The organism is Streptomyces sp. NPDC102467, from assembly GCF_044765445.1.
GTDB lineage: Bacteria > Actinomycetota > Actinomycetes > Streptomycetales > Streptomycetaceae > Streptomyces.
The window spans coordinates 566,722-623,043 of record NZ_JBIWKA010000001.1; the positions used below are offsets into that span (position 1 = coordinate 566,722).

Consider the following 56,322-nt stretch of genomic DNA (forward strand, 5'->3'; position numbering starts at 1 on the left):
CTGGCCGAGCTGCTGCTCGCCGGGGGTGGCGCCGAGGTCGGAGGCGACCTCATCACCCCAGTCCTCCACCGCGTCGGCGGCGTCGTGCAGGCCGACCTTGTCCAGGCCCTCGCCGACCTTGTCGGTGCCCCAGTCGACGCCCTCGCCGACGAGTTTCTTGCCCGCGTCGATACCGTCCTCGAGCTTGCCGAGGCCGTCGTTGATCCCGTCCTTGAGGCCGTTGCCGATGTCTCCGAGCAGACCCACGGCTATTCGCCCCCGCCCTGTTGCTGTTCGGCGGCCTTGGCGCGGGCCTCGGGGGAGGGGCCGAAGGTGTCGTCGAGCATCTGGTTGTACTCGGCGTCGGACATTCCGGCCGCGCCGTGCAGGTTCTCGGGGTTGAGACCCAGCGGGCCGACCGTGTGCGAGGTCATGACGTCGCGGCCGGCGTCCTTCCAGCCCTGACCGCTGTTGGCCAACGCCTGGTCGAAGGACTCCTTGCTGTAGTCGGGGCCGGAGAGCACGCCGGAGGTGGCGATGTCGCCCCAGCCCTGCTTGGTGACGTCCTCCTCGGAGGCGTAGGGGTTGCCGATCGCGGAGTTGGTGATGACCTTGAGGGAGCCTTCGACGTACTGCTCGGTCTCGTAGTAAGTACCCGCCGACAGGCCGGTCTTGGCCGCGAACGCGTTGCCCTCGTTGACCAGCGACCGCACGCCCCACTCCCAGCGCTCACAGAAGGACTTGAAGTCGCCGGTCAGGCCTTCGTGGCCGAGTTCCAGGCCGGACAGGGCGATGTCACCGAAGCCGCGGCCGGCTCCGGCCTCGCCGACCATGCCGAGTTCCTTCAGTTCCGCCAGTGCCTCGGTCAGCCCCTTGGCGACCAGATCCAGGCCGGCGGCTCCGAGGTCCTTGCCGCCGGTCACGCGATCCCCTCCTCGTGGTCCACGGCCGCCTCGTCCGGCACGATGCCCATCACCGGCGGGAACACCATCCCGTCGGGCCCGTCCGCGCAGTCCAGAGCCACCCCGCAGGGCACCCCGGCCGCGGGCACCGCGACATCGAGCAGCTTCGCGCCCAGAACCCTGCGATACGTCCACTCGCGACTGAACTCGCCCCGTGCCTGCGCATAGCGGGCCAGCGCCTGCTCGTCGGAGAACGCGAGAATGAACCGGATCCCGTTGAGATCGGCCGTCAGCATGCTGTGTTCGCCGTCGCCGTGCGGCTCCTCGCCCAGCGGCACCAGCACCGCCGTGCGCCGGAACTCCCCGAGCAACTCGGCGAACGCCCGCTTGCGCGCGGCTGCTTCGGGATCCTCGGCCACCGGTTCCGGCGGGACAGGCTCAGTGTCGCGAACGTCCGGCTGCGGCTCCGGCTGCGGCTCCGGCTCCTGCTCCTGCTCCGGCGAAGGCGTCGCCGGTGGATCGGCAGCTGCCGCCGTGCTCATCTCCGCGTACTCAGAGAGCCGCGACCTCGGAATCTGCTGCGGCTCGCCCGCCGCACCCCCGTGCTCAGACATACCGCCCATTATCACGACCACACTCTGCTCACGGCAATGGCGCGGCCGTCACACCCGTGTCACAGGTCTCCGGAGCTCCGCGACGGCAGCGGCCCGCGCGCGGCGCCCGTCACAGCAGATGCGCCGCGTCGCTCACCACCGGCAGCACCCGCCGGGCCAGTTCGCCGACGGGTCCTTCGGAGGTTTCCAGGGAGAGGGCGTGGCGGACCACGGCCGCGGTCTCCGGGTCGCGGCCCGCCGTCGCCGCCAGGACCGCCATGAACTGGTCGACCAGGCCGTCCCGCAGCTCGTCCAGCGGCGGCTGCTTCTCCTCGTCGAGCCAGATGAGGGAGGCCGCCTCCACCGCGGTGATCCACATGCGGACGGTCATCCGCAGCCGCGGGCCGGGGGCCGTCACGGACAGGTGGCTGAGGATGTGGTCGGCCGCCGCCCGGCGCACTCCGTCGACGATCGCCGTCGTACGTGAGGTCTCCACGACACTGCCGCCCTGGAGCAGCGCGGCGAAGCCCATGTCGTGCTGGTCGACGAAGGCCAGGTAGCGGTCGAGCGCCCGGGCGAGACGGGTCGTGAGGGCGCCGTCCGGCGGCTCGGCGAAGCACTGTTCCAGCACGTCGGCGGCGGACCGGAGCGCGGCTTCGTACAACTGCTGCTTGCCGCCGGGGAAGTAGCGGTAGACGAGGGGCCGGGAGACTCCGGCCGCCTCCGCCACATCGTCGAGGGAGACCTCCTCCGGCGCCCGGTGCGCGAACAGCGACAGCGCCGCTTCGAGCAGCTGCGCACGCCGCTCCTCGACGCTGAGCCTTCGATAGGCGGGCGTACCGGTTGCCGACGTCATGCCCGAGAGCGTATCCGGCCGGGGCCGTGCGCCGTCAGGCGAAAGCGGGGCGGACAGTGGACCGCCGCGCCCCGCCTCAGCGGGTCCGGGCGACGCGCCAACGGCTCTCCGCGACGTACTGCTCCAGTGCTGCACGATCCTCCCCCCAGTCGTCGCCCAGGTCCGCCGGTGTGCCGTCAGGCCAGCAACCCCGACGACTTCCACAGCCGCCGTCCCGCGCCGCGCAGTACCCCGATGTCGTCCAGGAAGTCCGTGAGCCGCTTCGCGCCGGTCTGCATGATCTCGCGGCGGTGGCCGCTCGCCTTGACCTGGGCCACGGCCTCCCTCTTGTCGAGGCCGACGTTCGGGTAGACCTCGGGGTTGATGAAGGCCTCCGAGAAGACGCGGGCGAACTCGCCCGACGTGAGGCGCGTGAACTCCTGCGACCAGCGCGGCGCCGTCACCATCTGGCGCCGCAACTCCTCACGCGCGTACCGGACATGGCGGGCCTCCTCGACCACGTGGATGCGGGTCACGCCGCGGACGAGGGTCTGGACGCGCTCGTCCGGGAAGGTGAGGCGCTGCATCCAGTCGAGGATCTCCTCGCCGAGCAGCGTCGCCGTGAACGACCCGGGGGTGGTGGAGATCGTCTTGAAGAGCCGCCCCAGATTGTGGTGGGCGGGGGAGACCGGATAGTGCGGGGTCTCGCCGCGGGTGATGAGCCGCGCGAACATCTTCGAGTGCCGGCACTCGTCCTCGATCTCGGTGAGGGCGTACCGGACGTGCGCGCTCGTCGCCGCCTTGTCGTAGACGTGCCGGACGAGCAGCTGCATCAGGATCAGTTCGAACCAGATGCCGAGCGAGGCCAGCGCCGCGGCCTCGTGCCGGGACAGATCGATCCGCTGCTCCTCGCTCATCCGCTTCCACAGCGGGGTGCCGTACAGCGACACGAGCTCCGGCGGCCAGAACCACTTGCCGTCCTCGAAGGGGGCTTCCCAGTCCAGCTCCTTGTCCGGATCGAAGGAGTGCTTGGCGGAGGAGTCGAGCAGCCGCTCGGCCACCTGCTCCCGGTCCTTGAGCAGACCGAGCGCGTCACGCAGCCCTTCCACCGCGTCGGCTTCCGTCATGGTCGTCATCGCTGACTCCCCATCCCTGTTGGTCGTTAGGAGTTACCGGCAGTCACAACTGTGCTCACGTCTTATGAGACTGCGCGTCAGCAAGGGCGTCAATCCCTTGCGCACGACTTGTTGACCCCACGTCTACCAACGTGTGAGCCTGCCGGTATGTCGACGCATGAGCTGTACACCAGGGCCCCGGGCGAGCCCAACTGGCAGATACCGTCGGCCAGTTCGGCTCGCTTCAGCTGGGAATACGACGACGGGCGCGACCGGCTGCTCGCCCTCTACCAAAAGGGCAAGGACAAGCAGTGGGACGGCGCCAAACGCATCGACTGGGAGCTGGAGGTCGATCCGTACGACCCCCTCGGCACCCCGGACGAGGCGATGTCCCTGTACGGCACGCCCCACTGGGCGAAGATGACGGAGAAGGACAAGGGCGAGCTGCGCAGGCAGTACACCTCCTGGCAGTTCAGCCAGTTCCTGCACGGGGAGCAGGGCGCGATGGTGTGCGCGGCGCGCATCGTCGAGTCCGTCCCCGACCTCGACGCCAAGCTGTACTCGGCGACGCAGACCATGGACGAGGCGCGGCACGCGGAGATCTACGGCCGCTTCCTCCACGAGAAGATCGGGATGCTCTACCCGATCAACGACAATCTGCAGGCCCTGCTCGGTGACACGCTCCGCGACTCCCGCTGGGACATGCCCTACCTCGGCATGCAGGTCCTCATCGAGGGGCTCGCGCTCGCCGCGTTCGGCATGATCCGCGACACCACCGACAAGCCGCTGCCCAAGCAGATCCTCGCCTACGTGATGCAGGACGAGGCCCGCCATGTCGCCTTCGGGCGGATGGCCCTGCGCGACTACTACAAGCAGCTCACCGACGCCGAACTGCGTGAGCGCGAGGAATTCGTCATCGAGGGCTGCTACCTGATGCGCGACCGGCTGCGCGGCGTCGAGGTCCTGGAGGACTTCGGCATCCCGAAGGCGCAGGCCGACGAGTACACCGAACAGTCCGAATTCCTCGCCCTGTTCCGCAAGTTGCTGTTCTCGCGGATCGTGCCCTGCGTCAAGGACATCGGCCTGTGGGGCAAGCGGCTGCAACAGGCCTACGTCGACATGGGCGTCTTCGACATGGGCGACTCCAACCTCGACCTGCTGATGACCCAGGACGAGGAGATCGCCGAGAAGCTCGACGCCGAACGCTTCGCGGCGGAGGAGTACGAGCGGGTCGCGGAGGTGGAGGCGGCGATCAGCGCGGGCGCGGAGGACTGAACGACGTGCGGAGGGTGAAGGCGTACGGGGTCGGGCCGTTCTCGCGCAGGTGCGTGAGGCGGTCCTCGGCCTCCCCGACAGTGGGGTGGTGCCCGGCCGGTACCCACCACAGCGTCGTCACCGCCTCACTCAGCCGCTCGAAGAACTCCCGTCTACGGGCGAGGAGTTCGCGATGTATGCCCTGGTACATGAAGGCCTTCAGCGCGTCGGTGTCGCGCCAGACGGACATGTTCACCAGCAGCCATTCGTCGCCGTAGATCCGGAGATCGGTCGCGTCGCCCGAGTCGCCCTGCAGCCGCCAGAGAAATCCGTCGGAGGCGTCGGCCACGGCGTTGACCGGCTCCAGGTTGTTCGTGAAGTCCTTCATCTCGGGGGTGTCGAGCGGGGCCTTGAGTCGGCCGATGTTCACCTGTGCGAGCTCGTACATGGTCATGGCCGCGACGGTAGATCGCCGCGCGCACCCCGCACAGGGCCATTTCGGCATGTGGGAGCAGGACCACTTGCCCTACTGGTCACGGGAGTTGAGCACGGCCTCCATCACCGACCGGGCGATCGGCGCCGCGCTGCCGCCGCCGCTGATGTCCGAACGGTCCGCCGACGCGTCCTCCACGACCACGGCCACCGCCACCTGCGGCGAGGACGCGTCGTCGGCCTGGGCGTAGGAGAGGAACCAGGCGTACGGGACGCCCTCGTTGTTCACGCCGTTCTGCGCGGTGCCCGTCTTGCCGCCCACCGTCGCCCCGCCGATCCGCGCGTTCGTCCCCGTGCCCTTGGTCACGACGTCGACCATCATCTGCTGCAACTGGCTCGCGGTGTACGCCGACATGACCTGCTTGTAGGTCTTGCCGCCGGTGGTGGACACCGGGTCGCCGTCACTGGCCGTCGTCCTCTCCACCAGGTGCGGGGACATCAGGGTCCCGCCGTTGGCCACGGCCGCCGAGACCATCGCCATCTGCAACGGCGTGGCCGCGGTGTCGTACTGGCCGATGGAGGAGAGAGCCAGCTGCGACTTGTTCATGTCGGTGTCGAAGTTCGACTTGGCGGCGGTCATCGGGACCTTGATGCCGGTGTCGTTGAAGCCGAAGTTCTGCGCCGTTCTCACCATGCCCGAGAGGCCCACCCGCACCCCGAGGTTGGCGAAGACGGTGTTGCAGGAGACCCGGAGCGCGTACTCCAGCGTCGCGTTCTTGCAGGCGTCGGAGGCGGACTCGTTGGTCAGCTGCGTGGTGGTGCCGGGCAGGGTGTACGGGTCGGGCGTGTCGGTCGCCGTGGAGATGCCGTCGACGACGTCGTTCTCCAGCACGGCCGCGGCCGTGACCACCTTGAACGTCGAACCCGGCGGATACGTCTGCCGGATCGCCCGGTTGAGCATCGGCTGGTCGGGGTCGGCGTTCAGCCGCGACCACGCGTCCGTCGTCGCCGAACCGGTGCCCGCGATGTCCCCGGGGTCGTACGACGGCGTGGAGACGAGCGCCAGGATCTTTCCCGTCGACGGGTCGAGCGCCGCGACCGCGCCCTTCTTGCCGCCGAGCCCGGCGTACGCGGCCTGCTGCGCGGCCGCGTTGATGGTGGTCTCCGCGTTGCCCCCGGGCTCCTGCGTGCGCGAGATCTCGTGCCAGAAGGGGATCGGGGAGAGCATCGGATCGGTCCCGGAGAGGATGTCGTCCTCGGCGCTCTCGACGAACGTCGTGCCGTACGTCTGCGAGGCGTACCCGGTGACGGGGGAGTAGAGCGGGCCGTTCTTGTACGTGCGCTCGTAGCGCAGCGACTGGCCGCTGTCCTTCGAACCGGTGACGGTCCTGCCCTGCACGAGGATGTCGCCGCGCGGCTGGCCGTACCGCTGGATCGTGGAGCGGCGGTTGGCCGAGTTGTCGTCGAGGGAGCCCGCCTGGAAGACCTGGACGCGGGCCGCGTTGACGAGCAGCGCGACCAGCAGGACCAGGCAGAAGACCGACGCGCGGCGGATGTACTTGGTCACTTGGCTGCCTCCGCCTTGTCCGCGGCGTTCATGGGAGTGTCGGGCAGCAGCGCGCTGCGCGCCCGGTCGCTGACCCGGACGAGGATCGCGACGATGACCCAGTTGGTCACGAGGGACGAGCCGCCCTGCGCGAGGAACGGCATCGCCATGCCGGTCAGCGGGATGAGCCCCATCACGCCCCCCGCGATGACGAAGACCTGCAGCGCGATGATGGAGGCGAGACCGATGGACAGGAGCCGGCCGAACGGGTCGCGCAGCGCGAGGCCCGCCCGGTAGCCGCGCTCCACGAGGAGGGCGTAGAGCAGGAAGATCGCGGTCAGCCCCACCAGGCCGAGCTCCTCGCCCGCCGTCGCCAGGATGAAGTCGGACTTGGCGGCGAAACCGATGAGGATCGAGTGGCCGAGCCCGAGCCCGGTGCCGAGCATCCCGCCCGCCGCGAACGCGAAGAGGGACTGGGCGAGTTGGGTCGCTCCGTCGCCCGCGTCGATGGTGGCGAAGGGGTGCAGCCAGTCCTCTACGCGGCTGTGCACATGCGGCTCGAAGGACGCCACGACGAACGCGCCCGCCGCGGCGAGCAGGAGCCCGATCGCGATCCAGCTCCCGCGCCCCGTCGCGACGTAGAGCATCACGATGAACAGGCCGAAGAAGAGCAGCGAGGTACCGAGGTCGGTCTCCAGGACCAGGACGCCGACGCTGATCAGCCAGATCGCGAGGATCGGGGCGAACACCCGCATCGTGGGCAGCTGCAGCCGCCAGATCTTCTTGCCGGTGTACTTCAGGGCGTTGCGGTTGGCCGCGAGGTAGCTGGCGAAGAAGATCGCGAGCAGGATCTTGGCGAACTCGCCGGGCTGGATGGAGAATCCGCCGATCCGGATCCAGATCCGGGCGCCGTTCACGGCCGGGAAGAAGATCGGCAGGATCATCAGGATCAGGGCCGCGACGACACTGAGGTACGCGTACCGCTGGAGCACCCGGTGATCACGCAGGAAGACCACGAACACGATGAACAGGCCGATGCCGAGCGTCGACCAGATCAGCTGGGTGGGGGCCGCCTCGTCGCTCGGGGTCTCCAGGTCGAGGCGGTAGATCAGGACCAGACCGAGGCCGTTGAGCAGCACCGCGATGGGCAGCAGCAGCGGGTCCGCGTACGGGGCACGGAAGCGGACCGCAAGGTGGGCGAGGAGCGCGAGCACGCCGAGCCCGGCGCCGTATCCGGCGGCGCCGGGCGGGACGGAACCATTCTTCGCGAGCCCGACGTCGCAGTAGCCGTAGACGCTGAGCAGGACGGCCAGGACGATCAGGGCGAGCTCGGTCCCCCGGCGCCGGGGGACGCGTACGGCGGGCACTGAGGACGGCGCTGACGGCGCTGACGGCGCTGTTTTTCCTGCCGAGCCCGTTGAACCGGTCATGGCGGGAACGTAGCAAGCCCGCCCGCGATATCCGCTTATGTCAGCACCAGCGGGGCGCGGCGCCGATGTTGTCGATGTACTTCGCCGAACCCCAGGCCCAGGTGCCGTCCGTGAGCAGGTACCAGAGGCGGTTGCCGGCCACATCGCCGCCGCTCGTCTTGCAGAAGATCGTGACGACCGCCTTGTACGGCACGCTGCGGATGACGCGGCTGCCGCGGGTCGGGTTGTCGCGCAGCAGCAGCCCGGACTTCGCGACGACGCGGCCCTTGTAGACCGGCGGGCGGCTGCCCGCGTCGCTCGCGGAACCGTCGGCGAGGGCGGGGGACGCGGCGGCGGTCAGCGTCGCGAGGGCGGCGACGGCTATGCCGAGACGGGTGGTGGCGGACCGTGCGGTCACGAGGGCCTCCTGGGGGAGCGGAGCGTGGGACAGGGCCCGTAGGCAGAGCCCTGCCTCTCACCTAATGCGCCGCGCGGGGGATGCGCACGGCGGCGGGCGCCGCCAGGGTGACCCGGACCGGGTTCGAAGGGGCCCTAGACAGGCTCCTCGTAGGGCAGGGTCAGCGTCGCCAGCGCGCCGCCGTCCGGCGCGTTCGCGAACAGCAGGCGCGCGCCCAGGATCTCGGCCTGCCCCAGCGCGATGGTCAGGCCGAGGCCGTGGCCCTTCGTGCCGCCCTCCGTACGGAAGCGCTGCGGCCCGTGCTCCACCAGGTAGGCGGGGTAGCCCTCGCCGTGGTCCCGGACCGTGATCACCGGGCCGTCCACCGTCAGCTCGACGGGCGGACCGCCGTGCCGGTGCGCGTTCGCCACGAGGTTGCCGAGGACACGCTCCAGGCGGCGCCGGTCCGTCACCACGCACACGTCACGGGCCACGACGACCTCCGTGACGGCGCCCGTGCCGGTGCCGGACGCGCGCACCACCCGCTCGGCCACCGGGGCGAGCCAGGTCGCGTCGAGATCGACGCGCTCGCTGCGCGCGTCGAGCCGGGAGATCTCGAGGAGGTCCTCGGTGAGCGTGCGCAGCGCCGCCACCCTGTCGCGCACCAGCTCGGTCGGCCGGCCCGGCGGCAGCAGCTCCGCCGCGGCGTGCAGTCCGGTCAGCGGCGTACGCAGCTCATGGGCGACATCGGCGGTGAACCGCTGCTCGGTCAGGATCCGGGCCTGCAAGGAGGACGCCATGCTGTCGAGGGCGCCGGCCACCGAGGCGACCTCGTCCTGGTGCCGGGCCGGATCCCGGGTCCGCGGATCGCCGACCCGCGCGTCGAGGTCGCCCGCGCTGATCTTGCGGGCCACCCGGGCCGTCGTGTGCAGCCGCCGTGTCACCCGGGTCACCGCGAACGCGCCGACCAGCAGCGTCGCCCCGATGGCCAGCACGGACGAACCCAGGATCGCCTGGTCGAGGCCGTCGATGGTGCGGGCGCCCTGCGAATAGTCGATCTCCACGCCCAGCGCCTTGCCGCCCGCCGCCGGGCCCGCCGCCCACATCGTCGGATGCGTGTGGTGGCTGCCGACCATCGTGCCGCGCTGCCCGCTCACCGCGAGGTCGCGCAGCGAGGCGGGCAGCCCCGGCGGATCGAGAGAGGCGCCCGGGCCGAGCCGCCCGCCGACCCGGAACGCGTCGGTCGCCTCGTCGAGCCGGCTCAGCGCCCGCTCGCGGGCCTCGCGCACCGTCTGATCGGTGACCGAGACGTGCACGAGGATGCCGAGCAGCGCGGCGAGCGCACAGCAGATCACCGCGAGGAACGCGGCCGCCTTCCAGGTCAGCGACGCGGTCCAGGAGGGCAACCGCGGCCGACGCGTCATGACGCGCTCGGGGAAGCCGAGGGGGAGGCGGAGGGAGTGGCCGGGGGAGTGGCCGGCGCGGGGGACGACGCCTCCGCGGACGGGGTCTCCGGTACGGGCGTCGTGGGCGGACCCGTGCGCACGATCTCGTCGCGCGTCGGCAGCATCGCCCGCTGGTGACTGTCGTACGACCACGAGGTCCGGTACTCGTAACCGGACAGATCGGCGACCGCGCGCACCACCACGCTGCGGTCGGACAACTGGACGCTGATCACCGCGTCCTCGTCGTTCATGATCTGCGTCAGCTTGCCGTCCGCGAACATGTAGACACGCACCACGAGCTGTCCCTTCGGCGCGCGCACGCCGACGACCATGTCGTCCTTGCCGTTGCCCGTCAGATCCGAGTAATAGGCGTGCAGCACCGGGCAGTTCGGCCCTCTGGGGCCCGGGTCGCCACAGTCGCCAAGCCCCTTCTTCACTTCCTTGTACGTGTCCGGGTCCGAGGCGGCCTGGGCCCGGATCACGGCCACCGGGTCGACCTTGCGCAGGTCGCCGCCGGGCACGGCGATGCCCTTGACCACCTGGGTCTCGCCCGCCCCGTAGTCGTCGGCGGGCGCGGACGCGGGGGTCAGCGACGGCCACAGGTGGCGCGGCCCCACCGCCGTCGGGGTCGGACCCGCGCCTTCGAGGCCGCCGCTGTCCCCGCAGCCCGCGAGGGCCAGGGCGGCGGCGGGCACCGCGAGAGCCGAAACACCGAGGCGCCTGGGCGTCACTGCACTCCTGCCTGTCGGCCGCTCGCGTCGGGGCCGGGCGAGGTCGGCGTAGAGAATGATGCTGTCGCTGCGTACACCTTATTGGCGGGGAAGTCCTTTTTATCGGGGGGTTACGCGTCGGCGCGGCCCCGGCGGACCGTGGAGTACACCAGGCCCGCGGCGCCGGCGGCGGCCATCGCACCGCCCGCCACCAGGAAGTACGGATTGGCCGTGGCGTCGTCCCCGGCATCGTCCGGAGCCTGGGCCGTGGGCCGCTCCCGCGGGGCCGACGGCGCGGAGACCCCGACCGTCGTGACCTCATGGGCGTGGACCGCAGGATCCGCGGACGCGGCGGTGGGAACCAGCACCGCGCCGCCGAGAGCGGCGGTGATGACGGCGCTGCGGAGGAGGGCGGGGCGGCGCATGAGGGCTCCGATCGCTTTCAGGGTGCTTGGTCCAGGTGTGTCCGGTGCGGCTCCCTCACCGTAAAAGCCGGCCATCACGGCGATTCGGCAGCTGTGTAACAGCGGGCCGACGCTCTGCGGCCTTCTTGCCCTGCGGCGGGCTTGCTGCTCCCATGGTCAGGGGGTGATGGGGCATGAACGGACTGCGCGTCGTACCGACCTGGCAGCACGGTCAGGAGCGGCTCTACGTCTACGGGGAGGATGGCCGGAACCTCGCCTGGTACGACCGGGAGGCGGGCCGGATCAGCCTGCTCACCGAGTCGCGGCGGGAGGCCGTGCTCGCCGTGCTCGGCCCGTTCGTCACCGGGCACGTCACCGTCGGGCCGCCCCCGGTGCCCACGCCCGCCGAGCTGGCCAGGCTCGGCCTCCACCCCGACGACGACCTCGCGCCGAACCGTCCCGGCGAAGCCCTCGTCATCGCCCTCGACCGGGACCCGACGCCGCAGCGCAGGCTGCGCAGCGATCCGCGGCGCCGGGCGCTGGCCGCGCAGCAGCTGGTCGGCGAGGCGCTCGACGGGCTCGAAGGGGCCGGCTGGCGGGTCCTGCACTCGGTGCCGCTGCCCGGCGGGGCGTGCGTCCACCATCTGCTGATCGGGCCCGGGGGCCTGTTCGCGCTGCACGTGCTGCCGGCGCACCGGCAGCGGGTGCGGGTGAGCGACCCGGTGGTCACGGCGGGGCGGGGCGAGCCGCAGCCGTTGCTGCGCCGGGTGCGGGCCGACGCGTCGCGGGCCTCGTTCGCGCTGACGGCCGAGGTGCGGGCAGGTCTTGTCCTCGTCCAGCCGGCCGCGCTGGACGTTCTGGCGCCGCCCCGGGACGTGCACCTGCTGACGGACTCGGAGTTGGCCGGGCTCGCCAGGTCAGGGGGGGTGCTGAAGCCGGCGGACGTGGAAGGTCTCCATGCGATGGCCCGGGACCGGGGGACATGGGCGCGGGTCTGAGGTCCTGATCGGTTATTGGCTCAGCGGTCCTGATCGGTTATTGGCTCAGCGGTCCTGATCGGTTGTCGGCTCAGCGGAATCTGACCGGCTCCGCGGAGAAGGCGCCGTGGCGGGTGGTGCGCTGCCGGATCTCCAGGGTCACCTGGGGCTCGGGCGGCAGGAGTTGATACGTGACGTCGCCGATGCCCACCGCCGTCACCACCGCCTCTTCGCCCGTCGCGGGCGGCAGCAGGACCGCCGCGTCCGCGCGCAGAGCGGCCGGCAGCGGGGTCGTCAGGATCGGGGTGCCGTCGCCGGGGAGCGCGATGACCAGGGCGCGCGGCGCTGTCGGCGGGCCCGTGAAGCCCACGGCCAGCGCGTCCCGGGTGTCGCTGTGCCGCAGCTTGCGCCAGATGCGGCGGCCGCCGCGGTACGGGCCGTCGAGGCGTTTCGCGACCAGGCCCTCGACACCGGTCGCGGGCAGCATCTCGTACCAGGTCAGGGCCGTCTCCCGGTCGGTCGTCGACGGGACGGGCTGCAAGGGTGGGCCCAGCGGCGTCAGGAGGCGGACCAGGCGGGCGCGGCGCTCGGCGTACGGCAGGGCGCGCAGGTCGATGCCGTTCTCGGCCAGCAGATCGAAGGCCGCGTACGAGGCGGGCAGCTCGTGCGCCAGGGCGCGGGCCCGGGCCGGCGACGCGGCGGCGGCCCGGCGCTGCACCGCCGCGAAGTCGGTGCGCCCTTCGTGCCAGACGACGACCTCACCGTCGAGCACGGTCCCGGCGGGCAGCGCTCGCGCGGCGGCGACGAGATCGGGGAACGCCCGCGCCACCTGCCGCCCCGACCGGGCTTGGAGCAGCACGTCGCCGTCGTGGCCGCTCTGGCTGTCCCGGCCGTCGTCCCGAAAGTGGAAGACGACCATCCGGTGCCCGTCGAACTTCGGCTCGAAGGCCCAGCCGTCCCCCGGCGGCAGCGCCTCCACGGACTCGGCCAGGGCCACCTGCAACGGAGGCCGCACGGCGGTCCTCACGACGGCAGCCGCCCGGCCCGGTCGCGGTCGATCAGCGGGCCGAGCAGATCCCCGTGCCGCTGGAGCCGGGGCGCGATGTCGTCGGCCAGAAACACCAGGTCACGGGCGTCTCCATGGGCCCTGCAGGCCTCGACCTCGTCCCACGTCACCGGCGTCGACACGGTCGGCTCGGGGCGGGCGCGCAGCGTGTAGGGGGCGGCCGTCGTCTTCGCGGCGGAGTTCTGGCTGTGGTCGACGAACACCTTGCCGGGGCGCAGGCTGCGCTTCATCAGGTGCACCACCAGGTGCGGCAGGTCCGCCTCGGCCTCCCGCGCGAGCGCCTTCGCGTAGGCGCTGACCTGCTCGGACGGGGCCGGAATGAGCGGGACGAGCAGGTGCAGGCCCTTTGACCCGGACGTCTTCGCGAAGGAGAGGAGACCGTCGGCCGACAGCCGGTCGCGCAGCCACAGCGCCACCTCGCAGCACTGGACGACGTCGGCCGGATCCCCGGGGTCGAGGTCCAGGACGAGCCGGTCGGCCTGCCCCGGGGCGTCGGCCCGCCACTGCGGGGTGTGGAACTCCGTGACCAGGTTCGCCGCCCACATGAGCGTGGCCAGGTCCTGCACGAGGATCTGCCGGGAGGGGCCATCGGAGCGCGGCACCTCCGCCGTCGTCACCCAGGCGGGGGCGCCCGGTGGCACGTTCTTGGCGAAGAAGCGCTGGCCGTCGGGCCCGTCGGGGAACCGCAGGAAGGAGACCGGGCGGTCGCGGAGGTGCGCGAGCAGGGCGTCCGCCGTCGTCGCGTAGTAGTGCAGCAGCTCGCCCTTGGTGAAGCCGGTGGCCGGGTAGAGCACCTTCTCCAGATTGCTGAGCGGGATCCGCCGCCCCTCCACTTCTGTGATGGGCGTCATACCGTAATACTCTGGCAATCCGCACCAAACCGTAATCTTGTGCAGCTGAACGGGACGAAACCGGAGGTCCATCGTGCGCTCCATCTGGAACGGCGCCCTCTCCTTCGGCCTGGTCAGCATCCCGATCAAGCTGGTCAACGCCACGGAGAACCACGCGATCTCCTTTCGCCAGATCCACCTGGAGGACGGCGGGCGCATCCGCTACCGCAAGGTGTGCGAACTGGAGGACAAGGAGGTACCGGCCGCCGAGATCGGCAAGGGGTACGAGGATGCCGACGGGTCGATCATTCCGATCACGGAGGACGACCTCGCGGCGCTGCCCGTGTCCACGGCCAAGACGATCGAGATCGTCGCGTTCGTCCCGGCGGACCGGGTCGACCCGCTCCAGATGGACACGGCCTACTACCTCGAGGCGAACGGCGTCCCCGCGACCAAGCCCTACACGCTGCTGCGCGAGGCCCTCCGGCGCAGCCAGAAGGTGGCCATCGCCAGGTTCGCGCTGCGCGGCCGGGAGCGGCTCGGGATGCTGCGCGTCGTCGAGGACGTCATCGCGATGCACGGCCTGTTGTGGCCGGACGAGATCCGCGCCCCACAGGACGCCGCGCCCGACACCCGCGTCACGGTGCGCGACGCCGAACTCGACCTGGCGGACGCCCTGATGGACACGCTCGGCGACGCCGACATGGCCGCCCTGCATGACGACTACCGGGCCGCGGTGGAGGAAATGATCGCGGCTAAGGCGTCCGGCGAGGTGTCGCAGGCCCCGGCGTCGTCGAAGACCGGAGAGGGCAAGGTCATCGACCTGATGGCCGCGCTGGAGAGCAGTGTGCGGGCGGCGAAGGAAGCGCGGGGCGGGGCCGGTTCCGGGTCCGGGGACATGGCCGAGGTGACCCACCTCGCGGACCGGCCCCGAAAGAGGGCGGCGCCGAAGGCGAAATCGGCAGCGGCCGCGAAGAAGCCCGCGAAGTCAGCTGCCGCGAAGGGCGGTTCGGCGAAGCGATCCGACTCCGCCACTACAAAGAAGAAGTCCGCGGCGGCGAGGAAGTCGACGTCCGCGACGACCAAGAAGACGACGTCCAGGTCGGCCCAGTCATCCCGGTCGCCCCGCAAGAAGTCGTCGGCCTGAGACGGAGGCGGAGGCGGAGGCGGAGACGGAGACGGAGACGCTGTCAGTGGCGGCCCCTAGGGTCGCGCCCATGACCTCCCCTTCCCCTTTCACTTCTCCCTCCCCTTCCACGGCTATGGCCTCGGCCGGAGCTGCTGCGACCGCCGACAGCACCGACAGCACCGACAGCACCGAGATCGCCCGGACTCGCGAGGGTTACAACACCATCGCCGTGCAATACGCGGAGCAATTCCGCTCCGAGTCGGAGCGCAAGTCGCTGGGCCGGGCCATGCTCACCGCTTTCGTGGAGCGGGTCGCGGAGCTCGGCGCGGGCCCGGTGGCCGACCTGGGATGCGGGCCGGGACCGATCACGGCGCTGCTCGACGGGCTCGGGGCGGACGTGTTCGGCATCGACCTGTCACCCGGGATGCTGGCGGTGGCCCGCGCGGCCCACCCTCGACTCACCTTCACCGAGGGCTCGATGACCGACCTGGACCTGGCGGACGGCTCGCTGGGCGGGGCTGTCGCCTGGTACTCGGTCATCCATGTGCCGCCGGCGCTGCTGCCGCGCGTCTTCGCCGAGTTCCACCGGGTACTGGCCCCGGGCGCCCCGCTGTTGCTCGCTTTCCAGGTCGGCGACGACCCGCTGCACCTGACGGAGGCGTACGGCCACGACATCGACCTGCTCTTCCGCCGGCTCACCCCGGAACGGGTCACGGACCTGCTGCGCGGCGCGGGGCTCACGTACGAGGCGCACCTGGTGCGGGAGCCGTACGAGGGGGAGCGGACCCGGCAGGCGTATCTGATGGCGCGGAAGTAGCGCGCGGGGGCGGCTCCGGAGGGACAGGCCGGCTCCGAACCGATGCGGGCCGGTGACCACCCAGGTCCCCGGCCCGCGCCGCCCGTCACCGTCCGCGGGCCACCGCGGCGGCGTCCCGCTTGAACGCCCACTCCATCTTCGGCTCCATCACGAACCGGAACATCCGCTGCACAGGTGGCGTACAGAGCACAGTGATCACGGACGCGGCGATCAGCGTCACCGCGATCTCGCCGAGCGGCGTGTGCATCCAGTGCGCGTCGTACCAGTCCCAGAAGCGCGAGCCCTTGGCCAGGAAGCCGTGCAGCAGATAGCCGTACAGCGTGCCGGCGCCGAGCGAGGTGACCCAGAGCTTGCGCCCCGGCACCCACGCGAAGAAGCAGGCGGCAAGGAGCACCGAGCAGCCGAACATGGCGAGGGTCATCACGGCGCCGCTCCAGCCCGGCGCCGCCAGCTCCTGCGCGCTGTCGCGCCGGTAGAACCAGGCGGCGTTCATCCGCGGCGCGGCCCAGTACGCGAACAGCAGCGCGCTCGCGAACACCGGCAGCGCCAGGAGCCGCGCCTCGCGGCGCCGCACCAGCCGGAAGTGCTCCGGCTTGAGGCACAGGCCGAGCACGAAGAAGGGCAGGAACTGCAGCACGCGCTGCAGGTCCAGGTCGTCACCGATGTCGGGCGAGACCGACGCCAGGACCGCGACGGCGAGCGACACCGGCAGCGGCCAGCGGATCACCTTCCACAGGGGCGTGCTCAGCCGCCACACGAACAGCGCGATCAGGAACCAGGTCAGGTACCACGGGTCGAGCAGGCTGAACGGATAGTCGGGATCGCCCCCGGCCGTCCGCTTGAACAGCGTGTACACCACCTCGAAGACCACATACGGCACGGCCACGCCTGTGACCAGCCGCTTCAGACGCCCCGGACTCGCGTCGAAGCTGCGCGAGAAGTAACCGGAGATCACGATGAACGCCGGCATGTGGAACGAGTAGACCGTCATATAGAGCGCGGACGCCGCCCGGCTGTCACCGCGCAGCGGCTCCCAGGAATGCCCCATCGCGACGAGCACGATCGCCAGGTACTTCGCGTTGTCGAAGAACGCGTCGCGCACCTTGCCGGGCTTGCCCTCGGCGACCGGGGCGGGGTTGATCGAGGGAGCGGTCGAAGTGGTGGCGCGCTGCGGGGGCAGAGGCGCCCGCGGAGTGGCCAGCCGTACCGGTTCGCTCACGATCCCTCCCGCGTGGAACCCCGACTCTTGAATTCACGTCTTCTCAGGTTTGCGGGATTCCAGTGGCTGCGAGACATCCCACGCACGGTAGTCACCCATCGAGGCTGACGTAAACCTGTGCCGGCCATGGGTGGCGGCTGTCACAGCGCAACGGTGGGCGGAGTCGGACTTCGGCGCCCAAGTCGGACGGAATCCTGTGCTTCTACCATGAGTTGCGACGCGTAGAAGGAGGATCGGGGCAGGGGCAGGGGCAGGGGCAGGGACAGAGGCAGGGGCGGAGACGGGGACGGAAACGGTGACGGGGAGGGGCGACGTGGCGAACCAGGACGAGAGCGGGCGCAGGCGCGGGCAGGGCGAGTTGGAGGGCCAGGTGCTCGCGGCCCTGTGCGAGGCTCCGTCCCCGGTGACCGCGGGCTGGGTGCGCGAGCGCCTCGGCGGCACACTCGCCTACACGACGGTGATCACGATCCTCACCCGCCTCCAGGCCAAGGGCGCGGTCACCCGCGAACGCGTCGGCCGCTCCTTCACCTGGACCGCCGCGTCCGACGAAGCCGGTCTTGCGGCCCACCGCATGCGCCGGGTCCTGGACGGAGAGAGCGACCGGGCCGCCGTCCTGACCAGCTTCGTGTCGAGCCTCTCGGCGAACGACGAGCAACTGCTCCGCGCTCTGTTGACGGCGGACGAGGCGGACGAGGCGGACGAGGCGGACGAGGCGGACGAGGCGGACGAGGCGGATAAGGCGGAGGCCGTCGGGAACACCACGAACACCAGGAACTCTGGGAACACCGAGGGCCGCTGATCATGGGTTTCGCCGTGTTCCTCCCTCTTGTCCTCCCGCTGACCGCGTGGCCGGTCGCGCGCCTCGCCGAACGGCACCTCCACCCGCGCGCGGCGACCCTGCTGCTCACCGCGGTGGGTGGCGTCCTCGGCCTGAGCAGCACGCTGTGCCTGGGCCTGCTCGCGATCGTCGGCACGGCCCAGTTGCCCGGCAACCCGCTGCCGGACGGCTGGGCCGACCCTGAGGTACGGGCCGCGGTGCCGCACGACGAGGTCGTCGGCAAGGCGGCGGTCGGTGCGCTCGGCGCGGTCCTCGCGTCGTGCACGGCGTTCCTGCTGCACCGCCGCAGGACCGGACGGCAAGCGACCCGCGCCCTCGCGGGACTCCCGCCGCGCCGCGGGATCGCGGTCCTGCCCGACGCGATCCCGTACGCCCGCGCGCTCCCGGACGGCCGCATCGTCGTATCGACCGGGATGCTGGCGGGCCTCAACTCCCCGGAACGCCGGGCCCTGTTCGCGCACGAACGCGCCCACCTCGTGGTCGGCCACCACCGCCACCTCCTGCTGACCGGCCTCACGGCCCGCGCCAACCCGTTCCTACGGCCCCTGCGAACCTCCGTGACGTACACCGTGGAACGCTGGGCCGACGAGGAGGCGGCCCGCGCCGTGGGCGACCGGCGCCTGACGGCCCGCGCGGTCGGCAAAGCGGCCCTGCTCACCCCGAGCAGGACGCTCCCCGGGCCGCCCGCTCCGTCCGGGGCACCCGCCTTCGCCGCCCCGGGCCCGGTGCCGCGCCGGGTCGCCGCCCTGCTCGGCCCGCCACCCGCGCCCCGCACCTGGCCGCCGCTGTGCACGGCGGTCGGAGTGGCGGCCTGGGCGGCGCTGGCCGGCACCATGATCTCGGCGATGGCGTCGGCGAACTCGGTGGTCACCCTGATCGTGATCCTGCACGCGGCGACACCGTTGTAGGGCGGGGGCGGGGCAGGGGACCGGACAACTGCGCCCCCAACGGCCGTTGCTCCCAAAGGCCGCGGTTCCTATGGGCCCCCCGCGCAGCACCGCGCCCGCGGCGAGCTGCGTTGTCACCAGGGTCAGGGCTGCCGCCCCGCGACCCACGGGGTCCCGCCGGGCAGGGCCGTGCCGAGGACGCTCCTGCTCAACGGCACCAGGGCCGCCTCGACCGACATCATCTGCAGGATCTGGCGGCGGGTGGCCCGACAAGCCGAACAACCGGCTCGACCTGCGTCTCCCGTGCCCCGTCCATCAACGCCCGACCTGGATTCTCCATGGCATCCATGCTGGTCGGGGCGGTACGGCGCGACAGAGGCGACCGGTTGAACTTTCGCCTCGGGCGCCCTCAGAGGGGCCTATGGTCGGGGCAGACCGACTCCACGCCGCTCGAAAGGCGCCTGGTGCAACCCGCCCCGCGCCACCTGACCGGCACGGGAGCCATTCTCGTCGTTCGTCGTTCGTCGGTCCGCGGGTGTCGAGAACGTGCCATCAGCTCCGTCCCAGGGATATCGGCGGCCACCACCGGCCGGACGAAAAAGAAGGAGAAAGCAGCATGGCGATTCAGCGGATGGACAACGTCGGCATCGTCGTCGAGGACATGGATGCCGCCATCGCGTTCTTCGTGGAACTCGGTATGGAGCTGGAGGGCAGGGCGGAGGTCAAGGGCCTCGTCGCCGACCAGTGCACCGGACTCGACGGCGTCCACTGCGACATCGCGATGGTCCGGACCCCGGACGGGCACAGCCGACTCGAGCTGTCGAAGTACCGCACCCCCGCGGTGATCAGCGCCGGGCCGCGCAACCAGCCACACAACATCCTGGGCACGCACCGCGTCATGTTCGCGGTCGACGACATCAAGGACACGGTTGCCCGCCTACGCCCCCACGGCGCCGAACTCCTCGGCGAGATCGCCCAGTTCGAGGACAGCTACCTGCTCTGCTACCTCCGCGGCCCAGCGGGCATCATCGTCGGCCTGGCCGAGCAACTGCGCTGATACGCCGGACCGGGCGCTCGCGAGTGACCACTGAGCGAGCCGCGTGAGGCTCCCGGATCCCTCCAGAGCAGCATAGGGCGGCGCACGCAAAAGACCCCGGCCTCAGCGTCTCCGCTGGTGACGGGGTCTTTGGGCACCTCATACAAGGTGCCCCCGGCAGGATTCGAACCTGCGCACACGGCTCCGGAGGCCGTTGCTCTATCCCCTGAGCTACGGGGGCGTCCGCCACTTGGTGAGCGGCGACGGGTTGAACCCTACCAGCTGATCCGGGGTCCTCGTGAACAGGTATTTCCGGCCCGGACGGAAGGTTCGGCAGGGGTTGGGGAGAGGGTCGGGCGGCGGGTGTTGGAGGGGCGGGGTCCGAGCCTGGTCGCCTAGGGGTGAGGGGGCAGGGCCCGCGTCCGGCCGCCTGTAGCCGAGGGGGCATAGCCCGCGCTGGCCGCCTGTAGTGGAGGGGTAGGGGCCGATCTTGGTCGCCTGTAGTTGCGGGGGGCAGGCTGCGGGTCGGGTCCCCTGTACGGGGCGGAAGTGGGGAAAACCCGGACGCGATGGTGGGGGCCGACCTACTCTCGAGTTGTGCCAGGCGCGTCGGGCCGGGTCCTCGTTGTGGACGACAACAAGGTCATCCGGCAGTTGATCAGGGTCAATCTCGAGCTGGAGGGCTTCGAGGTCGTGACCGCGGCCGATGGTGTCGAATGCCTGGACGTGGTGCATCAGGTGCGGCCCGATGTCATCACTCTGGACGTGGTCATGCCGCGTCTCGACGGACTGCGGACCGCCGCGCGGCTGCGCGGGGACGCGCGGACCAGCGGCCTGCCCATCGTCGTCGTCAGTGCGTGCACCCAGTACGAGGTGGAGAACGGGCTCGATGTCGGCATCGACGCTTTCCTGGCCAAGCCCTTCGAGCCCAATGAACTCGTGCGCCTGGTAGGGCAGTTGAGTGAGCGCGGGCGGGCGGCGTCGGAGACCGCGGCAGCGGCAGCGGTAGCGGGGGGACATGGCGGTGAGGACGGCAGCAGTGCCGCCGGTAGCCCCAGGCTCGGCACCTCCGACCCCACCGCGGATGAGTCCGAGCGCGCCGGCCGCACCGCGGACGCCTGACAGCGACGTCAATCAGCTCCACCGATCAGCGACGACAGTCAGCTCCACCGATCAGCGACGTCAATCAGCTCCGCCGGTCAGTTTCTCCATCAGCCTTGATCCTCCGGCAGCTCCAGCCCCCCGGCAGCTTCAAGTCCTCCACCAGCTCCGTTTCCCCCGCCGGTCAGTTCCTCCGGCAGCTTCAGCTCCTCAGGAAGATTCAGTTCCCTCCGATGGCTCGCGCTCGGTCGTGGCGTACCTACCGATCGCCTGCTGCCGCATGTTCATCGGCCGATTTACCCGCGCACCCCTGGCCTGGCCCCATCGATCACCCGCCTCCAGCCCAGACCCGCACCCCCAGCCACCCACGATCACCGGTCACCCCACCGCCCCCGCCCCGACGCCCCCAACCGTCCGCATCCCGGACCATCCGCCAAACCGACTCGCCTACCCACCCCCCTCCTCCCCTACGCTTACCCCGTGACCCCCGCAGAGCTCTCCGACACCGTGCTGCGCGCCGTGCGCCGTGCGGTGGACGAGGGTGAGCTCGGCCCGGGGGCGGTCGGGCGTGGGAGCGAGCGGATCGTCGTCGAGCGGCCTCGGCCCGGTGGTCACGGGGACTACGCCACGAACGTGGCCCTGCAACTGTCCCGGCCTGCGGGACGGTCGCCGCGGCAGGTCGCCGAGGTCCTTTCCCGGCGGCTTGCCGGCAGCCCGGGTATCGCGGCCGTCGATGTGACAGGGCCGGGGTTCCTCAATTTCACCCTCAGCGCCCGGGACCCGCACGCCGCCGGCCTGCTGCGAAGCATCCGGGAGAGCGGCCTCGCCTACGGGCATGGGGAAGCCCTCCGCGGTCAGTGCATCGACCTGCGCATCCCGCGCGAGCCCCGCGCCGAGATCCTCGCCGACGCAGTCGCCCGTATCGGCCGCAGCCAGGGCGCCGAAGTCGAGGTCGAGCACCCCGAGGACCCGGGCGACGTCACGTACAGGCCCGTTCCCGCCGACCTGGATCCGCGCAGGCTCGGGGTCGACGCCGGTCGCTGGGCCCTGCTGTACCCCGCCGCGCACGACCGGCCCCGTACCGAATCCGTCGAGGACCGGGCCGGGCACCTCGCCCAGCGGGAGTCGAACCCGCTCTTCCGCGTCCGGTACGCCCACTCCCGCACCCGCGCCCTCACCCGCAACGCCGCCGACCTCGGCTTCGCGAGCGATCCCGGCGCGTTCGCCGCCATGGACGACGATCACCACCCTCATCACCTCGTCGCCGCCACAGACGACGACCCCCACCACGGCCCACACCACGACCCACACCCCCTTCACCACCTCGTCGCCGCCCTGACCGACCACCCCCGCATCCTCCTCACCGCCGCCCGCCACCGCGCCCCGGACCGCCTCGCCCGGCATCTCGTCGACGTAGCCGACGCCTTTCTCGCCGACACGCGGATCTCCGTCGGCGCGCTGCCCCAAGGTGAGGAGAAACCCTCGGCCGCCCACCGCGCCCGGCTCGCGCTCGCCGAAGCCACCGGGACGGTGCTGGCCGGCGGCCTGACCCTGCTCGGCATCGACGCCCCCGCGTACCTGTAGACATAGTTGTAGAGAAGACGAAGAGAGCGCCCCGCAGTCATGAGCCGTTCCGCACACCCCGCAGGCCCCCGCCACGCCGACGTCCTGCCCGAGGGGCACTACACCGCCCCGGCCGCCGATCTGAACGTCCTCGACCCGAAGGTGTGGGCGCAGACCGTGGCGCGTACCGCCGACGGTGGTGTACGGGTCGGCGGGATCGAAGTGGCCCGGCTCGCCGAGGAGTTCGGCACCCCGGCCTACTTCCTCGACGAGACCGACTTCCGGGCCCGGTGCGCCGCGTGGCGTGACGCGTTCGGGCCCGACGCCGATGTCTTCTACGCGGGCAAGGCCTTCCTGTCGCGTGCCGTCGTGCGGTGGCTGCACGAGGAGGGGCTCAATCTGGATGTGTGCTCCGGCGGCGAGCTCGCCACCGCCCTCTCCGCCGGCATGCCCGCCGAGCGCATCGCTTTCCACGGCAACAACAAGACCGAGGAGGAGATCGAGCGCGCCGTCTCCGTCGGTGTCGGGCGCATCGTCCTCGACTCCTTCCAGGAGATCGTCCGTGTCGCGCACATCGCCGAGGGCCTCGGCAAGCGGCAGCGCGTGCAGATCCGGGTGACCGTCGGGGTCGAGGCCCATACGCACGAGTTCATCGCCACGGCGCACGAGGACCAGAAGTTCGGCATCGCGCTGGCCGGGGGACAGGCCGCCGAGGCCGTGCGGCGGGCCCTGAAGCTCGACGGCATCGAGCTCATCGGCGTGCACAGCCACATCGGGTCGCAGATCTTCGACATGGCCGGCTTCGAGGTCGCCGCGCGCCGCGTCGTCGGGCTGCTCGCCGAGGTGCGGGACGAGCACGGCGTCGAGCTCCCGGAGATCGACCTCGGTGGCGGCCTCGGCATCGCGTACACGAGCGACGACGACCCCCGCGAGCCGCAGGAGATCGCCAAGGCGCTCGGTGAGATCGTCACGCGGGAGTGCGAGGCGGCGTCGCTTAGTACGCCGCGTATTTCGGTGGAGCCCGGTCGCGCCATCGTCGGGCCGACCGCCTTCACGCTCTACACCGTCGGCACGGTCAAGCCGCTCGAAGGGCTGCGTACGTACGTCTCCGTCGACGGCGGTATGTCCGACAACATCAGGACCGCCCTGTACGACGCCGAGTACACGGTCGCCCTCGTCTCCCGTCGCTCGGATGCCGAGCCCATGCTGGTCCGCGTCGTAGGTAAGCACTGCGAGAGCGGCGACATCGTGGTCAAGGACGCATTCCTGCCGGCGGACATCGCGCCCGGCGATCTGATCGCCGTGCCGGCCACCGGCGCGTACTGCCGCTCCATGGCCAGCAACTACAACCACGCGCTTCGCCCGCCGGTCGTCGCCGTGCGCGACGGCGAGGCCCGGGTGATCGTCCGGCGTGAGACGGAGGAAGATCTCCTGCGTCTCGATGTCGGGTGATGAAATATCTGTCTCACCCACCGGACCGGGGACAATAAGACCGGTCCGGTGCGTGAGACTGGTTCCACCGTAGAGATACGTCGAAGCAGATGTAGTAACAGCAGTAGATGTAGCAACAGCTGCAGATGTAGTAACAGCTGCAGATGTAGTAACAGCTGCAGACGTAGTACGTAGTAACAGCAGCAGATGTAGCAACAGAAGTAGATGTAGTAACAGAGGAAACGAGGTCGGATGATGCGTACGCGTCCGCTGAAGGTGGCGCTGCTGGGCTGTGGGGTCGTCGGCTCAGAGGTGGCGCGCATCATGACGACGCACGCCGCCGACCTCGCCGCCCGCATCGGTGCCCCGGTGGAGCTCGCGGGGGTGGCCGTGCGGCGGCCCTCGAAGGTGCGCGAAGGGATCGACCCGGCCCTCGTCACCACCGACGCCACCGCCCTCGTCAAACGGGGCGACATCGACGTGGTGGTCGAAGTCATCGGGGGGATCGAGCCCGCGCGCACCCTCATCACCACCGCCTTCGAGCACGGCGCCTCCGTCGTCTCGGCCAACAAGGCGCTGCTCGCGCAGGACGGTGCCGCGCTGCACGCCACCGCCGTCGAGCAGGGGCGGGACCTCTATTACGAGGCTGCCGTCGCCGGGGCCATCCCGCTGATCCGGCCGCTGCGCGAGTCCCTCGCGGGTGACAAGGTCAACCGCGTCCTCGGGATCGTGAACGGCACGACCAACTTCATCCTCGACAAGATGGACTCGGCCGGGGCGGGCTACCAGGAAGCCCTCGACGAGGCCACCGCCCTCGGGTACGCCGAAGCCGACCCGACCGCCGACGTCGAGGGCTTCGACGCGGCGGCCAAGGCCGCCATCCTCGCCGGGATCGCCTTCCACACGCGCGTACGTCTCGACGACGTGTACCGCGAGGGCATGACCGAGGTGACCGCCGCCGACTTCGCGTCAGCGAACGAGATGGGGTGCACCATCAAGCTGCTCGCCATCTGTGAGCGCGCCCTCGACGGTGGTTCCGTTACGGCCCGCGTGCACCCCGCGATGATTCCGCTCGACCACCCTCTCGCCTCCGTGCGCGGCGCCTACAACGCCGTGTTCGTCGAGGCCGAGGCCGCCGGGCAGTTGATGTTCTACGGGCCCGGTGCCGGCGGTTCGCCGACCGCGTCCGCCGTACTCGGCGACCTCGTCGCCGTCTGCCGCAACCGCCTCAACGGCGCGACGGGACCCGGCGACTCCGCGTACACGCAACTGCCCGTCTCACCCATGGGCGACTCCGTGACGCGGTACCACATCAGCCTCGACGTGGCCGACAAGCCGGGCGTGCTCGCCCAGGTGGCGACGGTCTTCGCCGAGCACGGGGTGTCCATCGACACCGTGCGGCAGTCGGGGAAGGACGGCGAGGCCTCCCTTGTCGTCGTCACCCATCGCGCGGCGGACGCGGCCCTCACCGGGACCGTGGACGCGCTGCGTCAGCTCGACACCGTGCGCGGTGTCGCCAGCATCATGCGTGTTGAAGGGGAGTAGCAGGGATGACCGGAATGACCCACCAGTGGCGCGGCATCATCGAGGAGTACCGGGACCGGCTCCCGGTGACCGGCACCACGCCGGTCGTGTCGCTGCGCGAGGGCGGCACGCCGCTCGTGCCCGCGCAGGTCCTCTCCGAGCGCACGGGGTGCGAGGTCCACCTGAAGGTGGAAGGCGCCAACCCCACCGGCTCCTTCAAGGACCGCGGCATGACCATGGCCATCACCAAGGCCAAGGAGGAAGGCGCGCAGGCCGTCATCTGCGCGTCCACCGGCAACACCTCCGCCTCCGCCGCGGCCTACGCCGTGCGCGCCGGCATGCTCTGCGCCGTCCTCGTGCCCCGCGGCAAGATCGCGCTCGGCAAGATGGGCCAGGCGCTCGTCTACGGTTCGAAGATCCTCCAGGTCGACGGCAACTTCGACGACTGCCTGAACCTGGCCCGCAGCCTCTCCGAGAACTACCCGGTGGCGCTGGTCAACTCGGTCAACCCGTTCCGTATCGAGGGCCAGAAGACCGCCTCGTTCGAGATCGTGGACGCGCTCGGCGACGCACCCGACATCCACGTCCTCCCGGTCGGCAACGCGGGCAACATCACGGCCTACTGGAAGGGCTACAAGGAGTACGCCGCCGACTCGGTGTCGTCCCGTACGCCGCGCATGTGGGGTTTCCAGGCTTCCGGTTCCGCGCCGATCGTGCGCGGCGAGATCGTCAAGGACCCGTCGACGATCGCGACCGCGATCCGTATCGGAAACCCGGCGTCGTGGAATTACGCGCTCGCCGCGCGCGACGAGTCCGGCGGCTTCATCGACGAGGTGACGGACCGTGAGATCCTGCGCGCCTACAAGCTGTTGGCGGCCCAGGAGGGTGTCTTCGTCGAGCCCGCGTCCGCCGCGTCGGTCGCCGGTCTGCTGAAGGCCGCCGAGCAGGGCAAGGTCGACCCGGGTCAGAAGATCGTCTGCACCGTCACGGGGAACGGCCTCAAGGACCCCGACTGGGCCGTCTCCGGCGCTCCGCAGCCGGTCACCGTGCCGGTCGACGCGGCCGCGGCCGCCGAGCGGCTCGGTCTCGCCTGAGTCGAAACCCGGCGTTGATATCCCGTCAACCGGGCGTATCCGTACGGGGGGTGCACAGGGGGCTTACGACACGCATCGTGCGCCTCCTGTGCGCCCTATGTCGCCACAGAACCTTCCTTCGATAGGCTGTACCGAACCCGCCCGCCGCATATGCCGCGGTGCCGCCGCCGTTCCGTCGTTTTCCGGCGCAATTCCGCCGTGGTTCCGTCGTTCGCGGCCCGGGTGTCGTCGTACGCAGCACAAGACATCGGAAGTCTCGGAAGTTCCCGAATACCTCGACCGTCGCACATCTCGCCGATCTCGCGGATCTCCCCGATCCCGCGGATCTCGCGGATCTCGTCAGTCCCACCGGTTTTCGGAGACGCCCGGAACGTCCCGCAGCTCAAGGAGAGTCATCGAGCGATGGCCGGTCCCGCGTTCCGCGCCGCCGCCGTCAGGGTGCGCACCCCTGCCACCAGCGCCAATCTCGGCCCGGGTTTCGACGCCCTGGGCCTGTCGCTGGGGCTCTATGACGACGTCGTCGTCAGGGTCGCCGACTCCGGGCTGAACATCGACATCGCAGGCGAGGGCTCCGAGACCCTGCCGCGCGACGAGTCGCACCTTCTCGTACGGTCCCTGCGCACCGCCTTCGACCTGCTCGGCGGGCAGCCGCGCGGCCTGGAGATCGTCTGCGCCAACCGCATCCCGCACGGCCGCGGCCTGGGCTCGTCCTCCGCCGCCATCGTCGCGGCGGTCGTCGCCGCGCGCGCGGTGACCATAGGCGGCGACGCCCGGCTCGACGACGCGGCCCTGCTCGAACTCGCCACCGAGATCGAGGGCCACCCCGACAACGTGGCCCCCTGTCTGCTCGGCGGCTTCACCATCGCCTGGATGGAGTCCGGCGCGGGGCGGGCGATCCGTCTGGACGCCGCGCCGTCCGTCGTGCCGGTGGTCTTCGTACCGTCGAAGCCGGTCCTCACCGAAATGGCGCGAGGACTGCTGCCGCGCACCGTCCCCCATGTGGACGCAGCGGCCAACGCGGGCCGGGCGGCCCTGCTCGTCGAGGCCCTGACCAGGCGCCCCGAGCTGCTGCTGCCGGCCACCGAGGACCGTCTCCACCAGGACTACCGGGCTCCCGCCATGCCGGAGAGCGCGGCACTTGTGGAGCGGCTGCGGGCCGACGGGGTTCCCGCAATGATTTCCGGGGCGGGGCCGACGGTCATCGCTCTGGTGGAGGACGGAACGGCCGACAAGGTCGCCCGACTGGCCGGAGAGGGATGGGCCGCGAACCGTCTGGCCCTCGACGCCCGCGGAGCCAGCGTGCTGCCGCTCGGCTCCTCTCCCGATTGATCAAAAACGTACGGTTGCCGGATTACGAGAGGGGGAATGTTTGTTGGATCCGGTAGTGTTAACCTCAAGTCTGCACCCGACCCCACCATGGCGAGGTGCTGTGTGTCCCCGTCCGGGACAACCATTCTTCCGGGAGCCTCCCCAGCAATTCCGTACAGCGTCCTTCTATGCCGGGACGCGGTACTGAGCGTTGGCGAGCATGCTCCGGAACCGGCGTGACCGAGCCGCGTGACACAGAAATCCAGTGCACCCGCGCGTTCGCGAATCGCCGTCACCACTGAATTCTTCCGCCTCATCGGCGGACAACCGCCCCGGCACGGTCCGTACAGGCAGGACCACCGCCGGACAGCACGACCGGTCGCCGAGCCAGACAGGCCGACGTCCGCTCCAGGGAAGGACCCTTCGTGAGCGACACCACCGATCTGATGGGCGTTGCCGACAGCTCTGCTGCGGCGCCCTCCACGGATGCCTCTGCCGCGCCTGCCGCCGGTGCTTCGGGCTCCCGGCGGCGCCGCGGTACCGGCCTTGACGGCATGGTGCTGGCCGAGCTGCAGCAGGTCGCATCGGGCCTCGGTATCAGGGGCACCGCGCGGATGCGCAAGAGCCAGCTGATCGAGGTCATCAAGGAGGCGCAGTCGGGTGGCGGCGCCCCCGCGAAGAGCGCCGACGCCGCCGAGACGAAGCCGAAGCGCCGGGCCACCTCCAAGGCCCGCACCGGCGACGAGCCCGCGGCCGACGCCGCGCAGGCCAAGGCGGAGAAGGCCGAGACCGGCGACAGCGGCTCGGCCAAGGCGAAGAAGACCGCCGACCAGCAGCAGATCGACATCCCCGGCCAGGGCGCGGGGGACGAGCAGCCGGCCAACGAGCGCCGTCGTCGGCGTGCCACCTCGGAGGCGGGCAGCCCCGAGACGGCCACGGCCGAGGCCGCGAAGGCCGAGCCGAAGCAGGACAAGCAGGACGGCGCCGAGAACAAGGGCGACGGCGGCCAGGACAACAGCAACGACGGCCGTCGTGACCGTCGCGACCGCCGTGACCGTGGTGGCGAGCGTGCCGACCGCGGGGACCGGGGTGGCGACCGCGGTGACCGTGGTGGCCGCGACCGTGACCGCCGCGGCAAGGGCGAGGAGCAGGGCGGCCAGGGCGGTCAGGGCAACAAGGACCAGGGCGGCGGCCGGCAGCAGCAGGGCGGCGGCCGTCAGGACCGGGACCGCGACCGCAACAACGGCCCGCAGGACGACGACGATTTCGAGGGTGGCCGGCGCGGCCGCCGGGGCCGTTACCGCGACCGCCGCGGGCGTCGTGGGCGCGAAGAGGGCGGCAACTTCGGCAACGAGCCGCAGGTCTCCGAGGACGACGTCCTGATCCCCGTCGCGGGCATCCTCGACATCCTCGACAACTACGCCTTCATCCGTACGTCGGGCTACCTCCCGGGCCCCAACGACGTCTACGTCTCCCTCGCCCAGGTCCGCAAGAACGGCCTGCGCAAGGGCGACCACGTCACCGGTGCGGTCCGCCAGCCCAAGGACGGCGAGCGCCGCGAGAAGTTCAACGCGCTCGTCCGCCTCGACTCGGCGAACGGCATGGCGGCCGAATCCGGGCGCGGGCGGCCGGAGTTCAACAAGCTGACGCCCCTCTACCCGCAGGACCGGCTCCGCCTGGAGACCGACCCGGGCGTGCTGACGACCCGCATCATCGACCTCGTCGCGCCGATCGGTAAGGGCCAGCGCGGTCTGATCGTGGCCCCGCCGAAGACCGGCAAGACCATGATCCTGCAGGCGATCGCCAACGCGATCACCATCAACAACCCCGAGTGCCACCTGATGGTCGTCCTGGTCGACGAGCGTCCGGAAGAGGTCACCGACATGCAGCGGTCGGTCAAGGGCGAGGTCATCTCCTCGACCTTCGACCGTCCGGCCGAGGACCACACGACGGTCGCCGAGCTCGCCATCGAGCGCGCCAAGCGCCTCGTCGAGCTGGGCCACGACGTCGTCGTGCTGCTCGACTCCATCACGCGTCTGGGCCGCGCCTACAACCTGGCGGCCCCGGCCTCCGGGCGCATCCTGTCCGGTGGTGTCGACTCGACCGCCCTGTACCCGCCGAAGCGCTTCTTCGGTGCCGCGCGCAACATCGAGGACGGCGGCTCGCTCACCATCCTCGCCACCGCGCTGGTGGACACCGGGTCCCGCATGGACGAGGTGATCTTCGAGGAGTTCAAGGGCACCGGCAACGCCGAGCTCAAGCTCGACCGCAAGCTCGCCGACAAGCGCATCTTCCCGGCGGTGGACGTCGACGCGTCCGGTACCCGTAAGGAAGAGATCCTGCTCGGCAGCGACGAACTCGCGATCACCTGGAAGCTGCGCCGCGTGCTGCACGCGCTCGACCAGCAGCAGGCGATCGAGCTGCTCCTCGACAAGATGAAGCAGACGAAGTCCAACGCGGAGTTCCTGCTCCAGATCCAGAAGACGACGCCGGCGCCGGGCAACGGCAACGACTGACGCTTCTGACAAGCACAGACAAGCACAGACAAGCACGGACGCGCACGGACCAGGGCTGGGCCCCGCCGCACCTGCGGCGGGGCCCAGCCCTTTCGTTTGCGCCCGAGACCTTCACCACAGGCATAAGAATCCGGTGCCCCTGTGAAGCATGCGGTTGCTGGTGACAAAGGTGCAGGTGAGAGCGGTGGGGGACTTTCGTCCCGCGCCGTTTCATGATCCGTTCGCCCCGCTGCGGGCACATCGCGCTGTGCAACCCTTCAGGACGGTTCGCCGTCACACCGAGTGAAGAGCAGAGCGGACCGAAGGAAGACAGACCTGCGAGGAGCACATGCCCGACAGTGACAGCAAGCCCGGGCGCCACCGCGCCAAGGGCCGCCGCCGCAAGCCGAACGCCGGGCGCGGCAAGGCGCTGCGCGTCGTGGCGTGGAGCGCGGCGGGCATCGTCGTCCTCGGCGGCACCGGCCTCGGGTACGTGTACTTCAAGCTCAACGGCAACATCAAGAGCGTCGACATCAACCAGGCCCTGGGCGCCGACCGGCCCGACAACGTCGACAACGGCTCGCAGGACATCCTCGTGCTCGGCTCCGACAGCCGGGCCGGCAGCAACAAGAAGGCCGGCGGCGGCACCGATGACGGCAGCGCCCGCTCGGACACCGCGATGGTCGTCCACGTCTACAAGGGGCACAAGAAGGCGAGCATCGTCTCCATACCCCGGGACACCCTCATAGAGCGGCCGTCGTGCACCGACAAGGACGGCACCGAGCACCCGGCGCAGAACGACGTCATGTTCAACTCCGCCTACTCCACCGGCGGCGCGGCCTGCGCGGTCAAGACCGTCGAGTCGATGAGCGGCATCCGGATGGACCACTACGTAGAGGTCGACTTCAGCGGCTTCCAGGACCTGATCGACGACCTCGGCGGCGTCGAGGTGACGACCAGCAAGGCGATCGACGACCCCGACAGCCACCTCCAGCTCGACGCGGGCACCCACAAGCTCGACGGCAAGCAGGCACTCGGTCTCGTACGGACCCGGCACGGCGTCGGCGACGGCAGTGACCTGGGCCGGATCCAGCTCCAGCAGGCGTTCATGAAGGCCCTGATGGACCAGATCAAGCACGTCGGCGTCTTCAGCAACCCCAAGAAGCTGTACGACCTCGCGGACACGGCCACGAAGTCCGTGACGACCGACTCCGACCTGGCCTCCGTCAAGGACCTGACCTCGTTCGCGGGCGGGCTCAAGGGCATCGGCTCGAACGACATGAACATGGTGACGATGCCGGTGCAGTACGACACGGCCGACGCCAACCGCGTCCTGGTCGACCGGACCAAGTCCGACCAGGTCTGGAAGGCCCTGAAGTCCGACAAGGCGATCCCGAAGTCGGCCGGCGAGGGCACCGCTTCCGGCACCGCGGACGGCGTTCTCAAATAGCCGGTGAAGCAGGTTTGAAAGCCGCCGGGAATAGTTGAGGACCCACCCTGGTTTTGGGAGATGCGCCCAGTCCTGGCAGACTGGTCCGTCGGCTCCGGTTCACGCTCCCGCAATCCGCGTCAGCGACCCGGCGCCCTCCCGAACCTAGGAGACACCTTGAAGCGCGACATCCACCCCGAGTACACCGAGACCCAGGTCAGCTGCACCTGCGGCGCGGAATTCACCACTCGTAGCACCATCGACTCCGGCACCATCCGTGCCGAGGTCTGCTCCGAGTGCCACCCGTTCTACACGGGCAAGCAGAAGATCCTCGACACCGGTGGCCGTGTGGCCCGCTTCGAGGCCCGCTTCGGCAAGGCTGCGGCTGCCAACAAGTAGCGAGGCTCCAGCGCCGGTCTCCGGTGCCCCGATCGCAGGGGCACCGGGACCGGCGCTTTGCGATGCAGCCCCCCCTTTTGACCCCCGTACCCGCAGGAGCCGGAGATGTTCGAGGCCGTCGAGGACCTCATCGGTGAGCACGCCGATCTGGAACAGAAGCTCGCGGACCCGTCGGTCCACGCCGACCAGGCCAACGCGCGCAAGCTGAACAAGCGCTACGCAGAGCTCACCCCGATCGTCGCGACGTACCGCTCCTGGAAGCAGACCGGCGACGACATCGAGACCGCACGTGAACTGGGCGCCGACGACCCGGACTTCGCGGCCGAGGTCAAGGAGCTCGAGAAGTCGCGCGAGGAGATCACCGAGAAGCTGCGGCTTCTGCTGGTGCCCCGCGACCCGTCCGACGACAAGGACGTGATCCTCGAGGTCAAGGCCGGCGCGGGTGGCGACGAGTCCGCGCTGTTCGCCGGTGACCTGCTGCGCATGTATCTGCGGTACGCCGAGCGCGTCGGCTGGAAGACCGAGATCATCGACGCCACCGAGTCGGAGCTGGGCGGCTACAAGGACGTCCAGGTCGCCGTGAAGACCAAGGGCGGCAACGGCGCGACCGAGCCCGGCCAGGGCGTCTGGGCGCGGCTGAAGTACGAGGGCGGCGTGCACCGTGTGCAGCGCGTCCCGGCGACCGAGTCGCAGGGCCGTATCCACACCTCCGCGGCCGGTGTGCTGGTCACGCCCGAGGCCGAGGAGGTCGACGTCGAGATCAACATGAACGACCTGCGGATCGACGTCTACCGCTCCTCCGGGCCCGGCGGCCAGTCCGTCAACACGACCGACTCCGCGGTGCGCATCACGCACGTGCCCACCGGAGTCGTGGCCTCCTGCCAGAACGAGAAGAGCCAGCTGCAGAACAAGGAGCAGGCGATGCGTATTCTGCGCTCCAGGCTGCTCGCGGCGGCCCAGGAGGAAGCGGAGAGCAAAGCCGCGGACGCCCGCCGCAGCCAGGTCCGCACCGTCGACCGCTCCGAGAAGATCCGTACGTACAACTTCCCGGAGAACCGCATCTCGGACCACCGTGTCGGTTTCAAGGCGTACAACTTGGACCAGGTGCTCGACGGTGATCTCGACGCCATGATCCAGGCGTGCGTCGACGCGGACTCGGCCGCCAAGCTCGCCGCCGCGTAAGCACGGGCAGGCGCGCGTCAGCCCGTACGGCCCGTAAGACAGCTCGGAGGACCAGCGTGCAGCAACATCTTGGGGGGCGGCCCCCGAACCCCCGCAGCGTGCTGCTCGCGGAAGTGGCGCAGGCCACCCAGCGTCTCGCCGACGCGGGCGTGCCCTCGCCGCGCAACGACGCCGAGGAGCTCGCCGCCTTCGTGCACGGCGTGAAGCGGGGCGAGCTGCACACCGTCAAGGACGCGGACTTCGACGCCCGGTACTGGGAGGTGACCGCGCGCCGCGAGGCCCGCGAGCCGCTCCAGCACATCACAGGGCGCGCGTACTTCCGCTACCTGGAGCTCCAGGTCGGGCCCGGCGTCTTCGTGCCGCGCCCGGAGACCGAGTCGGTCGTCGGATGGGCCATAGACGCCGTACGCGCCATGGACGTCGTCGAGCCGCTCATCGTCGACCTGTGCACCGGCTCCGGCGCCATCGCGCTCGCGCTCGCCCAGGAGGTCCCGCGCTCGCGTGTACACGCCGTGGAGCTGTCCGAGGACGCCCTGAAGTGGACGCGGAAGAACGTCGAGGGGTCCAGGGTCGACCTGCGCCAGGGAGACGCCCTGGAGGCCTTCCCCGACCTCGACGGACAGGTCGACCTCGTCGTCTCGAACCCGCCCTACATCCCGCTCACCGAGTGGGAGTACGTGGCTCCCGAGGCCCGCGACCACGACCCGGACATGGCGCTGTTCTCCGGCGAGGACGGCCTCGACCTGATCCGCGGCATCGAGCGCACCGCCCACCGTCTGCTGCGCCCCGGCGGCGTCGTCGTCATCGAGCACGCGGACACGCAGGGCGGCCTGGTGCCGTGGATCTTCACCGAGGAGCGGGGCTGGGCGGACGCCGCCGATCACCCCGACCTGAACAACCGGCCGCGGTTCGCGACCGCCCGCAAGGCGATGCCGTGACCCACACCGCGCTTCACCACATCGAGCACAACGCAGAGCAGTACGCAGAGCAGTACGCAGAGCTGGAGGCCCGCTAAATGGCACGGCGTTACGACACCAACGACGCGACCGACCGCGCTACCGGTCTGCGTGAAGCCGCCTCCGCCGTTCGTCGCGGTGAGCTCGTCGTGCTGCCCACCGACACCGTCTACGGCATCGGCGCCGACGCGTTCGCGGCCGAGGCGGTCGGTGACCTCCTGGAGGCCAAGGGCCGTGGCCGCAACATGCCGAGCCCCGTCCTCATCGGCTCCCCGAACACGCTGCACGGCCTCGTCACGGACTTCTCCGAGATGGCCTGGGAGCTCGTCGACGCGTTCTGGCCCGGTGCCCTGACGATCGTCGCCAAGCACCAGCCGTCCCTCCAGTGGGACCTGGGCGAGACCCGCGGCACCGTCGCCGTCCGCATGCCGCTGCACCCGGTCGCCATCGAACTGCTCACCGAGGTCGGCCCGATGGCCGTGTCCTCCGCCAACCTCACGGGCCACCGCGCTCCCGAGGACTGCGACGCCGCCCAGGAGATGCTGGGCGACTCCGTCTCCGTCTACCTCGACGGCGGCCCCACCCCCGGCATCGTCCCTTCGTCGATCGTCGACGTCACCGGCAAGGTCCCGGTGCTGTTGCGCGCCGGTGCGCTCACCGCCGACGAACTGCGCAAGGTCGTACCCGACCTCGAGGTGGCGAATTGACAGCCCCTGAGACGGGGCGTGGCATAGGCACCGACTACGGGGCGCTCTCGCTCCCCGGCGACTCCTTCCGCATCCTCCACGTCAGCACCGGCAACGTGTGCCGCTCGCCGATCACCGAGCGGCTGACCCGGCACGCCCTCGCGGACCGGCTCGGCGACCCGCTGGCCGGCGGGCTCATCGTGGAGAGCGCGGGCACCTGGGGCCACGAGGGAGCCCCGATGGAGGCCAACGCGGAGACGGTCCTCGCCGACTTCGGCGCGGACGCCTCCGGCTTCGTCGGCCGCGAGCTCCTGGACGACCACGTCATAAGAGCCGACCTCGTGCTGACCGCGACCCGGGACCACCGCGCCCAGGTCATCTCCATGGGCCACAGCGCGGGCCTGCGCACGTTCACGCTGAAGGAGTTCACGCGGCTCGTGCAGGCCATAGACCCCGCGACCCTCCCCGACCCGCTGGAGAGCGGCGTGGTGCAGCGCGCACGGTCCCTGGTGCGGGCCGCGGCGGCGCTGCGCGGCTGGCTGCTCGCCCCGAGCGTCGAGGCGGACGAGGTGTACGACCCGTACGGCGCCCCGCTGCCCTTCTTCCGCTCGGTGGGCGGCGAGATCAACGAGGCCTTGGCGCCGGTGGTCCGCGCCCTGACGGGCGTGAAGTAGCCCGAACCAGCCCTCCGGGCGTTTCCACAATCAGCCCCTCCGGCGTTTCCACAACCAGCCCCTCCGGCGATTGAGGAGCGGGGTCCGGGGCGGAGCCCCGTGGCGGCACCCCCAGGCGCCCCGAGCCCCCCGGACCTACATTGGAAAGATGCCGGTCACGCCTCACCCCGCACCCCTTGCGGAGCTAACGCGCCAGGACCCCGAACTGGCCGAGATCATCCACGGCGAGGCGGCCCGCCAGGCCGACTCCCTCCAGCTGATCGCCGCGGAGAACTTCGTCTCGCCCGCGGTCCTCGAAGCCCTCGGCTCCCCCCTCGCGAACAAGTACGCGGAGGGCTACCCCGGCGCCCGCCACCACGGCGGCTGCGAACTCGTCGACGTGGCCGAGCGCATCGCGATCGACCGGGCGAAGGCCCTCTTCGGCGCCGAGCACGTCAACGTACAGGCGCACTCCGGCTCCTCGGCCGTGCTCGCCGCGTACGCGGTGCTGCTGCGCCCCGGCGACACCGTGCTCGCCATGGGCCTGCCGTCCGGCGGCCACCTCACGCACGGCTCACCGGCCAACTTCTCCGGCCGCTGGTTCGACTTCGTGCCGTACGGCGCCGACGCCGAGAGCGGGCTCATCGACTACGACGAGGTTCGTGCCGCCGCCCGCGCCCACCGCCCCAAGGCCATCGTGTGCGGCTCGATCTCCTACCCCCGGCACATCGACTACGCGGCCTTCCGCGCCATCGCCGACGAGGTGGGCGCCCACCTCATCGCCGACGCCGCGCACCCCATCGGGCTCGTCGCCGGGGGAGCGGCCCCGAACCCGGTCCCGTACGCCGACATCGTCTGCGCGACCACGCACAAGGTGCTGCGCGGCCCGCGCGGCGGCATGCTGCTGTGCGGCGCCGACCTCGCGGACCGGGTCGACCGGGCCGTCTTCCCGTTCACGCAGGGCGGCGCGCAGATGCACACGATCGCCGCGAAGGCCGTCGCGTTCGGCGAGGCGGCGACGGCCGCCTTCAGCGGGTACGCGCATCAGGTCGTCGCCAATGCGCGGGTGCTGGCCGCAGCGCTGGGCGCGCAGGGTTTCGCCGTCACCACGGGCGGCACCGACACCCACCTCGTCACCGTGGATTCGGCGCCGCTCGGCGTACTGGGCCAAGTGGCCCGCGGCCGTCTGGCCTCCGCCGGAATGGTCCTGGACACCTGCGCCCTGCCCCACGGAGACGGCCGCGGCCTGCGCCTGGGCACCGCCGCCGTCACCACACAAGGCATGACGGAGGCGGAGATGGCACGGATCGCCATGCTCTTCTCAGGTGTCGTACGCGGTGATCTCGACGCCCGCACGGTCCGCGAGGAGATCCGCGGACTCACCGCGAGATTTCCGCCGTACGCCGCCGGACAACGGGTAGGAGCCCCACCCGGAACACCCTCGCCCGGCACCGCGAGCGGGACCGCGAACGTCACCGCACGGTAACTCGTGCAACCATCGTCGCTACCCGGAAGTCTCCACTATCAAGCACGCGAAGCTAGGGTGTGGGGCTGAGATGGCCAGCGATACCTGTGGGGAAGCCCGTGCGTGAATACCTGCTGACGCTCTGCATCACGGCCGCGGTGACCTATCTGCTCACAGGCCCGGTGCGGAAGTTCGCGATTGTGGCCGGCGCGATGCCGGAGATCCGTGCGCGGGACGTGCACCGAGAACCCACACCGCGGCTCGGCGGTATCGCCATGTTCTTCGGCCTGTGCGCGGGCCTCCTGGTCGCCGACCACCTCACCAACCTGGACAAGGTCTTCGACTCGTCCAACGAGCCACGGGCGCTGCTCTCCGGAGCCGCGCTGATCTGGCTGATCGGTGTGCTGGACGACAAGTTCGAGATCGACGCGCTGATCAAGCTGGGCGGCCAGATGATCGCCGCCGGCGTCATGGTCATGCAGGGTCTGACGATCCTGTGGCTGCCGATCCCGGGGGTCGGCACGGTCGGCCTGACCCAGTGGCAGGGCACGCTGCTCACGGTGGCGCTCGTGGTGATCACCATCAACGCGGTGAACTTCGTCGACGGCCTCGACGGCCTCGCGGCGGGCATGGTGTGCATCGCAGCAGCGGCCTTCTTCCTCTACGCCTACCGGATCTGGTACGGCTACGGCATCGAGGCCGCGGCCCCCGCGACGCTCTTCGCGGCCATCCTCATGGGCATGTGCCTGGGCTTCCTGCCGCACAACATCCATCCGGCCCGGATCTTCATGGGCGACTCCGGCTCGATGCTCATCGGGCTCGTGCTGGCGGCCGGCGCCATCTCCATGACCGGGCAGATCGACCCGGACGCCCTCAAGCTGAACCTCGGCGGCAGTACGCGGGACACCACGCACGCGATGCTTCCGGTCTTCATCCCGCTCGTGATGCCGCTGACGATCATCGCGATCCCGTTCGCGGACCTCGTCCTCGCGATCGTGCGCCGCACCTGGAACGGGCAGTCGCCGTTCGCCGCCGACCGCGGCCACCTCCACCACCGGCTCCTGGAGATCGGGCACTCCCACAGCCGCGCGGTGCTGATCATGTACTTCTGGTCGGCGCTCATCGCCTTCGGCGCGGTCGCCTACTCCGTGCACTCCGCGTCCGGAATGTGGGTTGTGCTCACGATTGTCGCGCTGAGCTTCGTCGGCCTGGTGCTGCTCCTGCTCCCGCGCTTCACCCCGCACGCGCCGCGCTGGGCCCAGCACTTGGTGCCGCCGCGCTACCGCCGCCGCGCCGCGACGGAGGAGGCCGCGGAGGCGCACGAGACGCCCGAGGACGAGCAGGAGCCGGCCCCGGTGCCCGCAGGAGTCAACGGAGCGACAGCAATTGGCGCTCGTTCGCGTTTCACTGATCGGCGTAAAGCGGAGTCGTCACGCTGACGCGTGGCGGAAAACGCGGCAATACCAGACAAGTTGACCCGGCGAGTGCACAGACGCGCAGGTTCCCCCTCACGTGTGACGGTTGGCACACCTTCTAGGTAAAGACCGCATCAAATAGTTTGTGATACCGTTCACGAAACCCGGGGATAGAGCCGAAAGACCGTAGTGCGACGGTCCCTTGGCCCGAAGTTCAGTCTCGGCCCCGGACTACGCTCGTCCATGACGACACCCTGCCCCCATCAATAAGCGGAGCTGCCGCCATGCCGTCCAACGACGCACGGACCCTTCTCAAAACTGCCGTACCCACAGCTGCTGTTGGCGTGATCACCATCGTGGTCAGCGCCGCTGCGGCGGGTGGCAAGGGGGCCCTCGGTGCGCTTGTCGGGACGCTGGTGGCGATCGTTTTCATGGGGCTCGGACTCGTGGTTCTCGAGCGCACGGCCAAATCACTTCCGCACCTGTTCCAGATGATGGGCCTGATGCTCTACGCGGCCCAGTTGCTGCTCATGGTCATCTTCATGGCGCTCTTCAAGGACACGACACTCTTCAACCCGAGGGCGTTCGCGATCGCCCTCGTGGTCTCGACCCTCGCGTGGATCGCCGCGCAGACGCGCGCCCACATGAAGGCCAAGATCCTCTACGTCGAGCCCGACGCCCAGAAGGGCGACAAGCCCGAGAAGACGGGGCCGAAATCGTGAAGCGTAGGGGCGGGATAAGTGGGGGATCGCGACCCTGCTATCGTCCGGTGCCAACTGCGGCATCGCGGGCGCGGGCAACTGAGCTGACGCCTGCTGTAACGCGAGGCTCGATGCCCGACTGCCGCCCCCACATCCGTAACACCAGTCCCGTGCCGAACTGCGGCCGCGCGCCGCGCCGACACAACGAGGTTGCCGTACCTATGCGCCACGCTGAAGGAGCCCGCGGTGAGTGCTGACCCGACGCAGGTGCTCGCCTTCGAGACCGACTGCCACCTTTTTGATGGGTGTGGCTTCCCGGCTCCCGGCCTGCACTCGTTCCTGTTCGAGCCCCTCTGGGGCGACGCGGACAGCAACGTGTACTTCAACAAGACGATGCTCCTGGCGCTGCTCGGCTCGGTTGTCATCATCGGCTTCTTCTGGGCCGCCTTCGCCAAGCCGAAGATCGTCCCCGGCAAGCTCCAGATGATCGCGGAGGCGGGTTACGACTTCGTCCGCCGCGGCATCGTCTACGAGACGATGGGCAAGCGTGAGGGCGAGAAGTACGTCCCCTTCATGGTCTCGCTCTTCTTCTTCGTGTGGATGATGAACCTCTGGTCGATCATCCCCATCGCCCAGTTCCCGGTGACGGCGATCATTTCGTACCCGGCGGCCATCGCGGGCATCGTGTACGTGATGTGGGTGGCTCTCACCTTCAAGCGTCACGGCTTCGTCGGCGCCTTCAAGAACTTCACGGGTTACGACAAGTCGCTCGGCGCGGTGCTGCCCCTGTCGATGACGATCGAGTTCTTCTCGAACCTGCTCGTCCGGCCGTTCACGCACACCGTGCGACTCTTCGCGAACATGTTCGCGGGTCACACCCTGCTGCTGCTCTTCACGATCGCCAGCTGGTACATGCTCAACGGCATCGGCATCGCGTACTCGGCCGTCTCGTTCGTGATGGTCATCGTCATGACCGCCTTCGAGCTGTTCATCCAGGCCGTCCAGGCCTACGTGTTCGTGCTTCTGGCGTGCAGCTACCTTTCGGGCGCGATGGCCGAAGGCCACTGAGTCCGTACCTGCACCACATTCCATAGACATCCGGTGGCCAACCCCCACCGGTACTTGAAAGAGAAGGAAGAACCGGCATGTCCGCTCTCGCGCAGACCCTCGCCGCTGGCGTCGAAATCAAGGGCAACCTCGGCTCGATCGGTTACGGCCTTGCGGCCATCGGCCCGGGCGTCGGCGTCGGCATCATCTTCGGTAACGGCACCCAGGCGCTCGCCCGTCAGCCCGAGGCTGCCGGTCTGATCCGCGCCAACCAGATTCTCGGCTTCGCCTTCTGTGAGGCGCTCGCCCTCATCGGTCTGGTCATGCCGTTCGTCTACCCGACCTCCTCCTGACCCAGACGTCGGACCGCCCCTTTCGACGAAAGGCATTGATATGAGCCCCCTGGTTCAGCTGGCGGCTGAAGAGGCTGAGAACCCTCTGATCCCGCCGATCCCAGAGCTCGTGATCGGCCTGATCGCCTTCGTCATCGTCTTCGGCTTCCTCGCCAAGAAGCTCCTCCCGAACATCAGCAAGGTTCTGGACGAGCGCCGCGAGGCCATCGAAGGCGGTATCGAGAAGGCCGAGGCCGCTCAGACCGAAGCCCAGAGCGTGCTCGAGCAGTACAAGGCTCAGCTCGCCGAGGCCCGGCACGAGGCCGCGCGGCTGCGCCAGGAGGCGCAGGAGCAGGGCGCCACGCTCATCGCTGAGATGCGCGCGGAAGGCCAGCGGCAGCGTGAGGACATCATCGCCGCAGGCCACAGCCAGATCGAGGCCGACCGCAAGGCCGCCGCTCAGGCGCTGCGTCAGGACGTCGGCCAGCTGGCCACCGACCTGGCCGGCAAGCTGGTCGGCGAGTCCCTCGAGGACCACGCCCGGCAGTCGCGCACGATCGACCGCTTCCTCGATGGTCTCGACGAGACCGCGACGAAGGCAGAGGCTGCTCGATGACCGTCCACGGAGCGAGCCGCGAGGCCCTCGCCGCCGCGCGTGAGCGTCTTGACGCGCTGACCGACTCCACGTCGGTCGACGCCGAGGCGCTCGCCGGCGACCTGGCCGCGGTCACCGCGCTGCTGCACCGCGAGGTGTCGCTGCGTCGGGTCCTGACCGACCCGGCACAGGCCGGCGAAGCCAAGGCCGAGCTCGCGGGCCGACTGCTCGCCGGCCAGGTCAGCGGCGAAGCCGTCGACCTGGTGGCCGGTCTGGTCCGCTCCCGGTGGTCGGCATCGCGTGACCTGGTCGACTCCCTGGAGGAGCTGGCCAACCTCGCGGACCTGTCCGCGGCGCAGCAGAACGGCACACTCGACGACGTCGAGGACGAGCTGTTCCGCTTCGGGCGGATCGTCAGCTCCAACCCCGAGCTGCGCGCCGCACTCACCGACAAGAGCGCCTCGGCTTCGGCCCGCGGCACCCTGGTCAAGGAGCTTCTCGGCGGACGGGCCCGGCCCACCACCGAGCGACTCGTCGAGCGTCTTGTGACCGCGCCCCGGGGACGTAGCCTGGAAGCGGGACTCGAGTCCCTCTCCAAGCTCGCCGCCGATCGCCGGGAACGCATGGTGGCGATCGTCACCACCGCGGTGCCGCTGAGCGACCAGCAGAAGCAGCGCCTGGGCCAGTCCCTGGCGAAGCTCTACGGCCGCCAGATGCACCTGAACCTGGACGTGGACCCCTCGGTCCTCGGCGGGATCAAGGTGCAGGTGGGCGACGAGGTCATCAACGGCTCCATCGCGGACCGCATCGAGGAAGCCAGCCGCCGTATGGCCGGCTGACCCCTCAACCACGTACAACCTACGGCCCTAGTTGGGCCGTGCAGAGGATTCCTGGGGGCTGACCCCAGACCACCCCCCAAGAACACTTCGGGCCCAACAAGGAGAGCAGGGAACCCAGATGGCGGAGCTCACGATCCGGCCGGAGGAGATCCGGGACGCGCTGGAGAACTTTGTCCAGGCGTACAAGCCGGACGCGGCCTCGCGCGAGGAGGTCGGTACGGTCACCGTGGCCGGCGACGGCATTGCCAAGGTGGAGGGCCTGCCCTCCGCCATGGCGAACGAGCTGCTGAAGTTCGAGGACGGCACCCTGGGTCTCGCCCTCAACCTCGAGGAGCGCGAGATCGGCGCCGTCGTCCTCGGCGAGTTCAGCGGTATCGAGGAGGGCCAGCCGGTGCAGCGCACCGGTGAGGTCCTGTCCGTCGGCGTCGGCGAGGGCTACCTCGGCCGCGTCGTCGACCCGCTCGGCAACCCGATCGACGGCCTCGGCGAGATCGAGACCAGCGGCCGACGCGCCCTTGAGCTGCAGGCTCCGGGCGTCATGGCCCGTAAGTCGGTGCACGAGCCGATGGAGACGGGCTACAAGGCCGTCGACGCGATGACCCCGATCGGCCGTGGCCAGCGTCAGCTGATCATCGGTGACCGCCAGACCGGCAAGACCGCCCTGGCTGTCGACACGATCATCAACCAGCGTGACAACTGGCGCACCGGCGACCCGTCGAAGCAGGTTCGCTGCGTCTACGTCGCCATCGGTCAGAAGGGCTCCACCATCGCCTCCGTGCGTGGTGCCCTGGAAGAGGCCGGCGCGCTGGAGTACACGACCATCGTCGCCGCTCCGGCGTCCGACCCGGCCGGCTTCAAGTACCTGGCGCCGTACACCGGTTCGGCCATCGGTCAGCAGTGGATGTACGAGGGCAAGCACGTCCTCATCATCTTCGACGACCTCTCGAAGCAGGCCGACGCCTACCGCGCCGTGTCCCTGCTGCTCCGTCGCCCGCCGGGGCGCGAGGCCTACCCGGGTGACGTCTTCTACCTGCACTCCCGTCTCCTCGAGCGCTGCGCGAAGCTCTCGGACGAGCTGGGCGCCGGTTCGATGACGGGTCTGCCGATCGTCGAGACGAAGGCGAACGACGTTTCGGCGTTCATTCCGACCAACGTCATCTCCATCACCGACGGTCAGTGCTTCCTGGAGTCCGACCTGTTCAACGCCGGTCAGCGCCCCGCGCTGAACGTCGGTATCTCGGTCTCCCGTGTGGGTGGTTCCGCCCAGCACAAGGCGATGCGACAGGTCTCCGGCCGACTCCGTCTCGACCTGGCCCAGTACCGCGAGCTGGAGGCGTTCGCCGCCTTCGGTTCCGACCTGGACGCCGCGTCGAAGTCGCAGCTGGAGCGTGGTCAGCGTCTGGTCGAGCTGCTGAAGCAGGCTCAGTACCAGCCGATGGCCACCGAGGACCAGGTCGTCTCCATCTGGGCCGGTACCAACGGCAAGATGGACGAGGTCCCGGTCGCCGACATCCGCCGCTTCGAGCGCGAGCTGCTCGAGCACCTGCACCGCAAGGAGCAGGGGCTGATGACCTCCATCAAGGAGGGCGCCAAGATGTCGAAGGACACCATCCAGGCCATCGACGACGCGGTCGCGGAGTTCAAGAAGCAGTTCGAGACCTCGGACGGGAAGCTTCTCGGCGAGGACGCTCCGGCCGCCGCCGGCAAGTGACGACGGAAGGGACCTGACTCATGGGAGCCCAGCTCCGGGTCTACAAGCGTCGCATCCGATCCGTCACCGCGACCAAGAAGATCACCAAGGCGATGGAGATGATCGCCGCCTCGCGTGTCGTCAAGGCGCAGCGCAAGGTGGCGGCCTCCACGCCGTACGCGACCGAGCTCACGCGCGCGGTCACGGCGGTGGGGACCGGGTCGACCACCAAGCACCCGCTGACGACCGAGGCCGAGACGGCGACCCGTGCCGCGGTGCTGCTCCTCACGAGCGACCGCGGCCTGGCCGGCGCCTTCAACTCCAACGCGATCAAGGCCGCCGAGAAGCTGACGGCGCGCCTCGAGGCCGAGGGCAAGGAGGTCGACACGTACATCGTCGGCCGCCGCGGTCTGGCCCACTACAACTTCCGCGAGCGCAAGGTCGCGGAGTCGTGGTCGGGCTTCACCGACGAGCCCACGTACGCGGACGCCAAGAAGGTCGCGGGTCCGCTGATCGAGGCCATCGAGAAGGAGACGGCGGACGGCGGCGTGGATGAACTCCACATCGTCTACACCGAGTTCGTCTCGATGATGACGCAGACGGCGGTCGACGGCCGCCTGCTGCCGCTCAGCCTCGAAGAGGTGGCGGAGGAGTCCACGTCCAAGGACGAGATCCTTCCGCTGTACGACTTCGAGCCGTCGGCGGAGGACGTCCTCGACGCCCTGCTGCCGCGCTACGTCGAGAGCCGTATCTACAACGCGCTGCTCCAGTCGGCTGCCTCCAAGCACGCCGCCACGCGCCGCGCGATGAAGTCGGCGACCGACAACGCGGGAGATCTGATCAACACGCTCTCCCGACTTGCCAACGCGGCCCGCCAGGCCGAAATCACCCAGGAAATCAGCGAGATCGTCGGTGGCGCCAGCGCCCTGGCCGACGCGACCGCGGGGAGTGACAAGTAATGACGACCACAGTTGAGACCGCGACGGCCACGGGCCGCGTCGCCCGGGTCATCGGCCCGGTCGTCGACGTGGAGTTCCCCGTCGACGCGATGCCGGACATCTACAACGCCCTGCACGTCGAGGTCAACGACCCGGCGCAGGACGGCCAGCAGAAGACCCTGACGCTCGAGGTCGCCCAGCACCTCGGTGACGGTCTGGTCCGCGCCATCTCCATGCAGCCCACCGACGGTCTGGTCCGCCAGGCCGCGGTGACCGACACCGGTGCCTCCATCACCGTCCCCGTCGGTGACTTCACCAAGGGCAAGGTGTTCAACACCCTCGGCGAGGTCCTGAACACCGACGAGCAGTACACGGGCGAGCGCTGGGGCATCCACCGCAAGGCTCCGAACTTCGACGAGCTCGAGTCGAAGACCGAGATGTTCGAGACCGGCGTCAAGGTCATCGACCTCCTCACCCCGTACGTCAAGGGTGGAAAGATCGGTCTGTTCGGTGGTGCCGGCGTCGGCAAGACGGTGCTCATCCAGGAGATGATCTACCGCGTCGCCAACAACCACGACGGTGTCTCCGTGTTCGCCGGTGTCGGCGAGCGCACGCGTGAGGGCAACGACCTCATCGAGGAGATGAGCGAGTCCGGCGTCATCGACAAGACCGCGTTGGTCTTCGGTCAGATGGACGAGCCGCCGGGCACGCGTCTGCGGGTGGCCCTCGCGGGTCTGACCATGGCGGAGTACTTCCGCGATGTGCAGAAGCAGGACGTGCTGTTCTTCATCGACAACATCTTCCGCTTCACGCAGGCCGGTTCCGAGGTCTCGACCCTGCTGGGTCGTATGCCCTCGGCCGTGGGTTACCAGCCGAACCTGGCCGACGAGATGGGTCTCCTCCAGGAGCGCATCACGTCGACCCGTGGTCACTCGATCACGTCCATGCAGGCCATTTACGTGCCCGCGGACGACCTGACCGACCCGGCCCCGGCGACGACCTTCGCCCACCTCGACGCGACGACGGTGCTTTCCCGTCCGATCTCCGAGAAGGGCATCTACCCGGCCGTGGACCCGCTGGACTCCACGTCCCGCATCCTGGACCCGCGGTACATCGCGGCGGACCACTACAACACCGCCATGCGCGTCAAGACGGTGCTGCAGAAGTACAAGGACCTCCAGGACATCATCGCGATCCTCGGTATCGACGAGCTCGGCGAGGAGGACAAGCTCACTGTCCACCGCGCCCGTCGCGTGGAGCGCTTCCTGTCGCAGAACACCCACGTCGCCAAGCAGTTCACCGGCGTCGACGGGTCGGACGTGCCGCTGGACGAGTCGATCGTGGCCTTCAACGCGATCATCGACGGTGAGTACGACCACTTCCCGGAGCAGGCGTTCTTCCTGTGCGGTGGCATTGAGGACCTCAAGGCCAACGCCAAGGAGCTCGGCGTCTCCTGAAGTTCTTGATCCTGAAGTCTTGACATTCCGTCTGTGACTTCGTGACGGGGGGCGGGTGCCCCGCCCCCCGTCGTACGCCCACTAGACTTTGACCCAACACCCGGCAGCGAGTGCCGCCGGGTGGTGACCCGAGGAGCCCACCTTGGCTGCTGAGCTGCACGTCGAGCTCGTCGCCGCGGACCGCAGTGTCTGGTCCGGCGAGGCCACCCTGGTCGTCGCGCGCACCGCGTCCGGCGACATCGGCGTCATGCCCGGTCACCAGCCGCTGCTCGGTGTGCTGGAGTCGGGCCCGGTGACGATCCGGACGAGCGAGGGTGGAACGGTCGTGGCGGCTGTCCACGGCGGCTTCATCTCGTTCGCGGACAACAAGCTGTCGCTGCTGGCCGAGATCGCCGAGCTGTCGGACGAGATCGATGTCCAGCGTACGGAGCGGGAGCTCGAGCGCGCGAAGGCGGAGGGCGATGCCTCTGCCGAGCGTCGCGCGGACGTCCGACTGCGTGCGGTGGCGGCCCGCTGACCCCAGCGAGCCCGAAGACGCGACTCAGCCGCGGCCCGGTCTGGAGATAACCTCTCCGGACGGGGTCGCGGCTGAGGCGATCTACAACTGTTTTTGCTGTTCCGTTATCTGGCGTTTGGATCTGTCGAGAAGCGAGGAGGTCGGTGCAGATGGTCCTCGTTCTCGTGCTGTGCGTAGTCGCGGTCGTCGTACTCGTACTGCTGGGACTCTTTGTCTTCGGACTGCGGCGACGGCTGATCCAGCGCTCGGGGGGCACGTTCGACTGCTCGCTGCGGTGGGACGCGCCGGGCCCCGGTGCCGAGGACACCTCCGGCAAGGGCTGGGGGTACGGCATCGCCCGCTACAACGGTGACCGGATCGAGTGGTTCCGGGTCTTCTCGTACGCGCCGCGCCCGAAGCGGATCCTCGAGCGGGCCGCCATCGAGGTCACCGGGCGGCGGGCCCCGGACGGCGAGGAGGAACTCGCGCTGTTGTCGGACGCGATCGTTCTCGCCTGTACGCACCGGGGGACCCAGCTCGAACTCGCCATGAGCGAGGACGCGCTGACCGGCTTCCTGGCATGGCTGGAGGCGGCGCCGCCCGGCCAACGGGTGAACGTGGCTTAGCCGAAATCCAGCCCCTCCGGCGATTGAGGAGCGGGGTCCGGGGCGGAACCCCGTGACCCGGGCATGGAAGAAGCCGAGCTGGTGGGGGGCGTTCCCACCAGCCCGGCTTCAGTCTTTCGGGGCTACTTCAGCCCGGAGTTGATCGCGCTGACCAGCTCACCGTTGGACGTGTCTCCCGAGAACTCCCAGAAGAACGCCCCGCCCAGACCCTGCGACTTCGCCCAGCTCATCTTCGAGTTGATCGTCGCCGGGGTGTCGTAGGACCACCAGTCCGAGCCGCAGAACGCGTAGGCCGTGCCGGCCACCGTCCCGTTCGACGGGCACTTGGTCTTCAGGACCTTGTAGTCCTCGATGCCCTGCTCGTACGTGCCGGCCGCCGGACCGGTCGCCGTGCCGCCGGGCTCCTTCTGCGTGACGCCCGTCCAGCCGCGCCCGTAGAAGCCGATGCCGAGCAGCAGCTTGGCTGCGGGCACGCCCTGGGCCTTCAGCTTGGCGATGGCGTCCGCGGAGTCGAAGCCGGCCGTCGGGATGCCGGAGTACGAGGTGAGCGGGGAGTGCGGGGCCGTCGGACCCTGGGCCGCCCATGCGCCGAAGAAGTCGTACGTCATGACGTTGTACCAGTCGAGGGACTGGGCCGCGCCCGCGTAGTCGGTCTTCTCGATCTTGCCGCCCGACGAGCCGTCGGCCGTGATCGCGGCGGTGACCAGGTTCTTCGAGCCGAACTTGGCGCGCAGGGCCGAGGTGAGCCCCTTCAGCGCGGCAGGACCGGAGGTGTCGCAGGTCAGGCCGCAGGCGTTCGGGTACTCCCAGTCGATGTCGATGCCGTCGAAGACATCGGCCCAGCGCGGGTCCTCGACCAGCTTGTAGCAGGAGTCGGCGAACGCGGCAGGGTTCTGCGCGGCCTGGCCGAAGCCGCCGGACCAGGTCCAGCCGCCGAACGACCAGAGGATCTTCAGGTTCGGGTGCTTGGCCTTGAGCTGACGGAGCTGGTTGAAGGCGCCGCGCAGCGGCTGGTCCCAGGTGTCGGCCTGGCCGGAGACGGAGTTGGCCGCGGTGTAGGCCATGTCCGTGTCGGCGTAGGAGTCGCCCATCGTGCACTGGCCGTTCTGCACGTTGCCGAAGGCGTAGTTGATGTGGGTGACCTTCGCGGCCGAGCCGGAGGTCTCCAGGTTCTTCGGGTAGTACTGGCGGCCGTAGACGCCCCAGTCGGTGAAGTAGCCGAGGTTGACCTTGCCGCCGGTGCCGGGGTCGCCCGGGTCGGTGCCGCCACCGCCAGTGGTGTGGACCTTGACCGCGCCGGAGGCCGGACCCGTCTGGTCGGCGGTGTCGCGGGCCTGGACCGTGTACGAGTAGTCGGTGCCCGCGGTGAGGCCGGTGTCGGAGTACGTGGTCCCGGTGACTGTCGCGACCTTGGCGCCGTCGCGCAGCACGTCGTAGTTCTTGACGCCCTTGTCGTCGGTGGCCGCGGACCAGGAGAGCTTGGCCGAGGTGTCGGTGACGGCCGACGCGGTCGGGGTGCCGGGTGCGGAGGGGGCTGCGTCGCCGGGCACGTCGCCGCCGTCACAGGAGGCGCCGTTGATCTTGCAGCCGCTGGGGGCGCCGGACCCGGAGCCGTTGAACCCGAAGGAGATCGAGGCGCCGGGGGCGAGCGAACCGTTCCAGGAGAGGTTCTTGCCGGTCCAGTGGTTCGCGGAGTTGGTGACGGTGGCGTCCCAGGCGGAGGTCACCTTGGTGCCGGAGGGGTAGTCCCACTCGACGGTCCACGAACTGACGCTCGTGGTGCCGGAGTTCTTGATGGTCCACTTGCCTTCGAAGCCGGTGCCCCAGTCCTGGGTCTTGGCGTACGTGGCCGTGACCGCGGTGGCCTCGGCGGCGGCGTGGGACGGGGTGGCGAGGCCGACCAGAGCGGCGGCGGGCAGCAGCAGCGTGGTCAGTGCCGCGGTTGCTCTGTGCCGAAGTCTTCGCCGGGGTACGTCACTTGAGCGCATGGAGAGCTCCTCGGGTGGTCCTGGGTTCGCTGACGGGGGACGGAACCCTGCGACGCCCGTGAGCACCGGAGTGGGGGATGTGCTCACCGCAGTGCGGTGAGAATAGAAAGGTCTGGACCAGCGGTCAAGGTCTAAACCAATTACAGCTTTCGGCCAACCTTCCGCGCGGGGCGCCGCGCGCTACAGGCCCAACTCCTGCGCGAGCACCGCCGCCTGCACCCGGCTGCGCAGGTCCAGCTTGCCGAGCAGGCGGCTGACGTGGGTCTTCACGGTGGCCTCCGCCATGTCGAGACGTACCGCGACCTCGGCGTTGGACAGCCCTTCGCCGAGGCAGCCCAGTACCTCCCGTTCGCGTCGCGTCAGGCTCGCCAGTTCCGGCGGAGCGGGACGCCGCTGCGCGCGCTGGGCGCCCGCCGCGAACTCGGCGATCAGGCGGCGCGTCACGGCGGGTGCGATCAGGCCCTCGCCGCGCGCGACCGTGCGCACGCCCTCGATCAGGTCCTTCGCGTCGGTGCTCTTGAGGAGGAACCCGGACGCCCCCGCCCGAAGCGCCCCGAAGACGTACTCGTCGAGGTCGAACGTGGTCAGGACGAGGACGTCCGCGAGCCCCTCGCCGACGACCGCGCGGGTGGCCGAAACCCCGTCGAGACGCGGCATCTGTACGTCCATGAGCACCAGGTCGGGGCGGAGTTCGCGGGCCAGTGCCACCGCCCGCTCGCCGTCCTCGGCCTCCCCGACGACCTCGATGTCGGCCGCGCTGTCCAGGATGAGGACGAGCCCGGCGCGTACGGCGGACTGGTCCTCGGCGACGAGTACACGGATCACGCCGGCTCTCCTTCGGGTGAGGGGGTTTCGAGAGGGAGGGCGGCCAGGACCCGCCAGACCTTGCCGTTCATCTCGCTCTCAGGCCCTGCCTCGAACGTGCCGCCGAGCAGCGCCGTGCGCTCGCGCATACCGACGAGCCCGGCGCCGGAGCCGGGCGCGCGCGGCCCGTCCCGATCCCCGTAAGGGCTGATCACGCACACCTCGATCCACTCGCCCGCGCGCTCGACGGTGACGGTGACGCGCCCCGCCGAAGCGTGCTTGAGCGCGTTCGTGAGGGACTCCTGGACGATGCGATAGGCGGCCAGCTCGACGGGCGCGGGCAGGCCCGCGGTGGACCCGGACAGCGTGAGGCCGACGTCCAGGCCGTTCGCGCGCGCCTGCTCCACGAGGGCGGCCAGACTGTCCAGGGTGGGCGCCGCGGCCGGTTCGGTGTCGCCGCTGGAGTCCCGCAGGATGCCGATGAGGCGGCGCATCTCGGCGAGTCCGTCGACACTGTTCTCGCGGATCGTCTCCAGGGCGGTGCGCGTGGTGGCCGGCTCGTCGATGGAGAGCGCGGCCGTGGAGTGGATGGCGATCGCCGACAGATGGTTCGCCACCATGTCGTGCAGCTCGCGGGCCATCCGCGCGCGCTCGGCTGTCACCGCCTGCGCCCTGTCCATCTCGGCGAGCAGCGCGGTCTGTTCGGCCCGCAGCCGCTCCTCGGCGGCCCGGTCCCGGTGGTTGCGGACGAGTACGCCCGTCGCCGCGGGCCCGAACGAGACGAGCCCGGTCATGACGCCCACCAGGATCGCCTCCGGCTGCCGCCACCAGGCCAGGAAGCCGAGCGTGGCGGCGACCGTGACCAGGCCGGTGGTCACCGGCAGGCGCCGGGCCGCGGCCGGGGTCCCGTACAGCACGCCCGCGTACATCAGGTCCGTGAACATCAGCACCGTCGCCAGGCTGCCCTGGGTGAACTGGTCGGCGATCAGCACGAGCGTGCCCACCACCACCGCGAACCGCGGCCGGCTGCGGCGCAGCAGCTCCAGGGCCGACATCACGACGAGCGGGATCAGCAGCCAGGCGCCGTCCAGCGGGCGCCCGGTGTTCATGCCGAGTCCGATGCCCCACAGGGCCAGGCCGCCCAGCAGGCCCACAGCGGCGATCCGGACGTCGTCGCGGTGCGGTCGGGGCGGCGGCAGGTGCATGACTCCATCCAACACGTACGGCGCGGGCCGGGCATGGTGCCGCGGGACGAGGCCCGGCGTGCGGCCGCTACATCGAAGGATGCAGTCGTACTTCGTCACTGGCGACGACGATCACGGGCGGTCCCGCGACGAGTCTGGAAGGAGGACGAGAGGAGTTCACCGTGATCGTCACGCTGATCATCATCTGCGAGGTCGGCTTCTGGGTGCTGCTGGCCGCGGGCCTCGCCCTGCGCTACTGGGCGAAGATGCCGCGCACGAGTGTCGCGGTGCTGCTGTGCGAGCCGCTCCTGGAGGTGCTCCTGTTCGTCGTCACGGCCATCGACCTGAAGAGCGGCGCCGAGCCCGACTGGAAGCACGGCCTGGCCGCCGTCTACATCGGCTACTCGGTCGCGCTCGGCCACTCCACGGTCAAGTGGGTCGACGTGCGCGTCGCGCACCGCTTCGCGGGCGGCCCGCCCCCGTCGACGCCCAAGTACGGGGCGCCGCGCGCGATCCACGAGTGGAAGGTCGCCGCGCGCTGGATCGCCGCCGCGCTGATCGCGATGGGCCTGCTCCAGGGCGCGATCTGGTACGTCGACGGAAGCGGGGACACCGGGTCTCTGGAGCAGTGGCAGCAGCGCATGCTGTTCCTGATCGCGATCAACGTGATCATCGCCGTGAGCTACACGGTGTTCCCGAAGAAGAAGCCGGTCGGCGCTGCTTGAGCTGCTTAACGCTCCCCGCCCGGCACCCACAGCACGTCCCCGACCTCCTTGTTCGCCGTGCGCGCCAGGATGAACAGGAGGTCGGAGAGGCGGTTGAGGTAGGTCGCCGTCAGCGCGTTCATCGTCTCGCCGTGGACTTCGAGCGCGGCCCACGTGGAGCGCTCGGCGCGCCGCACCACGGTGCACGCCTGGTGCAGCAGCGCCGCTCCGGCGGTGCCGGCGGGCAGGATGAAGGAGCGCAGCTTCTCCAGCTCCGCGTTGTAGCGGTCGCAGTCCGCCTCCAGCTTGTCGATGTAGAACTGCTCGACGCGCAGCGGCGGGTACGCGGGGCTCTCGACGACCGGCGTCGACAGGTCGGCGCCGACGTCGAAGAGGTCGTTCTGGACGCGGGTGAGCACCTTGACGACCTCCTCGTCGAGACCGCCGAGCGCGATGGCGGTGCCGATGACGGCGTTGGCCTCGTTGGCGTCCGCGTACGCCGAGATCCGCAGATCCGTCTTGGCGGTGCGGCTCATGTCGCCGAGGGCCGTGGTGCCCTTGTCTCCGGTACGGGTGTAGATGCGCGTCAGATTGACCATGCGGCCAGCGTAGTTACGACCCGGCCCCGCGGAAGACACGTGTGCCCACCGTCACGGCGAATGCGGCGAAGGCGACCGCGGCCAGGGACCCGTACAGCATGTGCGCCGTCGCGTACTGGCCGACGTACGCGTCCCGCATCGCGTCCACCAGATAGCGCACCGGCATCACGTGCGAGAGCGCGTCCAGCCAGCCGGGTGCGAGCGCCATCGGCAGCATCAGGCCGGAGAGCAGCATCGACGGCATGGTGACCGCGTTGATGACGGGCCCGAACTCCTGCGGTGTACGGACCTTGCAGGCGAGCGCGTACGACAGCGACGCGAGCGAGACCGTCAGGAGCGCGACGAACGCGAAGCCGATGAGGACACCGGCGAGCGGCGCCCGCAACCCCATCACGAGCGCGGCGAGCACCAGCAGGACCGCCTGGAAGAGGAAGAGCGCGGTGTCCCGCAGCACCCGGCCGAGCAGCAGCGCGAGCCGGCTGACCGGGGTGACGCGCATTCGCTCCACGACGCCGTAGTTCTTCTCCAGGATGATCCCGAAACCGCAGAACGCGGCCCCGAACAGGCCGAGTTGGAGCAGTAGCCCGGGCACCAGGACCTGCCAGGAGCTGCCCGAGCGGCCTAGCGGCAGATCGGTCAGGAGCGGCCCGAAGAAGAGCAGGTACAGCAGCGGCATCAGGATGCCGAAGAGCATCTGGAACCGGGAGGAGAGCGTCTGGCGGGCGTACCGCCCGAAGATCAGGAGGGTGTCCGAAGCGAGGTCCTTCATCGTGCTCACACCGCCACCGGGGTCGTGTCCACGGGCGCGGGTCCGCGCCCGGTGATCGCCAGGAACGTGTCCTGGAGCGTCGCGTCGATCGAGCCGCCATGGGCGAGCTTCAGCGCGCTGGGCGTGCCCTCGGCCGCCACGACGCCCTGGTCCACCACGACGATCCGGTCCGCGAGCGCGTCCGCCTCGTCCAGATAGTGCGTGGTCAGGACCACCGTCGTGCCGTACTCGGCGCGCAGCCCGCGCACCAGGTCCCACAGGCCGGCGCGGCTGCCGGGGTCGAGCCCGGTCGTCGGCTCGTCGAGGAAGAGCACCTCCGGGCGGTGCGTGAGCCCCATCGCGATGTCGAGGCGCCGCCGCTGCCCGCCGGAGAGTGCGCCGGTCTTGCGGTCCAGCAGTTCTGCGATATCGAGGCGAGCCGCCAACTCCCGTGCTCGCGCGTGCGCCTGAGGCTTCGTCAGGCGGTACAGGCGGCCCTGGGTGATCAGCTCCTCGCGTACGGAGACGGACGGGTCGACGCCGCCGGACTGGGCCACGTACCCCACCGCGCGCCGTACCCCCGCCGGGTCGGCCGCCAGGTCGTGGCCCGCGATGGTGGCCGCGCCGCCGGTCGGCGGCAGCAGGGTCGTGAGCATGCGCAGGGTCGTGGTCTTGCCCGCGCCGTTCGGGCCGAGGAAGCCGAGGATCTCGCCGGGTTCGACACGCAGGTCGACGCCGCGGACGGCTGCCACCGGGCCCTGTTTCGTCTGGAAGGTCCGGGCGAGGCCGGACGCGCTGATGACTGGCATGGGAGTCAGAAAAACAGAGTCACTTAAATTTTGCAACGCCCCCAAAATTTCAGGGACGCCAGCGAATGGCTAGGATCGCTCCATGGCAGAGGGACGGGCAGGCGGACAGGCAGAGGGCCGGGCAGAGGGGCTCAGGGAGCGGAAGAAGCGCCAGACCAGGCAGTACATCTCGGATGTCGCGACCGGGCTCTTCCTGGAACGGGGCTTCGACGCGGTGACGGTCGCGGAGGTCGCGGACGCCGCGAACGTCTCCGTGAACACCGTCTACAACTACTTCCCCGCCAAGGAGGACCTGTTCCTCGACCGCTCCAGGGGCGTCGTCGACCGGATGTCCCGCTGGGTGCGCGGCCGTTCGCCGGGCGAGTCCGCGGCCGCCGCCGTCCTGCGGGAGCTGCGCGAGGAGATCGAGGCGGTCTCGCCGCGTGTCGGCCTGATGGACGGTTACAGCGACTTCATGCGCGTCGTGCACGCCGCCCCCGCCCTGCGCTCCCGCCTGTGGGCCATCCAGCAGGAGGTCCACGACAACCTGGCCGAGGCGCTGCGCCAGGAGACCGGCGCCGCCGCCGCCGACCCGCTGCCCGACCTGATCGCGGGTCAGATCGGCTGGGCGCACCAGACCGTCATGGCGACCATCGGGCGGCGCATGCTCGCGGGCGGCACACCGGCCGCGGTCTCCCGCGACATGCTCGGCGTCCTCGACGACATCGAGGAACTCCTGAGCGAAAAGGTGCTCAACTACGCCGTGCGCGACGCCTGATGCACGTCGACGGGTCCGTACCGGTGTGATGTCCGTCATTCGAGACGTGACGCGCATCTCTAAGCGGTCACACGGCCCCTCACGGGCGCTAGGGTCCGCAAAAGAGCAACGTACGAACGAGCAACGTAAACAGTGGTCGAGCGGTATGCGGGTACGCGGTTAGGGGATTCGCACGTGGCAGGGAAGCTCGCCGTCATCGGCGCCGGTCTCATGGGATCGGGCATCGCCCAGGTCTCCGCCCAGGCGGGCTGGGACGTCGTCCTGCGCGACGTCACCGACGAGGCCCTCGCCCGCGGTACCGATGGCATCAAGGCGTCGTACGACAAGTTCGTGAGCAAGGGCAAGTTGGACGCCGAGGACGCTCGATCGGCGTTCGCCCGCATCACCACGACCACCGAGCTCGACGCGGTCGCCGACGCCGACATCGTCGTCGAGGCCGTGTTCGAGAAGCTCGAGGTCAAGCACGAGATCTTCCGGGCGCTCGACAAGATCGTGCGCGCCGACACCGTGCTCGCCTCGAACACCTCTGCCATCCCGATCACCAAGATCGCGGCAGTGACCGAGCGCCCCGAACGGGTCGTCGGGGCGCACTTCTTCTCGCCGGTACCGATGATGCAGCTCTGCGAACTGGTGCGCGGCTACAAGACGAGCGACGAAACCCTCGCCACCACACGGGAGTTCGCCGAATCCGTCGGCAAGACCTGCATCGTCGTCAACCGCGACGTGGCCGGATTCGTGACCACCCGTCTCATCTCCGCCCTCGTCGTCGAGGCCGCGAAGCTGTACGAGTCGGGCGTCGCCAGCGCCGAGGACATCGACACCGCCTGCAAGCTCGGCTTCGGTCACGCCATGGGACCGCTGGCCACCGCCGACCTCACGGGCGTCGACATCCTGCTGCACGCGACCGGCAACATCTACACCGAGTCCCAGGACGAGAAGTTCGCTCCGCCCGAATTGATGCGCCGGATGGTTGACGCCGGTGACATCGGGCGCAAGAGCGGGCAGGGCTTCTACAAGCACGCGTGACGCACGCCTGACGCGACGTCACCCGTCGGAGTGAATTCGGTATCGGTTCGCTTACAGACGGCAACTTATGGCCACTCCAGCCAGTCAGTTGCAGTGACATACCCAGATCACCTGGATCATCCGGATCACCTGACCAACTGAGTACCCGAGTACTTCTGCCTTTCACGGGGAGCGCATATGCACATCAGGGGCGACCACGCCGAGCTGGTCGTCGGGGGCCGCCTCGACGTCCGCAGCGCGGCGGACGCCCGTACGGTCCTGCACAGCGCCGTCGACGACGGACTCGGCGACCTGGTGCTCGACCTGTCCGAACTGGACTCCTGGGACGCGACAGGACTCGGCGTCATCATGGGCGCCCACCGCCGCGCCGGCCGCTGCGGACGCCGACTCGTGCTGCGCGGGGTGCCGCCCCAGATGCAGCGCCTGCTCGTCGCGACCCGGCTGCACCGCATCCTCGCCAT

The 56,322-nt window shown here is 69.9% G+C and carries 56 protein-coding genes, 1 tRNA gene and 1 pseudogene (2 of these 58 cut by a window edge); 36 read left to right on the forward strand and 22 right to left on the reverse strand.

Annotated features, from left to right (window positions below; translation table 11 throughout):
• The 5 genes from ACIREE_RS02520 to ACIREE_RS02540 form a co-directional block, all read right to left on the reverse strand.
• On the reverse strand, window positions 1-246 hold the 5' end (the start) of the coding sequence (locus ACIREE_RS02520) for a putative T7SS-secreted protein (protein ID WP_404145077.1). It extends 4,452 nt beyond the left edge of the window; 246 of the gene's 4,698 nt are visible here — the first part of the coding sequence; the start codon lies at window positions 244-246; its stop codon lies off the left edge, out of view.
• A 2-nt stretch (window positions 247-248) separates the two neighbouring features.
• The gene (locus tag ACIREE_RS02525; RefSeq protein WP_404145079.1) at window positions 249-902 is read right to left on the reverse strand and encodes a hypothetical protein; all 654 of its coding nucleotides are present in this window, start codon (window positions 900-902) and stop codon (window positions 249-251) included.
• Window positions 899-1,495, reverse strand: a complete 597-nt coding sequence (locus tag ACIREE_RS02530) for a hypothetical protein (RefSeq protein ID WP_404145081.1) — start codon at window positions 1,493-1,495, stop codon at window positions 899-901. Before ACIREE_RS02530 ends, ACIREE_RS02525 begins: the two co-directional genes overlap by 4 nt.
• Before the next feature lie 109 nt (window positions 1,496-1,604).
• Complete coding sequence (locus tag ACIREE_RS02535) at window positions 1,605-2,330, reverse strand: TetR/AcrR family transcriptional regulator (RefSeq protein WP_404145083.1); 726 nt, start codon at window positions 2,328-2,330, stop codon at window positions 1,605-1,607.
• 176 nt (window positions 2,331-2,506) lie between these two features.
• Complete coding sequence (locus tag ACIREE_RS02540) at window positions 2,507-3,445, reverse strand: diiron oxygenase (RefSeq protein ID WP_404145085.1); 939 nt, start codon at window positions 3,443-3,445, stop codon at window positions 2,507-2,509.
• 147 nt (window positions 3,446-3,592) lie between these two features.
• Between ACIREE_RS02540 and ACIREE_RS02545 the strand changes: the two genes are divergently transcribed.
• Entirely contained in the window at window positions 3,593-4,699 is a 1,107-nt protein-coding gene (locus ACIREE_RS02545) for a ferritin-like domain-containing protein (RefSeq protein WP_404145087.1), read from the forward strand.
• On the opposite strand, the gene ACIREE_RS02550 is transcribed toward ACIREE_RS02545, so the two are convergent.
• The 7 genes from ACIREE_RS02550 to ACIREE_RS02580 form a co-directional block, all read right to left on the reverse strand.
• Entirely contained in the window at window positions 4,677-5,132 is a 456-nt protein-coding gene (locus tag ACIREE_RS02550; protein WP_404145089.1) for a DUF3291 domain-containing protein, read from the reverse strand. The two genes, ACIREE_RS02545 and ACIREE_RS02550, sit on opposite strands and share 23 nt — an antisense overlap.
• A 72-nt stretch (window positions 5,133-5,204) precedes the next feature.
• Complete coding sequence (locus ACIREE_RS02555; RefSeq protein WP_404145090.1) at window positions 5,205-6,677, reverse strand: penicillin-binding transpeptidase domain-containing protein; 1,473 nt, start codon at window positions 6,675-6,677, stop codon at window positions 5,205-5,207.
• Window positions 6,674-8,086 (reverse strand): FtsW/RodA/SpoVE family cell cycle protein, encoded by a 1,413-nt coding sequence (locus tag ACIREE_RS02560; RefSeq protein WP_404145092.1) that lies wholly within the window; start codon window positions 8,084-8,086, stop codon window positions 6,674-6,676. Before ACIREE_RS02560 ends, ACIREE_RS02555 begins: the two co-directional genes overlap by 4 nt.
• A 40-nt stretch (window positions 8,087-8,126) precedes the next feature.
• Entirely contained in the window at window positions 8,127-8,483 is a 357-nt protein-coding gene (locus ACIREE_RS02565) for an SH3 domain-containing protein (RefSeq protein WP_404145093.1), read from the reverse strand.
• A gap of 134 nt (window positions 8,484-8,617) precedes the next feature.
• Window positions 8,618-9,886, reverse strand: coding sequence for an ATP-binding protein (locus tag ACIREE_RS02570; protein WP_404145095.1), 1,269 nt, complete (start codon window positions 9,884-9,886; stop codon window positions 8,618-8,620).
• Window positions 9,883-10,638 carry a hypothetical protein gene (locus ACIREE_RS02575; RefSeq protein ID WP_404145097.1) on the reverse strand — a complete coding sequence of 252 codons (756 nt, stop codon included), beginning with the start codon at window positions 10,636-10,638 and terminating at the stop codon, window positions 9,883-9,885. The genes ACIREE_RS02570 and ACIREE_RS02575 overlap by 4 nt, the downstream gene beginning before the upstream one ends.
• Before the next feature lie 110 nt (window positions 10,639-10,748).
• Window positions 10,749-11,042, reverse strand: a complete 294-nt coding sequence (locus ACIREE_RS02580) for a hypothetical protein (RefSeq protein ID WP_404145099.1) — start codon at window positions 11,040-11,042, stop codon at window positions 10,749-10,751.
• 173 nt (window positions 11,043-11,215) lie between these two features.
• Here ACIREE_RS02580 and ACIREE_RS02585 point away from each other — a divergent pair, with 173 nt between their 5' ends.
• Complete coding sequence (locus ACIREE_RS02585; RefSeq protein WP_404145101.1) at window positions 11,216-12,019, forward strand: NERD domain-containing protein; 804 nt, start codon at window positions 11,216-11,218, stop codon at window positions 12,017-12,019.
• A 70-nt stretch (window positions 12,020-12,089) separates the two neighbouring features.
• Here the strand turns inward: ACIREE_RS02585 and ACIREE_RS02590 are convergent, their stop codons facing one another.
• Together ACIREE_RS02590 and ligD are read right to left on the reverse strand one after the other, a co-directional pair.
• Window positions 12,090-13,013 (reverse strand): ATP-dependent DNA ligase, encoded by a 924-nt coding sequence (locus ACIREE_RS02590; RefSeq protein ID WP_404145103.1) that lies wholly within the window; start codon window positions 13,011-13,013, stop codon window positions 12,090-12,092.
• 8 nt (window positions 13,014-13,021) lie between these two features.
• Window positions 13,022-13,915 carry a non-homologous end-joining DNA ligase gene (gene ligD, locus ACIREE_RS02595; protein WP_404145104.1) on the reverse strand — a complete coding sequence of 298 codons (894 nt, stop codon included), beginning with the start codon at window positions 13,913-13,915 and terminating at the stop codon, window positions 13,022-13,024.
• 73 nt (window positions 13,916-13,988) lie between these two features.
• On the opposite strand from ligD, the gene ACIREE_RS02600 reads away from it, so the two are divergent.
• Both ACIREE_RS02600 and ACIREE_RS02605 read left to right on the forward strand, forming a co-directional pair.
• Window positions 13,989-15,041, forward strand: a complete 1,053-nt coding sequence (locus ACIREE_RS02600) for a Ku protein (protein ID WP_404145105.1) — start codon at window positions 13,989-13,991, stop codon at window positions 15,039-15,041.
• A gap of 115 nt (window positions 15,042-15,156) precedes the next feature.
• On the forward strand, window positions 15,157-15,840 hold the full coding sequence (locus ACIREE_RS02605) for a class I SAM-dependent methyltransferase (RefSeq protein WP_404145107.1): 684 nt from the start codon (window positions 15,157-15,159) through the stop codon (window positions 15,838-15,840).
• An 85-nt stretch (window positions 15,841-15,925) separates the two neighbouring features.
• Here the strand turns inward: ACIREE_RS02605 and ACIREE_RS02610 are convergent, their stop codons facing one another.
• Complete coding sequence (locus tag ACIREE_RS02610; protein ID WP_404145109.1) at window positions 15,926-17,059, reverse strand: acyltransferase family protein; 1,134 nt, start codon at window positions 17,057-17,059, stop codon at window positions 15,926-15,928.
• 313 nt (window positions 17,060-17,372) lie between these two features.
• On the opposite strand from ACIREE_RS02610, the pseudogene ACIREE_RS02615 reads away from it, so the two are divergent.
• The 3 genes and pseudogenes from ACIREE_RS02615 to ACIREE_RS02625 form a co-directional block, all read left to right on the forward strand.
• A pseudogene (locus ACIREE_RS02615) lies at window positions 17,373-17,750 on the forward strand (BlaI/MecI/CopY family transcriptional regulator); the annotation flags it as partial.
• A gap of 110 nt (window positions 17,751-17,860) precedes the next feature.
• Window positions 17,861-18,805, forward strand: a complete 945-nt coding sequence (locus tag ACIREE_RS02620; RefSeq protein ID WP_404145111.1) for a M56 family metallopeptidase — start codon at window positions 17,861-17,863, stop codon at window positions 18,803-18,805.
• A 595-nt stretch (window positions 18,806-19,400) separates the two neighbouring features.
• The gene (locus tag ACIREE_RS02625; RefSeq protein ID WP_404145113.1) at window positions 19,401-19,841 is read left to right on the forward strand and encodes a VOC family protein; all 441 of its coding nucleotides are present in this window, start codon (window positions 19,401-19,403) and stop codon (window positions 19,839-19,841) included.
• 148 nt (window positions 19,842-19,989) lie between these two features.
• Here the strand turns inward: ACIREE_RS02625 and ACIREE_RS02630 are convergent.
• A tRNA-Arg gene (locus tag ACIREE_RS02630) sits at window positions 19,990-20,061 on the reverse strand.
• Window positions 20,062-20,369: 308 nt separating this feature from the next.
• Here ACIREE_RS02630 and ACIREE_RS02635 point away from each other — a divergent pair.
• The 25 genes from ACIREE_RS02635 to ACIREE_RS02755 all read left to right on the forward strand — a co-directional run bounded on the left by ACIREE_RS02635 (window position 20,370) and on the right by ACIREE_RS02755 (window position 47,242).
• Window positions 20,370-20,942 (forward strand): response regulator, encoded by a 573-nt coding sequence (locus tag ACIREE_RS02635; protein WP_404145115.1) that lies wholly within the window; start codon window positions 20,370-20,372, stop codon window positions 20,940-20,942.
• A gap of 459 nt (window positions 20,943-21,401) precedes the next feature.
• Window positions 21,402-22,505 (forward strand): ArgS-related anticodon-binding protein NrtL, encoded by a 1,104-nt coding sequence (gene nrtL, locus ACIREE_RS02640; protein ID WP_404145117.1) that lies wholly within the window; start codon window positions 21,402-21,404, stop codon window positions 22,503-22,505.
• Window positions 22,506-22,544: 39 nt separating this feature from the next.
• Complete coding sequence (gene lysA, locus ACIREE_RS02645) at window positions 22,545-23,936, forward strand: diaminopimelate decarboxylase (RefSeq protein ID WP_404145118.1); 1,392 nt, start codon at window positions 22,545-22,547, stop codon at window positions 23,934-23,936.
• Between the two features lie 231 nt (window positions 23,937-24,167).
• Window positions 24,168-25,460 carry a homoserine dehydrogenase gene (locus tag ACIREE_RS02650; RefSeq protein ID WP_404145120.1) on the forward strand — a complete coding sequence of 431 codons (1,293 nt, stop codon included), beginning with the start codon at window positions 24,168-24,170 and terminating at the stop codon, window positions 25,458-25,460.
• Window positions 25,461-25,474: 14 nt separating this feature from the next.
• Window positions 25,475-26,533, forward strand: a complete 1,059-nt coding sequence (gene thrC / locus ACIREE_RS02655) for a threonine synthase (RefSeq protein WP_404145340.1) — start codon at window positions 25,475-25,477, stop codon at window positions 26,531-26,533.
• A 402-nt stretch (window positions 26,534-26,935) separates the two neighbouring features.
• Window positions 26,936-27,862, forward strand: a complete 927-nt coding sequence (gene thrB, locus ACIREE_RS02660) for a homoserine kinase (RefSeq protein WP_404145122.1) — start codon at window positions 26,936-26,938, stop codon at window positions 27,860-27,862.
• A 404-nt stretch (window positions 27,863-28,266) separates the two neighbouring features.
• Entirely contained in the window at window positions 28,267-30,357 is a 2,091-nt protein-coding gene (rho, locus tag ACIREE_RS02665) for a transcription termination factor Rho (protein WP_404145124.1), read from the forward strand.
• Between the two features lie 328 nt (window positions 30,358-30,685).
• Window positions 30,686-31,786, forward strand: a complete 1,101-nt coding sequence (locus tag ACIREE_RS02670; RefSeq protein WP_404145126.1) for an LCP family protein — start codon at window positions 30,686-30,688, stop codon at window positions 31,784-31,786.
• Window positions 31,787-31,942: 156 nt separating this feature from the next.
• On the forward strand, window positions 31,943-32,164 hold the full coding sequence (gene rpmE / locus ACIREE_RS02675; protein ID WP_404145128.1) for a 50S ribosomal protein L31: 222 nt from the start codon (window positions 31,943-31,945) through the stop codon (window positions 32,162-32,164).
• 105 nt (window positions 32,165-32,269) lie between these two features.
• Complete coding sequence (gene prfA, locus ACIREE_RS02680; protein ID WP_404145130.1) at window positions 32,270-33,346, forward strand: peptide chain release factor 1; 1,077 nt, start codon at window positions 32,270-32,272, stop codon at window positions 33,344-33,346.
• A gap of 98 nt (window positions 33,347-33,444) precedes the next feature.
• Window positions 33,445-34,284, forward strand: a complete 840-nt coding sequence (gene prmC / locus ACIREE_RS02685) for a peptide chain release factor N(5)-glutamine methyltransferase (protein WP_404145342.1) — start codon at window positions 33,445-33,447, stop codon at window positions 34,282-34,284.
• Between the two features lie 77 nt (window positions 34,285-34,361).
• On the forward strand, window positions 34,362-35,009 hold the full coding sequence (locus ACIREE_RS02690) for an L-threonylcarbamoyladenylate synthase (protein ID WP_363195937.1): 648 nt from the start codon (window positions 34,362-34,364) through the stop codon (window positions 35,007-35,009).
• Window positions 35,006-35,662 carry a protein-tyrosine-phosphatase gene (locus ACIREE_RS02695; protein ID WP_404145132.1) on the forward strand — a complete coding sequence of 219 codons (657 nt, stop codon included), beginning with the start codon at window positions 35,006-35,008 and terminating at the stop codon, window positions 35,660-35,662. Before ACIREE_RS02690 ends, ACIREE_RS02695 begins: the two co-directional genes overlap by 4 nt.
• 148 nt (window positions 35,663-35,810) lie before the next feature.
• Window positions 35,811-37,127, forward strand: a complete 1,317-nt coding sequence (gene glyA / locus ACIREE_RS02700; protein ID WP_404145133.1) for a serine hydroxymethyltransferase — start codon at window positions 35,811-35,813, stop codon at window positions 37,125-37,127.
• 98 nt (window positions 37,128-37,225) lie between these two features.
• Entirely contained in the window at window positions 37,226-38,545 is a 1,320-nt protein-coding gene (locus ACIREE_RS02705; RefSeq protein WP_404145135.1) for an MraY family glycosyltransferase, read from the forward strand.
• Window positions 38,546-38,805: 260 nt separating this feature from the next.
• Window positions 38,806-39,243, forward strand: a complete 438-nt coding sequence (locus ACIREE_RS02710; protein ID WP_404145136.1) for a hypothetical protein — start codon at window positions 38,806-38,808, stop codon at window positions 39,241-39,243.
• Window positions 39,244-39,468: 225 nt separating this feature from the next.
• A complete protein-coding gene (atpB, locus tag ACIREE_RS02715) occupies window positions 39,469-40,290 on the forward strand; it encodes a F0F1 ATP synthase subunit A (RefSeq protein WP_404145138.1) in 822 nt (273 codons plus the stop codon).
• Window positions 40,291-40,367: 77 nt separating this feature from the next.
• Window positions 40,368-40,622, forward strand: coding sequence for a F0F1 ATP synthase subunit C (locus ACIREE_RS02720; RefSeq protein ID WP_404145139.1), 255 nt, complete (start codon window positions 40,368-40,370; stop codon window positions 40,620-40,622).
• Between the two features lie 40 nt (window positions 40,623-40,662).
• Entirely contained in the window at window positions 40,663-41,217 is a 555-nt protein-coding gene (locus ACIREE_RS02725) for a F0F1 ATP synthase subunit B (RefSeq protein WP_404145141.1), read from the forward strand.
• The gene (locus ACIREE_RS02730; RefSeq protein WP_404145143.1) at window positions 41,214-42,035 is read left to right on the forward strand and encodes a F0F1 ATP synthase subunit delta; all 822 of its coding nucleotides are present in this window, start codon (window positions 41,214-41,216) and stop codon (window positions 42,033-42,035) included. The genes ACIREE_RS02725 and ACIREE_RS02730 overlap by 4 nt, the downstream gene beginning before the upstream one ends.
• Window positions 42,036-42,153: 118 nt before the next feature.
• The gene (atpA, locus tag ACIREE_RS02735) at window positions 42,154-43,746 is read left to right on the forward strand and encodes a F0F1 ATP synthase subunit alpha (protein ID WP_404145145.1); all 1,593 of its coding nucleotides are present in this window, start codon (window positions 42,154-42,156) and stop codon (window positions 43,744-43,746) included.
• 20 nt (window positions 43,747-43,766) lie between these two features.
• Window positions 43,767-44,684 (forward strand): F0F1 ATP synthase subunit gamma, encoded by a 918-nt coding sequence (locus ACIREE_RS02740; protein ID WP_404145147.1) that lies wholly within the window; start codon window positions 43,767-43,769, stop codon window positions 44,682-44,684.
• Complete coding sequence (atpD, locus tag ACIREE_RS02745) at window positions 44,684-46,120, forward strand: F0F1 ATP synthase subunit beta (RefSeq protein WP_404145149.1); 1,437 nt, start codon at window positions 44,684-44,686, stop codon at window positions 46,118-46,120. Before ACIREE_RS02740 ends, atpD begins: the two co-directional genes overlap by 1 nt.
• A gap of 142 nt (window positions 46,121-46,262) precedes the next feature.
• The gene (locus tag ACIREE_RS02750) at window positions 46,263-46,637 is read left to right on the forward strand and encodes a F0F1 ATP synthase subunit epsilon (RefSeq protein ID WP_404145151.1); all 375 of its coding nucleotides are present in this window, start codon (window positions 46,263-46,265) and stop codon (window positions 46,635-46,637) included.
• A 149-nt stretch (window positions 46,638-46,786) separates the two neighbouring features.
• Window positions 46,787-47,242, forward strand: coding sequence for a DUF2550 domain-containing protein (locus tag ACIREE_RS02755; protein ID WP_404145152.1), 456 nt, complete (start codon window positions 46,787-46,789; stop codon window positions 47,240-47,242).
• Window positions 47,243-47,364: 122 nt separating this feature from the next.
• Here the strand turns inward: ACIREE_RS02755 and ACIREE_RS02760 are convergent, their stop codons facing one another.
• From ACIREE_RS02760 to ACIREE_RS02770, 3 genes are all read right to left on the reverse strand, one after another.
• Window positions 47,365-49,230 (reverse strand): glycosyl hydrolase family 18 protein, encoded by a 1,866-nt coding sequence (locus ACIREE_RS02760; protein WP_404145154.1) that lies wholly within the window; start codon window positions 49,228-49,230, stop codon window positions 47,365-47,367.
• A gap of 180 nt (window positions 49,231-49,410) precedes the next feature.
• Window positions 49,411-50,055: a response regulator gene (locus ACIREE_RS02765; RefSeq protein ID WP_404145156.1), complete on the reverse strand. Its 645-nt coding sequence runs from the start codon at window positions 50,053-50,055 to the stop codon at window positions 49,411-49,413.
• Window positions 50,052-51,239 carry a sensor histidine kinase gene (locus ACIREE_RS02770; protein WP_404145157.1) on the reverse strand — a complete coding sequence of 396 codons (1,188 nt, stop codon included), beginning with the start codon at window positions 51,237-51,239 and terminating at the stop codon, window positions 50,052-50,054. The genes ACIREE_RS02765 and ACIREE_RS02770 overlap by 4 nt, the downstream gene beginning before the upstream one ends.
• 161 nt (window positions 51,240-51,400) lie before the next feature.
• Between ACIREE_RS02770 and ACIREE_RS02775 the strand changes: the two genes are divergently transcribed.
• On the forward strand, window positions 51,401-51,943 hold the full coding sequence (locus tag ACIREE_RS02775) for a hypothetical protein (protein ID WP_404145159.1): 543 nt from the start codon (window positions 51,401-51,403) through the stop codon (window positions 51,941-51,943).
• Window positions 51,944-51,948: 5 nt separating this feature from the next.
• Here the strand turns inward: ACIREE_RS02775 and ACIREE_RS02780 are convergent, their stop codons facing one another.
• The 3 genes from ACIREE_RS02780 to ACIREE_RS02790 are packed head-to-tail and all read right to left on the reverse strand — an operon-like array spanning window position 51,949 to window position 54,078.
• Window positions 51,949-52,521, reverse strand: a complete 573-nt coding sequence (locus ACIREE_RS02780; protein WP_404145161.1) for a cob(I)yrinic acid a,c-diamide adenosyltransferase — start codon at window positions 52,519-52,521, stop codon at window positions 51,949-51,951.
• Window positions 52,522-52,534: 13 nt separating this feature from the next.
• Entirely contained in the window at window positions 52,535-53,290 is a 756-nt protein-coding gene (locus ACIREE_RS02785) for an ABC transporter permease (protein ID WP_404145345.1), read from the reverse strand.
• 5 nt (window positions 53,291-53,295) lie between these two features.
• The gene (locus ACIREE_RS02790; protein WP_404145163.1) at window positions 53,296-54,078 is read right to left on the reverse strand and encodes an ABC transporter ATP-binding protein; all 783 of its coding nucleotides are present in this window, start codon (window positions 54,076-54,078) and stop codon (window positions 53,296-53,298) included.
• An 82-nt stretch (window positions 54,079-54,160) separates the two neighbouring features.
• Here ACIREE_RS02790 and ACIREE_RS02795 point away from each other — a divergent pair, with 82 nt between their 5' ends.
• The 3 genes from ACIREE_RS02795 to ACIREE_RS02805 all read left to right on the forward strand — a co-directional run.
• On the forward strand, window positions 54,161-54,835 hold the full coding sequence (locus tag ACIREE_RS02795) for a TetR/AcrR family transcriptional regulator (protein WP_404145164.1): 675 nt from the start codon (window positions 54,161-54,163) through the stop codon (window positions 54,833-54,835).
• Between the two features lie 174 nt (window positions 54,836-55,009).
• Window positions 55,010-55,861, forward strand: coding sequence for a 3-hydroxyacyl-CoA dehydrogenase family protein (locus ACIREE_RS02800; RefSeq protein WP_404145166.1), 852 nt, complete (start codon window positions 55,010-55,012; stop codon window positions 55,859-55,861).
• Between the two features lie 177 nt (window positions 55,862-56,038).
• Window positions 56,039-56,322, forward strand: partial view of an STAS domain-containing protein gene (locus ACIREE_RS02805; protein WP_404145168.1) — the 5' portion only. The gene runs 40 nt beyond the window's last position; only the first 284 of its 324 coding nucleotides appear in the window; it begins with the start codon at window positions 56,039-56,041; its stop codon lies beyond the right edge, outside the window.

Bases quoted from the DNA above. Each gene is read 5' to 3' on its own strand.
- thrC (WP_404145340.1), top strand. From the start codon at position 25,475: ATGACCCACCAGTGGCGCGGCATCATCGAGGAGTACCGGGACCGGCTC.
- ACIREE_RS02790 (WP_404145163.1), bottom strand. From the start codon at position 54,078: ATGCCAGTCATCAGCGCGTCCGGCCTCGCCCGGACCTTCCAGACGAAA.
- ACIREE_RS02625 (WP_404145113.1), top strand. From the start codon at position 19,401: ATGGCGATTCAGCGGATGGACAACGTCGGCATCGTCGTCGAGGACATG.
- atpD (WP_404145149.1), top strand. From the start codon at position 44,684: ATGACGACCACAGTTGAGACCGCGACGGCCACGGGCCGCGTCGCCCGG.
- ACIREE_RS02670 (WP_404145126.1), top strand. From the start codon at position 30,686: ATGCCCGACAGTGACAGCAAGCCCGGGCGCCACCGCGCCAAGGGCCGC.
- ACIREE_RS02795 (WP_404145164.1), top strand. From the start codon at position 54,161: ATGGCAGAGGGACGGGCAGGCGGACAGGCAGAGGGCCGGGCAGAGGGG.
- ACIREE_RS02770 (WP_404145157.1), bottom strand. From the start codon at position 51,239: ATGCACCTGCCGCCGCCCCGACCGCACCGCGACGACGTCCGGATCGCC.
- ACIREE_RS02725 (WP_404145141.1), top strand. From the start codon at position 40,663: ATGAGCCCCCTGGTTCAGCTGGCGGCTGAAGAGGCTGAGAACCCTCTG.
- ACIREE_RS02620 (WP_404145111.1), top strand. From the start codon at position 17,861: ATGGGTTTCGCCGTGTTCCTCCCTCTTGTCCTCCCGCTGACCGCGTGG.
- lysA (WP_404145118.1), top strand. From the start codon at position 22,545: ATGAGCCGTTCCGCACACCCCGCAGGCCCCCGCCACGCCGACGTCCTG.
- ACIREE_RS02535 (WP_404145083.1), bottom strand. From the start codon at position 2,330: ATGACGTCGGCAACCGGTACGCCCGCCTATCGAAGGCTCAGCGTCGAG.
- glyA (WP_404145133.1), top strand. From the start codon at position 35,811: ATGCCGGTCACGCCTCACCCCGCACCCCTTGCGGAGCTAACGCGCCAG.
- prfA (WP_404145130.1), top strand. From the start codon at position 32,270: ATGTTCGAGGCCGTCGAGGACCTCATCGGTGAGCACGCCGATCTGGAA.
- ACIREE_RS02740 (WP_404145147.1), top strand. From the start codon at position 43,767: ATGGGAGCCCAGCTCCGGGTCTACAAGCGTCGCATCCGATCCGTCACC.
- ACIREE_RS02545 (WP_404145087.1), top strand. From the start codon at position 3,593: ATGTCGACGCATGAGCTGTACACCAGGGCCCCGGGCGAGCCCAACTGG.
- ligD (WP_404145104.1), bottom strand. From the start codon at position 13,915: ATGACGCCCATCACAGAAGTGGAGGGGCGGCGGATCCCGCTCAGCAAT.
- ACIREE_RS02560 (WP_404145092.1), bottom strand. From the start codon at position 8,086: ATGACCGGTTCAACGGGCTCGGCAGGAAAAACAGCGCCGTCAGCGCCG.
- ACIREE_RS02720 (WP_404145139.1), top strand. From the start codon at position 40,368: ATGTCCGCTCTCGCGCAGACCCTCGCCGCTGGCGTCGAAATCAAGGGC.
- ACIREE_RS02540 (WP_404145085.1), bottom strand. From the start codon at position 3,445: ATGACGACCATGACGGAAGCCGACGCGGTGGAAGGGCTGCGTGACGCG.
- thrB (WP_404145122.1), top strand. From the start codon at position 26,936: ATGGCCGGTCCCGCGTTCCGCGCCGCCGCCGTCAGGGTGCGCACCCCT.
- ACIREE_RS02730 (WP_404145143.1), top strand. From the start codon at position 41,214: ATGACCGTCCACGGAGCGAGCCGCGAGGCCCTCGCCGCCGCGCGTGAG.
- ACIREE_RS02580 (WP_404145099.1), bottom strand. From the start codon at position 11,042: ATGCGCCGCCCCGCCCTCCTCCGCAGCGCCGTCATCACCGCCGCTCTC.
- ACIREE_RS02785 (WP_404145345.1), bottom strand. From the start codon at position 53,290: ATGAAGGACCTCGCTTCGGACACCCTCCTGATCTTCGGGCGGTACGCC.
- ACIREE_RS02710 (WP_404145136.1), top strand. From the start codon at position 38,806: ATGCCGTCCAACGACGCACGGACCCTTCTCAAAACTGCCGTACCCACA.
- ACIREE_RS02760 (WP_404145154.1), bottom strand. From the start codon at position 49,230: ATGCGCTCAAGTGACGTACCCCGGCGAAGACTTCGGCACAGAGCAACC.
- ACIREE_RS02530 (WP_404145081.1), bottom strand. From the start codon at position 1,495: ATGTCTGAGCACGGGGGTGCGGCGGGCGAGCCGCAGCAGATTCCGAGG.
- ACIREE_RS02755 (WP_404145152.1), top strand. From the start codon at position 46,787: ATGGTCCTCGTTCTCGTGCTGTGCGTAGTCGCGGTCGTCGTACTCGTA.
- ACIREE_RS02780 (WP_404145161.1), bottom strand. From the start codon at position 52,521: ATGGTCAATCTGACGCGCATCTACACCCGTACCGGAGACAAGGGCACC.
- atpA (WP_404145145.1), top strand. From the start codon at position 42,154: ATGGCGGAGCTCACGATCCGGCCGGAGGAGATCCGGGACGCGCTGGAG.
- ACIREE_RS02550 (WP_404145089.1), bottom strand. From the start codon at position 5,132: ATGACCATGTACGAGCTCGCACAGGTGAACATCGGCCGACTCAAGGCC.
- ACIREE_RS02690 (WP_363195937.1), top strand. From the start codon at position 34,362: ATGGCACGGCGTTACGACACCAACGACGCGACCGACCGCGCTACCGGT.
- ACIREE_RS02605 (WP_404145107.1), top strand. From the start codon at position 15,157: ATGGCCTCGGCCGGAGCTGCTGCGACCGCCGACAGCACCGACAGCACC.
- ACIREE_RS02650 (WP_404145120.1), top strand. From the start codon at position 24,168: ATGATGCGTACGCGTCCGCTGAAGGTGGCGCTGCTGGGCTGTGGGGTC.
- ACIREE_RS02585 (WP_404145101.1), top strand. From the start codon at position 11,216: ATGAACGGACTGCGCGTCGTACCGACCTGGCAGCACGGTCAGGAGCGG.
- ACIREE_RS02570 (WP_404145095.1), bottom strand. From the start codon at position 9,886: ATGACGCGTCGGCCGCGGTTGCCCTCCTGGACCGCGTCGCTGACCTGG.